General features: G+C 35.6%; 48 protein-coding genes (1 of these 48 only partly in view). 35 read left to right on the top strand and 13 right to left on the bottom strand.

Annotated elements, in window-relative coordinates; all coding sequences use genetic code 11:
• The first annotated feature begins 38 nt into the window (after positions 1-38).
• The 19 genes from essC to BUB45_RS04030 all read left to right on the top strand — a co-directional run bounded on the left by essC (position 39) and on the right by BUB45_RS04030 (position 18,023).
• Positions 39-4,493: a type VII secretion protein EssC gene (essC, locus tag BUB45_RS04115; RefSeq protein WP_073005555.1), complete on the top strand. Its 4,455-nt coding sequence runs from the start codon at positions 39-41 to the stop codon at positions 4,491-4,493.
• Positions 4,494-4,506: 13 nt separating this feature from the next.
• Positions 4,507-4,917 (top strand): YwqH-like family protein, encoded by a 411-nt coding sequence (locus BUB45_RS04110; protein WP_073005553.1) that lies wholly within the window; start codon positions 4,507-4,509, stop codon positions 4,915-4,917.
• Positions 4,918-4,923: 6 nt separating this feature from the next.
• Positions 4,924-5,238, top strand: coding sequence for a TIGR04197 family type VII secretion effector (locus tag BUB45_RS04105; protein ID WP_073005551.1), 315 nt, complete (start codon positions 4,924-4,926; stop codon positions 5,236-5,238).
• Between the two features lie 13 nt (positions 5,239-5,251).
• Positions 5,252-6,589 carry a T7SS effector LXG polymorphic toxin gene (locus BUB45_RS04100; protein WP_073005549.1) on the top strand — a complete coding sequence of 446 codons (1,338 nt, stop codon included), beginning with the start codon at positions 5,252-5,254 and terminating at the stop codon, positions 6,587-6,589.
• A 30-nt stretch (positions 6,590-6,619) separates the two neighbouring features.
• Positions 6,620-7,165 (top strand): hypothetical protein, encoded by a 546-nt coding sequence (locus tag BUB45_RS04095; protein ID WP_073005547.1) that lies wholly within the window; start codon positions 6,620-6,622, stop codon positions 7,163-7,165.
• 28 nt (positions 7,166-7,193) lie between these two features.
• Positions 7,194-7,487 carry a DUF4176 domain-containing protein gene (locus tag BUB45_RS04090; protein WP_244527650.1) on the top strand — a complete coding sequence of 98 codons (294 nt, stop codon included), beginning with the start codon at positions 7,194-7,196 and terminating at the stop codon, positions 7,485-7,487.
• A gap of 771 nt (positions 7,488-8,258) precedes the next feature.
• Entirely contained in the window at positions 8,259-9,035 is a 777-nt protein-coding gene (locus tag BUB45_RS04085) for a hypothetical protein (protein ID WP_073005545.1), read from the top strand.
• Between the two features lie 99 nt (positions 9,036-9,134).
• Positions 9,135-9,500, top strand: a complete 366-nt coding sequence (locus tag BUB45_RS04080) for a hypothetical protein (RefSeq protein WP_244527649.1) — start codon at positions 9,135-9,137, stop codon at positions 9,498-9,500.
• Complete coding sequence (locus BUB45_RS04075) at positions 9,497-9,943, top strand: DUF5085 family protein (RefSeq protein WP_073005543.1); 447 nt, start codon at positions 9,497-9,499, stop codon at positions 9,941-9,943. The genes BUB45_RS04080 and BUB45_RS04075 overlap by 4 nt, the downstream gene beginning before the upstream one ends.
• 32 nt (positions 9,944-9,975) lie before the next feature.
• Complete coding sequence (locus BUB45_RS04070) at positions 9,976-10,590, top strand: hypothetical protein (RefSeq protein WP_073005541.1); 615 nt, start codon at positions 9,976-9,978, stop codon at positions 10,588-10,590.
• Positions 10,591-10,826: 236 nt separating this feature from the next.
• Positions 10,827-11,651, top strand: coding sequence for a hypothetical protein (locus tag BUB45_RS04065; RefSeq protein ID WP_073005539.1), 825 nt, complete (start codon positions 10,827-10,829; stop codon positions 11,649-11,651).
• 6 nt (positions 11,652-11,657) lie between these two features.
• The gene (locus BUB45_RS19740; protein ID WP_170861701.1) at positions 11,658-11,804 is read left to right on the top strand and encodes a hypothetical protein; all 147 of its coding nucleotides are present in this window, start codon (positions 11,658-11,660) and stop codon (positions 11,802-11,804) included.
• Between the two features lie 305 nt (positions 11,805-12,109).
• A complete protein-coding gene (locus tag BUB45_RS04060; protein WP_073005537.1) occupies positions 12,110-12,652 on the top strand; it encodes a hypothetical protein in 543 nt (180 codons plus the stop codon).
• Positions 12,649-12,897 carry a hypothetical protein gene (locus tag BUB45_RS20095; protein ID WP_073005534.1) on the top strand — a complete coding sequence of 83 codons (249 nt, stop codon included), beginning with the start codon at positions 12,649-12,651 and terminating at the stop codon, positions 12,895-12,897. Before BUB45_RS04060 ends, BUB45_RS20095 begins: the two co-directional genes overlap by 4 nt.
• Before the next feature lie 80 nt (positions 12,898-12,977).
• On the top strand, positions 12,978-13,808 hold the full coding sequence (locus BUB45_RS04050) for a hypothetical protein (protein WP_073005532.1): 831 nt from the start codon (positions 12,978-12,980) through the stop codon (positions 13,806-13,808).
• A 321-nt stretch (positions 13,809-14,129) separates the two neighbouring features.
• A complete protein-coding gene (locus tag BUB45_RS04045; RefSeq protein WP_073005530.1) occupies positions 14,130-14,954 on the top strand; it encodes a hypothetical protein in 825 nt (274 codons plus the stop codon).
• Positions 14,955-15,084: 130 nt separating this feature from the next.
• The gene (locus tag BUB45_RS04040) at positions 15,085-15,912 is read left to right on the top strand and encodes a hypothetical protein (RefSeq protein ID WP_073005528.1); all 828 of its coding nucleotides are present in this window, start codon (positions 15,085-15,087) and stop codon (positions 15,910-15,912) included.
• Between the two features lie 324 nt (positions 15,913-16,236).
• Positions 16,237-17,061, top strand: a complete 825-nt coding sequence (locus BUB45_RS04035) for a hypothetical protein (RefSeq protein ID WP_073005526.1) — start codon at positions 16,237-16,239, stop codon at positions 17,059-17,061.
• Positions 17,062-17,192: 131 nt separating this feature from the next.
• A complete protein-coding gene (locus BUB45_RS04030) occupies positions 17,193-18,023 on the top strand; it encodes a hypothetical protein (protein ID WP_073005524.1) in 831 nt (276 codons plus the stop codon).
• 55 nt (positions 18,024-18,078) lie between these two features.
• On the opposite strand, the gene BUB45_RS04025 is transcribed toward BUB45_RS04030, so the two are convergent.
• Both BUB45_RS04025 and fmdA read right to left on the bottom strand, forming a co-directional pair.
• A complete protein-coding gene (locus BUB45_RS04025; protein ID WP_073005522.1) occupies positions 18,079-18,345 on the bottom strand; it encodes an FmdB family zinc ribbon protein in 267 nt (88 codons plus the stop codon).
• A gap of 13 nt (positions 18,346-18,358) precedes the next feature.
• On the bottom strand, positions 18,359-19,531 hold the full coding sequence (gene fmdA / locus BUB45_RS04020; protein ID WP_073005519.1) for a formamidase: 1,173 nt from the start codon (positions 19,529-19,531) through the stop codon (positions 18,359-18,361).
• Between the two features lie 379 nt (positions 19,532-19,910).
• On the opposite strand from fmdA, the gene BUB45_RS04015 reads away from it, so the two are divergent.
• Entirely contained in the window at positions 19,911-20,960 is a 1,050-nt protein-coding gene (locus BUB45_RS04015) for a 2,3-butanediol dehydrogenase (RefSeq protein WP_073005517.1), read from the top strand.
• Between the two features lie 142 nt (positions 20,961-21,102).
• Here the strand turns inward: BUB45_RS04015 and BUB45_RS04010 are convergent, their stop codons facing one another.
• From BUB45_RS04010 to BUB45_RS03995, 4 genes are all read right to left on the bottom strand, one after another.
• Positions 21,103-22,425 carry an APC family permease gene (locus tag BUB45_RS04010; protein ID WP_073005515.1) on the bottom strand — a complete coding sequence of 441 codons (1,323 nt, stop codon included), beginning with the start codon at positions 22,423-22,425 and terminating at the stop codon, positions 21,103-21,105.
• Positions 22,426-22,437: 12 nt separating this feature from the next.
• On the bottom strand, positions 22,438-24,132 hold the full coding sequence (locus BUB45_RS04005) for an FAD-dependent oxidoreductase (protein WP_073005513.1): 1,695 nt from the start codon (positions 24,130-24,132) through the stop codon (positions 22,438-22,440).
• 294 nt (positions 24,133-24,426) lie between these two features.
• On the bottom strand, positions 24,427-25,731 hold the full coding sequence (locus tag BUB45_RS04000) for a YeeE/YedE family protein (protein ID WP_212590742.1): 1,305 nt from the start codon (positions 25,729-25,731) through the stop codon (positions 24,427-24,429).
• Between the two features lie 225 nt (positions 25,732-25,956).
• Positions 25,957-27,180 (bottom strand): dicarboxylate/amino acid:cation symporter, encoded by a 1,224-nt coding sequence (locus tag BUB45_RS03995; RefSeq protein ID WP_073005511.1) that lies wholly within the window; start codon positions 27,178-27,180, stop codon positions 25,957-25,959.
• 557 nt (positions 27,181-27,737) lie between these two features.
• Here BUB45_RS03995 and BUB45_RS03990 point away from each other — a divergent pair.
• Positions 27,738-28,889 carry an MFS transporter gene (locus BUB45_RS03990; protein ID WP_073005509.1) on the top strand — a complete coding sequence of 384 codons (1,152 nt, stop codon included), beginning with the start codon at positions 27,738-27,740 and terminating at the stop codon, positions 28,887-28,889.
• Positions 28,890-29,135: 246 nt separating this feature from the next.
• Here BUB45_RS03990 and BUB45_RS03985 read toward each other — a convergent pair whose 3' ends face one another.
• Complete coding sequence (locus BUB45_RS03985; protein ID WP_073005507.1) at positions 29,136-29,921, bottom strand: DUF2268 domain-containing putative Zn-dependent protease; 786 nt, start codon at positions 29,919-29,921, stop codon at positions 29,136-29,138.
• Positions 29,922-30,038: 117 nt separating this feature from the next.
• Here BUB45_RS03985 and BUB45_RS03980 point away from each other — a divergent pair, with 117 nt between their 5' ends.
• The 3 genes from BUB45_RS03980 (at position 30,039) to BUB45_RS03970 (ending at position 35,662) form a co-directional block, all read left to right on the top strand.
• Positions 30,039-30,743: a class I SAM-dependent methyltransferase gene (locus BUB45_RS03980; RefSeq protein WP_170861700.1), complete on the top strand. Its 705-nt coding sequence runs from the start codon at positions 30,039-30,041 to the stop codon at positions 30,741-30,743.
• Positions 30,744-31,341: 598 nt separating this feature from the next.
• Complete coding sequence (locus BUB45_RS03975) at positions 31,342-32,523, top strand: exonuclease SbcCD subunit D (protein ID WP_073005504.1); 1,182 nt, start codon at positions 31,342-31,344, stop codon at positions 32,521-32,523.
• 46 nt (positions 32,524-32,569) lie between these two features.
• Complete coding sequence (locus BUB45_RS03970; protein ID WP_073005503.1) at positions 32,570-35,662, top strand: AAA family ATPase; 3,093 nt, start codon at positions 32,570-32,572, stop codon at positions 35,660-35,662.
• Positions 35,663-36,018: 356 nt separating this feature from the next.
• Here the strand turns inward: BUB45_RS03970 and dpsA are convergent, their stop codons facing one another.
• The gene (dpsA, locus tag BUB45_RS03965; RefSeq protein WP_073005501.1) at positions 36,019-36,897 is read right to left on the bottom strand and encodes a dipicolinate synthase subunit DpsA; all 879 of its coding nucleotides are present in this window, start codon (positions 36,895-36,897) and stop codon (positions 36,019-36,021) included.
• Between the two features lie 377 nt (positions 36,898-37,274).
• Here dpsA and BUB45_RS03960 point away from each other — a divergent pair, with 377 nt between their 5' ends.
• Entirely contained in the window at positions 37,275-38,207 is a 933-nt protein-coding gene (locus tag BUB45_RS03960) for an aldo/keto reductase (protein ID WP_073005499.1), read from the top strand.
• Between the two features lie 215 nt (positions 38,208-38,422).
• Here the strand turns inward: BUB45_RS03960 and BUB45_RS03955 are convergent, their stop codons facing one another.
• On the bottom strand, positions 38,423-39,673 hold the full coding sequence (locus tag BUB45_RS03955; protein ID WP_073005498.1) for a DNA polymerase IV: 1,251 nt from the start codon (positions 39,671-39,673) through the stop codon (positions 38,423-38,425).
• A gap of 323 nt (positions 39,674-39,996) precedes the next feature.
• On the opposite strand from BUB45_RS03955, the gene dacB reads away from it, so the two are divergent.
• Positions 39,997-41,349 (top strand): D-alanyl-D-alanine carboxypeptidase/D-alanyl-D-alanine endopeptidase, encoded by a 1,353-nt coding sequence (dacB, locus tag BUB45_RS03950; RefSeq protein ID WP_084723523.1) that lies wholly within the window; start codon positions 39,997-39,999, stop codon positions 41,347-41,349.
• A gap of 211 nt (positions 41,350-41,560) precedes the next feature.
• Positions 41,561-42,970, top strand: coding sequence for a sodium/glutamate symporter (locus tag BUB45_RS03945; protein ID WP_073005496.1), 1,410 nt, complete (start codon positions 41,561-41,563; stop codon positions 42,968-42,970).
• A gap of 192 nt (positions 42,971-43,162) precedes the next feature.
• On the opposite strand, the gene uraA is transcribed toward BUB45_RS03945, so the two are convergent.
• Positions 43,163-44,449, bottom strand: a complete 1,287-nt coding sequence (gene uraA, locus BUB45_RS03940; protein WP_073005493.1) for a uracil permease — start codon at positions 44,447-44,449, stop codon at positions 43,163-43,165.
• A gap of 281 nt (positions 44,450-44,730) precedes the next feature.
• The gene (locus tag BUB45_RS03935; protein ID WP_073005492.1) at positions 44,731-45,234 is read right to left on the bottom strand and encodes an AMP-binding enzyme; all 504 of its coding nucleotides are present in this window, start codon (positions 45,232-45,234) and stop codon (positions 44,731-44,733) included.
• A 353-nt stretch (positions 45,235-45,587) separates the two neighbouring features.
• Between BUB45_RS03935 and BUB45_RS03930 the strand changes: the two genes are divergently transcribed.
• Together BUB45_RS03930 and BUB45_RS03925 are read left to right on the top strand one after the other, a co-directional pair.
• Positions 45,588-46,802: an NAD(P)/FAD-dependent oxidoreductase gene (locus tag BUB45_RS03930; RefSeq protein ID WP_073005490.1), complete on the top strand. Its 1,215-nt coding sequence runs from the start codon at positions 45,588-45,590 to the stop codon at positions 46,800-46,802.
• A gap of 458 nt (positions 46,803-47,260) precedes the next feature.
• The gene (locus tag BUB45_RS03925; protein ID WP_073005488.1) at positions 47,261-48,133 is read left to right on the top strand and encodes a VanW family protein; all 873 of its coding nucleotides are present in this window, start codon (positions 47,261-47,263) and stop codon (positions 48,131-48,133) included.
• Between the two features lie 275 nt (positions 48,134-48,408).
• Here BUB45_RS03925 and BUB45_RS03920 read toward each other — a convergent pair whose 3' ends face one another.
• A complete protein-coding gene (locus tag BUB45_RS03920; protein WP_073005486.1) occupies positions 48,409-48,945 on the bottom strand; it encodes a YceI family protein in 537 nt (178 codons plus the stop codon).
• A 346-nt stretch (positions 48,946-49,291) separates the two neighbouring features.
• Here BUB45_RS03920 and BUB45_RS03915 point away from each other — a divergent pair, with 346 nt between their 5' ends.
• From BUB45_RS03915 to BUB45_RS03890, 6 genes are all read left to right on the top strand, one after another.
• Positions 49,292-51,079 carry a M3 family oligoendopeptidase gene (locus BUB45_RS03915; protein ID WP_073005484.1) on the top strand — a complete coding sequence of 596 codons (1,788 nt, stop codon included), beginning with the start codon at positions 49,292-49,294 and terminating at the stop codon, positions 51,077-51,079.
• A 352-nt stretch (positions 51,080-51,431) separates the two neighbouring features.
• Positions 51,432-52,853 carry a hypothetical protein gene (locus tag BUB45_RS03910; RefSeq protein ID WP_073005482.1) on the top strand — a complete coding sequence of 474 codons (1,422 nt, stop codon included), beginning with the start codon at positions 51,432-51,434 and terminating at the stop codon, positions 52,851-52,853.
• A gap of 448 nt (positions 52,854-53,301) precedes the next feature.
• Positions 53,302-55,032 (top strand): carbon starvation CstA family protein, encoded by a 1,731-nt coding sequence (locus tag BUB45_RS03905; protein ID WP_073005480.1) that lies wholly within the window; start codon positions 53,302-53,304, stop codon positions 55,030-55,032.
• A 183-nt stretch (positions 55,033-55,215) separates the two neighbouring features.
• Positions 55,216-55,473 (top strand): cory-CC-star protein, encoded by a 258-nt coding sequence (locus BUB45_RS03900; RefSeq protein WP_050352565.1) that lies wholly within the window; start codon positions 55,216-55,218, stop codon positions 55,471-55,473.
• Between the two features lie 16 nt (positions 55,474-55,489).
• Positions 55,490-56,413, top strand: a complete 924-nt coding sequence (locus BUB45_RS03895) for an ArsA family ATPase (RefSeq protein WP_073005478.1) — start codon at positions 55,490-55,492, stop codon at positions 56,411-56,413.
• A 131-nt stretch (positions 56,414-56,544) separates the two neighbouring features.
• A complete protein-coding gene (locus BUB45_RS03890; protein ID WP_073005476.1) occupies positions 56,545-57,525 on the top strand; it encodes a zinc-binding dehydrogenase in 981 nt (326 codons plus the stop codon).
• A 37-nt stretch (positions 57,526-57,562) separates the two neighbouring features.
• Here the strand turns inward: BUB45_RS03890 and BUB45_RS03885 are convergent, their stop codons facing one another.
• On the bottom strand, positions 57,563-57,671 hold the 3' end of the coding sequence (locus BUB45_RS03885) for a dicarboxylate/amino acid:cation symporter (protein WP_073005474.1). Its footprint extends 1,124 nt past the window's final position; only the last 109 of its 1,233 coding nucleotides appear in the window; its start codon lies beyond the right edge, outside the window; it ends in the stop codon at positions 57,563-57,565.

Here is a 57,671-nt window from a genome sequence, read left to right as displayed (position 1 = left end):
TATTTTATATTGTAACGTTTTAGAGAGGGAGAAACGTAATGGCAAACAAAATACTCATGGTCACTTATGATAATCAATTGCATAAATGCCATTTACCAGATCAAGAAAAAAAGGAAATGATAATTGGTAATAGCTGGTCAGATAATATAACTTTTTCCAACTTAGAGCAAACACATAAACTAATGTGGAATGGCAACGAGGCTTTTATTGGGGAAGCAAAATTAGAAAAACAACTGTCTCTCCCTGAAGCGGATCATCTGTTGGAATTATATTTGTTACATAGGGAAGAAACCAGATTCTATGACGCTGCAGGTGTAGAAACAATAACGGTTGGCACGCATTCATATGATGATATTATGCTACCTAATTCGTCTGTTGATTTTGTCTTGCACAGACAGGAAAATGGGTTTACTTTTCAGCTAGAAAATAATGGTGCAACCATTTTTCATAACTTTAAGGCTGTTGAAAAGCAAGCAGTCGTATGTCCTGGAGACCAATTATTTGTTGCTGGAACGATGTTTTGCGTAGGTGAAAAGGAATTACAAGTGATGACATCACATCTTGATTTTACAAGTAAGCTTGTGGAATTGGTAGAAGTGACTACTCCTTACAGCGGGGAGTATCCAGATTATCATCGTTCACCTAGAATTATTTATCGGGAACCTGAAGAAGATCGAACGATTGCTAAACCAGCACATAAGCCTTCAAAGCCTAGTGAACAATTGGCAAGAACGATCGTACCTCCAATAGTAATGGTTGTAGCACTGATCGTTATTTCACTAATTCAACCTAGAGGGGTTTACATCATCGTGATGCTATCGATCACCATTGTCACGATAATATTTTCGATTACTTCCTATGTGAAAAGTGTTAAAAAATATAAAGCGGATATGAAACATCGTGAAGAGACATATAAAGCGTATTTGCAACGGAAAACGAAAGAACTGTACTTAGTAAGTGAGGAGCAACGCCACGCTTTATTTTATCATTATCCTGATATCGTAACGATTAGAGATATGGTTAGAAATATGGAGGCAAGAATTTATGAAAAAACCATGTATCAGCATGATTTCCTGCATTTTCGTGCGGGTTTAGGAACGGTTTCATCTAGCTTTAAAATTGACTTTAATGATGAAGAATTTACCCAAGAAAAGGATGAACTTATAGATCAAGCAAGAGAGCTCTTATCTCAATATAAAGAAATTGAAAATGTACCCGTTGTTACATCATTAACCAAAGGACCTGTTGGCTACATCGGTCATCGTCCGCTTGTGTTAGAGCAGTTGCAGTTATTAGTTACACAACTTGCATTATTTCATAGTTATCACGACGTGCAATTTATTACAATTTTTCCAGAAGAAGAAAAACAAGAATGGGATTGGATGCGCTGGCTACCACATGCTAGTTTAAGAGATGTTAACGTGCGCGGGTTTATATATCACGAACGTTCTCGTGATCAAGTGTTGTATTCCTTGTACCAATTATTAAAAGAACGTAGACAAACCATAGAAGAGAAAACGAACAAAAATGAAAAGCTTTATTTTTCTCCCCATTATATCGTACTTATTACAGATGAGAAGATGATATTAGATCATATTATTATGGAATTTTTCAATGAAGATCTAAGTGAAATTGGTGTGTCCTTAGTATTTGTGCAAGATGTCATGCAGGCACTTCCAGAACATGTGAAAACGGTTATCGACATTCGTGATGCAAAGCATGGAAACATTTTATTAGAAGAAGGAGAATTAGTGAATAAAAAATTCCATCTGGATCATTATCCGGAAGGGTTTGATAAGGAAGAAATAACCCGTGCCTTGGCACCGATCAATCATCTACAAAATCTAAAAAACTCTATACCTGAAAAAGTGACTTTTCTAGAAATGTATGATGTGGAAAATGTAACGGATTTAAATATTGAACATCGTTGGAAGGTAAATGAAACGTATAAAAGTTTAGCCGTTCCATTAGGTCTTCGGGGTAAAGAAGATATCGTTCAATTAAACTTACATGAGAAGGCTCATGGTCCACATGGTCTTGTTGCTGGTACAACTGGTTCAGGGAAATCTGAAATTATTCAGTCCTATATTTTGTCTTTAGGGATCAATTTTCATCCTTATGAAGTTGCCTTTTTACTCATAGATTATAAGGGCGGTGGAATGGCAAATTTATTTCATGACATGCCACATTTGTTAGGAACGATAACGAATTTGGATAAAGCGCAATCAATGCGGGCGCTCGCTTCGATAAAAGCAGAGCTGCAAAAACGTCAACGGCTATTTGGGGAGCATAATGTCAATCATATTAATCAATATCAGAAGCTTTACAAGCAAGGTAAAGCAAGCGAAGCGATGCCACACTTGTTTTTGATTTCGGACGAATTTGCAGAACTGAAATCCGAACAGCCAGATTTTATGAAAGAGCTTGTATCCACTGCGAGAATTGGGCGTTCTCTGGGCATCCATCTTATACTTGCAACACAAAAACCAAGTGGAGTTGTCGATGACCAAATTTGGTCGAACTCAAAATTTAAATTGGCACTCAAAGTACAAAATGCGAGTGATTCGAATGAAATATTGAAAACACCTGATGCAGCGGAGATTACGTTACCAGGACGGGCGTACTTGCAAGTTGGGAACAATGAAATCTATGAACTGTTTCAAAGTGCGTGGAGTGGTGCAGATTACGTGCCAGATAAAGAAGATCATGAATTTATAGATACAACGGTTTATGCGATTAATGACTTAGGTCAATATGATATTCTTACTGAGGATTTAAGTGGATTGGCCAATAAACAAGATGTGGAGAAAAAACCAACTGAATTGGAAGCGGTGATTGATTATATTGCTACTTACACAGAAAAATGCCAAATTGATCCTCTTCCAAGACCATGGCTTCCACCGTTACCAGAACGAATATTGCCAAAGGAAATACATGATGTTCATTTTAAAGAAATTTGGCAAGAGGAAAGCAAGAAATCGCTAGTCGTTACATTAGGTTTACTAGACCAGCCAGAATTACAATCGCAATCACCACTTACGCTTGATTTAACGAAACATGGACATATTGCTGTTTTTTCCAGCCCGGGCTACGGAAAATCAACGTTCTTGCAAACAGTTACTATGAATCTTGTGCATCAGCACCATCCTGAACATTTACATGTGTATTTACTAGATTTTGGTACCAATGGTTTACTACCGTTAAAATCGTTACCACATGTTGCGGATACGATGCTACTGGATGAGGAAGAGAAAGTAGCTAAATTCATCCGTCTTATGAGCAGTAAAATCAAGGAACGGAAACAGAAGTTAAGCAATTATGGCGTTGCAAGTATGGATATGTATGAAAAAGCGAGCGGAGATATAGTGGAAAATCAATTAATTGTTATTGATAACTATGATTCTGTCCGTGATGCAGCATTCTCTGATGAGTTCGAAAAGCTAATTACACAAATTGCTAGAGAGGGTGCAAGTATTGGCATTCATCTAGCCATCAGTGCCGGACGACAAAGTGCTATGCGCATGCCGTTATTGTCGAATATTAAAACTCAAATTCCACTTTATTTAATTGAAGAAACCGAAGCTCGTGGAATTGTCGGTAGGACAGAGATTGAAATTGAAGAAATACCAGGAAGAGGGATGATTAAGCTGGACGAACCAGCATTATTCCAAACCATGCTTCCTGCAGAAGGAGAAGAGACATTAGCAATTATTGATGCGATTCAAGCAACTGCAAAAGAAATGGCAGCATTCTGGGATGGTGAATTACCAGAGGAAATTCCGATGATGCCTGAAGGAGTGGTTGACTTTGAGAAGTTTAAAAACAACAGAAAGACAAAACAACTTGTAAAAGAAATGCAAGTCCCCCTAGGATTGGAATTTGAGGAAGTACAACCACTTGCTTTTGATCCAATCCAACATGGTCATTTAACTGTTGTAAGTGATCGGCAAGATGGTTTAGATAGATTACGTCAATCATTAGCAAAAAATATGTCTCTTCTTTCTGGTTTTTATCAAACGATGTTAATTGATACGGCAGAACAACAACTGTCCGACATTGGAAAAAGCCTACATGCATATATATCTGAAAAAGAAGGAGTTATTTCTGTGAAAAATGATCTTATGACAGAAATTAACATCCGTACTAAACAGACAACGGGGGAGAATGTTAGATGGCTTGTTCTTATTGCCGATGTAAAAGATTTTTGTGATCGCACTCAATTAGAAGTGGATGAAATAACCCTTCTAATAGAACAGGGCAAAAAGACCGGCATCCATTTCATATTTATAGGGGATTACAGTTATATTGGACTGAGCTTTGAACAAGTTGCTAAGTATATACGTTCGCAAGCCATAGTAGGATTGATGAGTATGCGACTTGGCGATCAGGATATATTCAAGCAACCATTTATTAGACAGGAAAAATATCCAAATCCATTTGAATGTTATTTAGCAATGGATCATCAGCATACAAAATTGAAAATACCTGAATAAGGGGGAGTGAGGGATGAGCACATCATTAAGTCTTTTGCGGGAGCAGAGGGGTTCGACATTAGCTGGTATTGCAAACGCAAGGAATCAAATTGATATCTTAAATTCTAAGGTAATTAGATTAAAAGATGCGGCTAGAGAATTAGAAGCAAGCATTACAGAAATGGAAACAACTAAGCGTTCTATAGATAACCTACCAGTTGATGAAAATAGATGGAAGGGGGCAAAAGTAACTGAATTTAATAAGTACTATAATGTGTATAAAAGTAGCATAAGAAGCTTTATTCTAAAGACAGAAGATGTTAAGCAAAGAATAGAAGAAGATATCATGCTTTATGAGAGAAAGATAAATTCATATGAAACTGGCATCATGAGTTTACAAAATACACTCACTTCTATTGATAGAGAAATTTCTAGAAAGGAGTAATTCTACATGTCAGAGGAAGTTAGTATTCACATAGAGCAATTTAGATCAAAGATAGGTAAGTTAAGATCTTCTGTGTCCGATTTGGAGTCTAGTATTAAAACTAGTCGATCTTTTGATAGAACAAATGTAAAACCATTTGTTAATGATCTAGAAAATATAATAAAAGCAATTGAGTTGCTTCAAAAATACAAAACATTATTGCAAAAAGATATCACCTCATTAGAAGATATAGGTGAGAAAATGTATGAGAATGATAAAAAGCTAGCTGGCTATGCAGATAATGATTTTCATATATCTGGACCACAACCTTTACGTTATTAGAGGAGGGATAAAAATGGGAGATAAAGTTGATATGTCTGAAGTTTTTAGATTATCAGATGATTTAAAGGTTGCATCTTCAGAAATTGATTCTATCTTGGAACGAGTTAAAAAAGATATTGAACAAATTATTGCAATAGAGTCTTTTTCAGGAAAAGCTGCAAAACAAGCAAAACAATATTTTGGTGACTTTCATTTGACGATTATAGATGTTTACCAAAGGCTGTTTTTAGATGTGAAAAACTATTTAGGAAATCATATAGATTTATTTGTATCTGAGGTAGATTCAAATAAATCTACAAAAATAGAAAAAAATCACTTGCAAGATATAAATATGGACGTAAATGAACAGTATGAGAAAATTAACTTTGAACATCAATCTATTAACAGAACGATAAGTAATGTAGGAGATATAAGTAGCACTACTACCCCAGATTTCTCATTTGTTGAAAATGACCAAAGGAGATTAAAGAAAGAAATTAAAAATTTAGAAGAGAAATTTGCTTTATTTACAACAGAAGGAAAACAACATGACTTACAAATGAAAGAACTATTACATCATATCGATGTTACAATAAATAACTTTGACAAGAAAAAAGATCAAGGTCACTTTGAAGGTCATACATTCTCAATAGCTTATGTAGGATTACCTGTTTTAAAAGACTATGTAAATAATTCTAGCGAAGAAAAGAAAAAATTGGAAAATCTTGATCGGGGTTCCAAGGTGATTATAAATAAAGCTAAGGAAGATTATGAGCAAGGGATAATAAGTATGGAAACATATGATTCTATCTTACAGGGAGTAATTAGTACGGGAACAGCTTTTTTAAGAAATGCTGCTACTTCTAAGTTAACTGAAGAAATATCAAAGCCTATTGCGGAATCAATTAATAAATGGGTGAAAGATAATACATCAATTTTTATAGATAGAGGTCTAGTAACTGTGGGGCCCTACGGTACTCAAGCATTACAATATGAGCCTCCTTCAATAGCAAAGCAAATGCTTAGATCAGCAGCTAGTATTCGTGTTCCAATTATAGGTTCAGTAGTTGATTTTGGTATTCAACTGTATAAAGGTGAAGAAATTACTGATGCAGCTTTGAAATCTACAGGACACTTAGGGGCTGGATTAATTGGAGCCCAAATAGGTACATTAATTGGTGGAGGAATTGGTGCGCCAGTAGGGTTTATGGTAGGAGTGTCAGGGTCAATGTTGTTTGACTTATACTATGACAATAAAGAAAAAATTGCATCAACTTTTCAGGATGTAGGCGATAGTGTTGTAGTTGCTAGTGAAAAAATAGGCGATGCAGTAGCTGGTTTTTTTGGTAATCTAGGATCTATATTTAATTAATTATTTGTATAGTATATAAGGAGTGGGGTAGTGAAAAATAAATTAATTCCAATATATAGAGAAAAAGAAATTTACACATTATTTTTTGATGATAAAAATAATAAACTTTATAAGTTCCCTCATCGAGAAAAGTCATCTCTAATATATATTTTACTGTTTTTTGTAGTTCTCTATGGTTCACAATTTATAAATCAAATTTATCAACCATATAAAGGAGTGCTATTAAATATTACTTTGTTTGCTATAGCTAACGGTGTTTGCTTTTTTATAGCTAAATTTGTATATAGTCATTATTATATTCAGAAAACAGATGAAAATATTTTTTTAAATCAAGAGAGTATGAAAAAATACGCTACAGAAGGTGAAAATCAATATCGCCTTGAAGTCAATCTAGGAGGGGGAATTAGCCTAGTCATGTTTGTGATAGGATCTGTTCTGTTTTTTATTTTCCAACAAATGGAACTTTTAATAATTGGTTCTTTAGGAAGCGTTCCGTTGTTTATAATATTAATAAATAGACCGCTTTCTAGATTGAAAATTTTAAGAGGATTTCAAAATAAAAATATTCACTTATAAAAATTCTTTTGCGGAGGATGTGTTTATATTGGAAATATTACCAATAGGGAGCGTAGTTCAATTGAAAAATGGGGATATAAAGTTAATGATTATAAATAGAGCCCCCTTGTATAATAAAGAGGGGGTTATAGGGTATTTTGATTATTCAGCATCTATATATCCTACTGGAAAGATTGAAGAACAGGTGTACTTCTTCAATCATGAAAATATTGATAAGGTGTTTTTTGAAGGGTATATAGATGAACAGGAAGAATTATTTCAAAAAGAATATAATAAAAAAATTACTGAAGTTAAATACCCTAAATTTACCATTGATTGTTAGATTTGATATTATTGTAGCTTGTACTTTTAGAATAAAAAAGATAAGCAAGGGGATGGCTAGTAAGTGTTCCCTTGCTTTCCACTACAGCTTCCTTCTTGGACAAGATATAAATGTCTGTTTCAAACTACAAAGTTTTTTAAAAGCATGCTTCTTTATACGTGTACATGAATAATTAGTTACCTTTACTCGCATGGTTCGACAGTCAAAAGCTAGCTGTTATAAGAGTTGGATGACCGAACAAGGCTATCTATGCTCGCCTTTCCGAATAAAGTTAATACACTAGGGATAAAAAATCACACGGTTAAACTAGCATCAGTACTTAAATTAGCATTTAAAGAGATAACATGTTTAAACCACTTTTTTCTTAAAAATCTATTTTTCTTCCTTTTGTGATTCTGAAAATTTTAATTCCATTACTGGTTGCTACTCCATTGATTCTATTCTTCCAGAGAAGAAAAAAGGATGGAAAACAAGGAGAAGAGTAACTCCGTATTAAATTTATATTTTAGGTTTATTTTCTCCTCTTTTTGTACTCATAAGATTAGGTCATGAACGCTTGAGGGATGCATTGATATATTAAAATTCCAGGAAATCTGTAATTCCATATCTTATCTTTAGGGTAAAACTTCGAATTTCTAAGAAAGGGAGGTTGGTATGGAGAAGCAGAAAAATTGCTATTAACATTAAAGCAAGCTTTGTTACATTACTATGTTTATGAAATTTCACAAGAATCTTTTGTTTATTTGTTTTTAAGGTAGGGAGATGCAAGAAATGCTTAATCAATTACACGAAAAAGATTTTTACGTTTTGCGTGGATCATTAAAATCAGGCAGGCAAAGTCCAAAGAATTTAGCTTTTGCTGTATTCTTATCGATTTTTATTCAACCATTAATATTTTTCTTAACATATGTAGTAGCTGCTGATACAACCATTTATCCATACAAAGACATTTTAATGAATGTGCATTTATGGATAACAATAGCACTTGTAGTCTTTTCTATATTTCTTTCAATTCCAAAAGTGTATTCAAGTAATCAAAAAGCCCAGTATTTGTTAATTATATTTGTATCTCAAAATATAGGCTTAAGTATGTATCTAAATTCATTATTTATACTGGGTTCAAATAATTTTAGTTTTGAGGCTACAGTGGGCTCACTCATGAATTTTACTTTTATTACACTTTCAATAGGGCTCCTTGTTTTCGTAATCACTTATGCAAGGTTTTATATATTGTTAAAAAAGGGTCATTATAAAGAAGGAACTAAAAAAGATGCACATAGAAGTAAGTTAGAAAAAGGATCATATCTTCCTGTAGCTATAATGGTTGGTACAGCGTTGGTGTATATCATTCAATATATGCATCAAATCAGCTACACGTTAGACATAAATGCCATGGTTTTAATTACAATAGGCCCTTTACTATATTTCAGCATGCTTTTTGTACTACCAGAACAATTAGTTATTCTCTACTGTAAATATCGTTTTGAAAGTTTTAATTTTGATAAAAATGGAAATTTTAAAGACAATGGGATCGGAAAGGGAGGATGATTGATTTGCAATTTGAAACTCGCTCACTTATTTTTGATAATTTATTAATCTATGAAACAAGGCAGTTAAGAAAAAAATTGGCAACAAGGTTTTTTCATTATGGAAGATTTTATACTTGCTGAAGGTATTTACCAAAATGGTCCCATATTTTTTTCGGTTTCTCCTGAAAAGAACGAAGATAAATTTGGTAAGTTCACATATTATTTGCCAATTAGCGAGCCTGTTAAGTTATCAGATGAAACCGACTTTCATTTCCAAGAGAAACTATATATTAAAGACGCTTTAGTTTTACGCCAGGCGGATCAAGCAACTGATTTCCATGCTGCTTATCAGCGAATTCAAGAATATGCTCATCTTCATGATGTACCAATAGATGCTACATTTTATTGTGTACTGTTGGAAGTATATGATGATTTTATCATTGATCTATATGTACCTTTCAATCATAGAGGTGAGGGGTCATGATTGTAGAACAACATCATATTGCGCATACAAATGTAGTTTCAAAATATTATCAGTTTGTACCTGAAGAAATTGATATAGCCATTAAAGATTTTCAATCTATTTTGGAAAAGGAAGGATATCATCCAGATGGTAGAATGTTATTTACTATTTTGAGCGACCCAACAAGTGAGGTTATGCAGGCAGAAATTTTTTTGCCAATTCTTGAAAGTAATTTTACAATTTCGGATGAAGAGCAGCAAGTATATTTTCATAGTTACTTTTCTGTCAAGCCAATGATTATGACACGATTAATGGATGATTTTGAAACAGCATCTCAAGTGAAGTTTTGGGAGCTAATGCACTATATAAGACAAAATGGATTGCAACAGAAAACCCCTGTGTTTGTAGAGTATAAGACTAGCCACATGGGAAGAAGATATGTGGAGATGAGTGTAGGAGTTTAAACGCAATAGCCATTGGGGAGGGAGAATGAATAATGAAAAGGTTTTTAATGCTAATCATGATTGCGCTTTTGTTTTTATTGGTTGCATGTAGTAATGATGCAAAAGAAATAGATGACAGTGAGAAGCAATCTGAAGATACAGAAGTGCAGGCGAAAACAGATAATGGAAATGAACAAAACACAAGTGAACATGCTGGAGGTCAAATGCACGACTTACAATTGAAATTACAGAAACAGGACAAAGATGCGGGGATGACAATTCAAAATAATGAAATCTATACGGTTTTAGATGAAGCAATTAAAGCTGATCCCAAAATGGGAGTTCCAAATGATTTTAGCCTCTATCCGTTTGATATTTCAATTAACCCTGATGGAAGTCGATCCATTTTATTTCTGGCTATTAATCGACTAAAAGATTCTATGAAGAATATCAAATTTGATATGACATTTGGAAATCAAGAAGGAGAATACATATTTGAAAATAAGGAGTTAGTGCTTACTGAAGAAGAGTTTGGCATTCTTCATGCTGATACCGCAATACCATTTATGCTGGATGTAACTCCACAACAGGAGCAAATGTTTAATCGTTTAACAAAAGATAATGTGTATATAGACATGGCTAATTTTGAAATGGATATAGAAAAGTAAGCATTTAAGCTATTATTAATAGACAGGAATTACTCTTAGGTAATAGTTTGGATACGTTAGCCAGCACTAAATAGCAGGCTTTTGACGGCTGGATCTGGGGCTCTCCATATGAAGTATTAATTATTCATGCGGCATGTATAGTGCACCACACATTATACATGCTGATACAGATAATTAAAAATTTAAAATGAATTTAAATGTAAAATGTGAGTTTTGTGTAAGTAGGTGGAGATAGGATGAAGAGCATATTTACTGGGTCTTTTTCTCAAGTGGAAGAGGCAATTAGCGAGAACTTTATGAAAGAGGCAATAAACTCTATAAAAAATTTTAAAATGCATAAATTGATTATATTTTTATTATTTTTTTCAGGTAGTTCTTATGTTGTTTACGGGGTAAGTTTTTTCTTTACTAACAATATAGATGATTTAGCAGTATCATTTGATAAAAATAATGAATTTATCCCTTTATTTTCAAGTATATGGTATATACATCTCCAGGCTTTTATATTTTTTATTGCCGGATTGATAGCTTTTATATATAAAGAAAAAAATCATGCGAAAGGTTACTTTCTATTTATCTTTTTTTTATCTCTTGGTGGGTTACTATTTTTGCTTTTCGCCTTCAAATTTACCCAATTAATAGTAAATAGCTATACATTACGTATGTTATATACGGTATTATTTTTATGTAGTTTTATTTTCGTTTTTTATCAAAGTTATCAAAATGCAAAGAAAATGGTGTATGGTACAAAAAAGAAAAGGACAGCGTTGGTTGAGTGGCTAAGCAAAAATAGAAAAAATGTGTTAAGTATACTATTTGGATTCGGAGCTTTATATTATTTAACAAAAGTTATTTCTCCAGAAGTAGATGATTTAGAAACTAGAATATTTGGTTCATTAATTGATTTTGCACCTTTAGCTGTATCTTTCGCATCTTTTTCATTCTTATATTTTAACAGTGTAGCAATAAGAAGTTACTATTTATACAAGTACTCTGAGAAATTCAGGCAGAAATTTGGGGTTGCTAAAAAACATTGGTATGGGGAGAAATACAAGGATTAAAATGGTATGAGATCGTTACGGAAAGGAAAACGTACTGCGCATGAATCTAGAGTAGGAAAAAACGGTACTGGTTCAAGGGGTGGTGAAGTGATCCCGGAGTGGAGATTAATAATAGCGTTCATTCAGAAGAAGGAGCAAAGCTTTAGAGAGTAGAGTGAAAATGGAGTCTTTAATAAACGTGGAGAATTAAACCGGGAAGAAATAGTGCTTGAGTTGAAATTGGAAATTAGACCGTTAACATTTGACAATGTGTTAACATATTCAATAAATGACTTACAACCAAGCTGGGAAGAAGTTTATAAAAATAGCTATTAATACTATTAATCGTCTAAAAGATTCTATGAAGAATATAAAAATTGACATGACATTTGGAAATAAAGAAGGAGAATACATATATGAAAATATGGAGTTAGTACTTACTCAATAGAGTTTGGCATCCTCCATGCAAAGGAGAGCGAATGAAGAAACTATTTACAGGAACATTTACACAGGTTGAAGAAGCAATTAGTGTTAATTTTGCTAAGAACACCATTAAAAATATAGAAAGATTAAACTTTTTAATGATAATTATATTCTTGGTTTTTTTTGTAGGGTTAGCGTCTTACGCTTTATTTGGAGTAAGTACTTATATTGGAACGCATATGAATGAATTGGTAGTAAGATTAGACGATAATAATGAATTTATAACCATTTTTTCAAACATTTGGTATATGCACATACAAGCTATGTTCATTCTAACCATTGTAATTGGCGTTTTATTATTTAGGAAAAAAAACAAAATAAAGGCAGCGTTTATCTATAATGTTTTTTTAAACATTTTTATATTATTTTTTCTACTTTATTTCTTTAAATTTACTCAATTGTTTGTATCTAGCTCGCCATTACGCACGATATATACCATATTGCTTATAGTTTTTTTATTATATACATTTGTCACTAGTTATAAAAATGCAATAGAAATGGTTCACGGAACAGCCAAAAAAAGGTCACGAGTGTTTTGATTACTATAGGAGGGGTATACTACTTATCAAAAGTAATCTTCCCAGAAGCAGAGGACTTAGAAACTAGATTAATTGGATCATTAGCAGAATTTCTCCCGCTATTTTCAATCTTTGGATCTCTTATTTTTTTGTATTTAAATAATGTAGCAATCAGGAATTATTACTTATTAATATATTCGGAGGAGTACAGGAAGAAATTTGGAATTGCTGAGGCAGATTGGTATGGGGAAAAGTATAAGGGTTAAATGTCATGAACACTTAAATACATATATTACCTATAATAAACCTGTCTACATCTTATTTTTTTCAAGAAAAGGGTGGGATTATGAAGCAAAACATATTTAAGGGATTGTTTTCTCAAGTGGAAGTTGCAGTAAGTGAAAGCTTTGCAAAGAATTCGATTAATACGATTAAGGAATTTAATTTATTAAAAGCATTCGCATTCATGGTTTTTTGTGTTGGATTAGGTTCATATGCTTTGTATGGGGTAAGTATCTATTTAGGAAACAACATGGATAAAACTACAATCCCGCTTGATGTAAATAATGAATTTATACCTGTTTTTTCAAGTATATGGTATATGCACATCCAGGCTCTATTAATTTCAATAGTTGTAATTATAGCTTTAGTGTATAAAGAAAAAAATAATGTAAAAGCATTTTTTTTCTATAACTTATTTTTTACGCTGTCTTTACTTTTATTTATGATTTTCGTTTTTAAAGTATCTCAATTATTTGTGAATGAATTTTGGTTACGGATGTTATATACGGTTTTATTTATATCTAGTATTGTATATATTTTTTTACGAAGCTATTATAATGCGAAGAAAATGGTATATGGCACAAAAAAGAAGAGGTCTGCTATAGTTGAATGGTTTAGCAGGAATAGAAAGAGTGTAATGAGTACGTTATTTGGCGTTTGGGGAATTTATTATTTAGCAAAAGTGATATTTCCAGAAACAGGGGATATTCAAACTAGGTTGTATGGGTCGTTAGCAGAGTTTGCTCCGCTAATATTGTGTTTGGTTTTATTTACCTTTCTATACCTTAATAGTGTTGTCATTAGAAGTTACTATTTATATAAGTATTCCGAACAGTTTAGGCAGAAGTTTGGAGTCGATAAGAAAGAGTGGTATGGGGAGAAATATCAGGGGTAAACGGATACGAGTTGTTATGAACATGTGATAAAAGGTTACATAGGTAATTGTATAAATGCAAATTTAAGCACGAAAAAAAAGCTAATGCCCCCAGTTTTATTACATCTACGAGCGCAATAGCATAAAATATGATTCGGTCAGAAAGCACGTAAATAACTGCAGGCTTTTGACGGCTGAATCATGGGGCTCTCCATATCAAGTATTAATTATTCATGCGCATGTATAGTGCACCACACATTATACATGCTGATACAGATAATTATAAATTTAAAATGAATTTAAATGTAAAATGTGAGTTTTGTGTAAGTAGGTGGAGATAGGATGAAGAGCATATTTACTGGGTCTTTTTCTCAAGTAGAAGAGACAATTAGTGAGAACTTTATGAAAGAGGCAATTAACACTATAAAAAAATTTAAAATGTATAAATTGATATTAGTATTTTTATTTTTTTCGGGTAGTTCTTATGCAGTCTATGGAGTAAGTTTTTTCTTTACTAACAATATAGATGATTTAGCAGTACCATTTGACAAAAATAATGAATTTATTTCTTTGTTTTCAAATATTTGGTATATACATATACAGGTTTTTATATTTTTTATCGCTGGATTGGTAGCTTTTTTATATAAAGAAAGAAATCATGCGAAAGGTTACTTTCTATTCAACTTTTTTTTATCTCTTGGTTGGTTACTATTTTTGCTTTTTGCTTTCAAATTCACACAATTAATGGTGAATAGCTATACATTACGTATGTTATATACGGCATTATTTCTATGTAGTATTATCTTCGTTTTTTATCAAAGCTATCAGAACGCAAAAAAAATGGTGTATGGTACGAAAAAGAAAAGATTAGCATTTGTTGAATGGCTAAGCAAAAACAGAAAAAATGTGTTAAGTATGCTATTTGGAGTTGGAGCTTTATATTATTTAACAAAAGTAATCTCTCCAGAAGTAGATGATTTAGAAACTAGAATTATGGGCTCATTAATTGAATTTGCGCCTTTAGCCGTCTGTTTATTATTTTTCACGTTTATATATTTAAATAGTAAACTAATAAGATCGTATTATTTATATAAGTGTTCCGAGGAGTTCAGGAAGAAATTTGGAATTGCTGAGACAGATTGGTATGGGGGGAAATATAAGGGTTAAATGTCATGAACACTAAAAGTGAGAATGGCAATAAACTTTTGCAATACATGTATTTTTCTAATAAACCTGTTTGCACCTTATTTTTCTTTAATCGGAAGTTTTCCTAGGTGGTTATGAAAAGGGTGAAAGGATGAAAAGCGTATTTAATGGATCATTTTCTCAAGTAGAAGAAACTGTTAGTGAGAGTTTTGCAAAGAATTCAATTAATACGATTAAGGGATTTAATTTATTAAAGGCATTCATATTCATGATTTTTTGTATTGGTTTAGCTTCATATGCTTTGTATGGGGCAAGTATCTATATAAGTAATATTATGAATCAAGCTACAATACCATTAGATCAAAATAATGAATTTATCACTATATTTGATAATATCTGGTATATGCACATTCAGTCTATTTTAATACTAACAGTAGTGATTGGTACATTAGTATATAGAAAGAAAGATAATATTAAAAGTTTTTTTGTATACAATACATTTTTGACTATATTTCTACTTTTATTTATGATTTTCTTTTTTAAAGTAATGCAATTGCTAGTATATAGTTCATCATTACGTTTGATCTATACAGGGTTATTTATGATTAGTTATCTATATATCTTTGTGAAAAGTTACCAAAAAGCAAAAAAAATGGTGTATGGTACAAAGAAGAAAAGATCATCATTAATTGAGTGGTTTAGCAGAAATAGAAAAAATATTACTAGTTTTTTAATCGGTGTTGGGGGCTTGTATTACCTATCAAAAGTTATTTTTATGGAGGCAAATGACTTAGAAACAAGAATTATTGGATCATTGATTGATTTTCTGCCTTTAATTGTATGTTTCGCATCTTTTTCATTCTTATATTTTAACAGTGTTGCAATAAGAAGTTATTATTTATATAAGTATTCTGAACAGTTTAGGCAGAAGTTTGGAGTCGATAAGAAAGATTGGTATGGGGAGAAATATCAGGGGTAAACGGATACGAGTTGTTATGAACATGTGATAAAAGGTTACATAGGTAACTGTATAAATGCAAATTTAAGCACGAAAAAAAGCTAATGCCCCCAGTTTTATTACATCTACGAGCGTAATAGCATAAAATATGATTCGGTCAGAAAGCACGTAAATAACTGCAGGCTTTTGACGGCTGAATCATGGGGCTCTCCATATCAAGTATTAATTATTCATGCGCATGTGTATAGTGCCCCACACATTATACATGCTGATACAGATAATTATAAATTTAAAATGAATTTAAATGTAAAATGTGAGTTTTGTGTAAGTAGGTGGAGAGGTAGGATGAAGAGCATATTTACTGGGTCTTTTTCTCAAGTGGAAGAGACAATTAGCGATAATTTTATGAAAGCTTCAATTAAAACTGTAAACGATTTTAAATTTTATAAATTATTCATATTAATTCTATTTTTTTCGGGTGCTTCTTATGTTTTTTATGGAGTAAGCTTTTACTTAACTAACAATATAGATGATTTTGCAATACCGCTGGATAGTAATAATGAATTTATTCCTGTCTTTTCTAGTATATGGTATATACATATACAGTCTTTTCTATTTTTTATAGCTGGGTTGGCAGCTTTTATATATAAAAAAAGAAATCATGTGAAAGGTTTTTTTCTATTAAACATTTTTTTATCGCTTGGTTGGTTACTATTTTTACTTTTCACTTTTAAACTTACACAATTAATGGTAAATAGTTATATATTACGTATATTATATACGGTATTACTTATATGTAGTTTTATTTTTGTTTTTTATCAAAGCTATCAAAATGCGAAGAAAATGGTGTATGGTACGAAAAAGAAAAGGTTAGCATTTGTTGAATGGCTAAGCACAAATAGGAAAAATGTTACAAGTGTATTATTTGGAGTTGGAGCTTTATTTTTATTAACGAAAGTTATCTCTCCAGAAGTAGCTGATTTAGAAACTAGAATAATGGGCTCATTAATTGATTTTGCCCCTTTATTCGTATGTTTAATAATTTCTACGTTTTTATATTTAAATAGTGTAGTTATAAGAGCATATTATTTATACAAGTACTCGGAGAAATTCAGGAAGAAATTTGGAATTATTGAGGCAGATTGGTATGGGGAAAAATATAAGGGTTAAATGTCATGAACACTAAAAATGAATATGGTAATAAACTTTTGCAATACATGTATTTTTCTAATAAACCTATTTACATATTATTTTTCCTTAATTGCAAGTTTTCATAAGGTAATTATGAAAAGGGTGGGATTATGAAGCAAAACATATTTAAGGGATCATTTTCTCAAGTGGAAGGTGCAGTAAGTGAGAGCTTTGCAAAGAATTCGATTAATATGGTTAAACGATTTAAAACTATAAAGGCAATTGCCTTTATTGTGTTTTTTATTGGTTTAGGCTCCTATGCTTACTATGGTCTAAGTGTTTTTATGATTAATAATATGGATAGAGGTACAATTCCATTGGATGTAAATAATGAATTCATTCCTGTTTTTTCAAGTATATGGTACATGCACATACAGGCTATGTTAGTTTTAGTAGCTGCTTTAGCAGCATACATTTATAGAGAAAAAAATAATATTAAAGGTGTTTTTATATATAATGTATTTTTAACTATAGCTATGTTGTTATTTTTTACTTTTTCATTTAAGTTAGCGCAATTAATTGTGAATAATTTTTACTTAAGAATGACTTATACCATCTTATTTGTAATTAGCTATCTATATGTTTTTTTTCGAAGCTATCAAAACGCAAAAGAGATGGTATATGGTACCAAAAAGAAAAGATCAGAATTTGTGGAATGGTTTAGCCAAAATAGAAAAAATGTTACAAGTATACTATTTGGAGTTGGAGGTTTATATTATTTAACGAAAGTTATTTTCTCTGAGGCAAATGATTTAGAAACAAAAATTATGGGCTCATTAATTGATTTTGCACCTTTAGCTGTATGTTTAGCATCCCTATTATTTTTATATTTTAACAGTGTCGCAATAAGAAGTTACTATTTATACAAGTACATGGATAAATTTAGGCAGAAATTTGGAGTTGCTGAGGCAGAATGGTATGGGCAGAAATACAAGCCGTAAATTGGTAGTAAGAAAAAGGGCTGCATATTCCAGCCCCCGCGTATTCAAAATGGATTCAAACCTGCCAAGGTCGCTTTGTTTTCGTTTTTGATCCAATAGGTGTTGAGGGCAAATGTTGTTTTTTGATTAATTGTGGTTTCATTCCGCGTTCAATTTGTTTCTTTACGGTTTGGTCCATTTGAAAGATAATGGGTGGTTTAAATACCCGCTTGGAAGCAGCATGACAAGTTGGGCAGGTCGTTATTTGTTTATTACCTTTTATACTTTGATGCCACTCTGAAAATTCACCACATAATTGGCAGTTAAAAGTATAAGTGACCATGAGTCCACCTCCGTTACAATGGTAAGATATTCTTCGTAAATATTTCTTTTGGTATGCCAACTGTTGCGCAAGTATTAGGTATGTCAACAACTCCTGCTAAATGCCCTTGTACTGGTGCAGCAGATAAAAGCATATAGGCTTGTTCTCCAGTGTATCCTTGCGCCTTTAGAAAATCAATGGCATTTAAACATGCGTTGCGGTAGGCGACATTGGCATCTAAATAAGTTTGTTTTCCGTTTGGCTCAACGGATACGCCTTGGAAGACAATATATTCGTTATAATGTGGGTTTACTGGACCTGGTTGATAGACAGGGTTTGTTTTTATTTGATATTTCGCCATACCACCTTTGATAACATCCACACGTAATTCAATCCACCCAGACATTTCTATTCCACCACAAAAGGTGATTTCCCCATCACCTTGTGAGAAATGGAGGTCTCCTACAGATAATTTCGCCCCTTCAACAAATACTGGAAAATATACACGAGAACCTTTAGACAGGTCTTTTATATCGCAATTGCCACCATTCTCGCGAGGAGGAACAGTTCTAGCCCCTTCCTTGGCTATTCGGTCGAAGTTAGAACCAGTTACATTACCCAAAACAACGCTTTCTTCTGTTGGTGGATTAGCAAGTGGAGGGACTCGTTCTGGATTAGAAGCAATTAATTCTTTTTCCCGTCTATTCCATTCGTTTAAAAGTTCTTGAGAGGGAGCTACACCCATGAGCCCAGGATGAATTAATCCTGCAAATTTGACATTAGGTATATGTCTTGAAGTAGTGTAAATACCGTGAAAGTCCCAAATAGATTTTGCGGCTTCTGGATAATAATCGGTTAAGAAGCTCCCGCCATTGTCTTTTGCAAAAATGCCGTTAAAGCCCCATGGCTGCTCTCCGAAAGTGCCAATATCAAGAATGTCAACGACCAGCAAGTCACCGGGCTCCACACCATTTACATATACTGGTCCACTTAGTACATGTACACGCTCTAAATTAACTTTACGAATATCAGAGGGGTCATCATTATTTTTAATTTGACCATCTGTCCATTCTAAACACTCCATACGAAAGGATTCCCCTGGATCTACTGCAAATGCAGCAGGTATATCAGGGTGCCAACGATTATGTCCAGGTATGTCTTGTTTATCCATTGACTTATTCAAATCAACCTTGAATAACGTTTCCATAAACCCAACTCCTCATCTAATTGTTATGGTGAAACAAGCAGTTTCTGAAAAAATGATGAAAAATTCAAAAATATTAACCAAAGTATAACGGAACATAGTATGAAGTTCAAGAAGTAATTTTGAAAGGAGTTTTTGGAGGTTAAAAGGTGCGTTATCAAGTTCACAGCTAAACAAGCTGCTGACATCAAAAGCTTAAAGATGTAGAACAATTTCGATATGTGATGGTATTTTAGTGATCCTAAAGTCCTTGACAAATTGATCGAATAAACAAAATGTCATAGAAAATTGCTAAATATATACAAAAATGGCTTGACTCTAATGCTATGCTTATATAGAGTGAATAATGCTTTTATAAAACTATTCCACGGGAGTGAAGGCAATGAAAGCAGCAATTTGGTATGCAAAGAAGGATATTCGTGTTGAAGAAGTTGATGAACCAACAGTTCATGCGGGGGATGTGAAAATTAGGGTAGCTTGGGCTGGTATTTGTGGAAGTGATCTCCATGAATATGTTGCTGGGCCCATTACGATTCCAGCAGATACTCCTCATCCATTAACGAAAAGAACGGCACCAGTTATTATGGGACATGAATTTGCTGGAGAGGTAGTAGAAGTTGGAAAAGATGTTACGCAAGTATCGGTAGGTGATCGAGTCACGGTGGAGCCAATGATTACTTGTGGGAAATGTAAAGCTTGCCGCCAAGGTCGTTATAACCTTTGTGAAGTTATTGCAGCTTTTGGTATGTCTGGTGTTGGTGGAGGTTTTTCTGAATATACCGTTGTTTCGGAGAACATGATCCATAAAATTCCTGAACATATGAGCTATGAGTTAGCTGCTTTGGTTGAACCTACAGCAGTTGCCATGCATGCAGTAAAACTTAGTCACTTAAAAGTAGGTGATACAGTGGCTGTTTTTGGAGCAGGTCCAATAGGGTTATTAACGATACAAGCAAGCTTTCTAGCTGGAGCAAAAAAGGTATTTGCGATTGAATTATCAGAAGAGCGAAGAAAAGTTGCTACTAAGCTAGGGGCAGTGGCTATTCATCCAGCAGAGACAAATGTTGCCGAAGACATTATGAAGCAAACCAATGGAGAAGGCGCAGATGTTAGCTTTGAGGCTACAGGCGTTCCGATAGTATTAGAACAAGCTGTCAACAGCACGAAAATGGGCGGAGAAATTGTTATTGAAAGTTTATGGGAATCCAAACCGAAATTGGATGCTAATAGCTTTGTTTTTAAAGAACTCCATTTAGTCGGATCGATCGGTTATCGCAATATTTTCCCGACAGTGATTGAGTTAATAGCTGATGGTAAGCTTGATGTAAGCGATTTAATAACGAAAAAAATTACATTAGATAACATCGTGGAGGAAGGGTTTGAATCACTTCTTCAAGAAAAAGCGCAAGTGAAAATATTGATCGAACCTTAGGAAAACTTTAAAATCATATTTTAGCGCAGTTTTAAACAACTGCTTAAACATAGCAACTTCGCCTTATGAGTATACAGAAAGAAATCCCCAAAACGGGATAGCTAATAAATATAAACAACACCAGCTATTTATCTGGTGTTGTTTATGCATGTTTTTTTGTATAGCTACGATAATAAAAGAATCCAATGATCCCCCATAATCCCATAAAAAGGAGAGAAGGTGTACTTAGTTTCCCAGGTGATTGTGGGAGAATTAAAAGTAGAATAAAACTAATACTTATCATAATTCCTATGAACGTTAGCCATTGATCCCATTTTGTTGTCGCATACTTATAACTAATCAAGCATACGTAGAAATACGCAATAGCAGCTAAAAATGATGACATATCGACAATGTAAATAATCACTTCTCTGCCAAACCAAGGAGCAAGCAGACTGATTGCAGTGATAAATAGAACACTATTTACTGGTACGGCGTTACGGGTCAGTTTCTTATATTTAGGGTGACATAGCTTATAAACAGATAACGAAGCTAGTAATCGACTGCTACTAATCATGAATCCATTAATTCCTCCAGATACAGCAGTCATTAGGGCAATAATCAATAACAGAAATCCGATGCTTCCAACATGGGTTAAAACTGCTTCGCCTAGGGCCCAATCTAATTGTTTTGCTTGATCAGGAGAAAAAGCAAGGGCAGTTACAATTGTTAATATACTGTACGCAACTACTCCAGAAAAAACGGAAATAATGGCTATCCATGTCGCTTTTTCAGGTTTGAATTTTAACTGAGTTGCTACTTGAGGAATAATATCAAATCCCACAAATAGAAACGGAATGATGGCAACGACTTTGGCTATTTCTGACAGGTTCAACGTATAGTTTTTTATATAATTCGTGGAAATAGTAGCTGAACCAGTATCAAATAGCATGGCAATAAAAACAATGGCAATATTAATGATTAAAAATAATACCATTACGTTTTGAACATTGGAGCTTTTTCGTAAACCTCTGATATTTAGGATGGCAAATAATATAAGCACCATGCTTGCTATGAGTACTTCCGATAAATATACAGGGTACCCAGCAATATCGTAAAGATAGAACCATTCTACGTTCGTTCCAAATAATATTTTAACAATTAAAACAAAAGCTGTGGCATTCAAAGGGACGATGCTTAAATAACAAAGGATTAAAGACCAGCCAACAATAAAGCCATGCATTTTCCCTAGGTTTTTAAACGTATAAGAAAAGCCGCCTCCATCTTCAGCGTGTTGCTGCATCATAATATGATAACCCTTTTGAATGAAAATAATGGCAAATCCGCCTAACAGTAAACCAATCGTTGTATTAATAACGCCAGACTCTGGAAGAAATTTAATGCCGGGAAGCGTAAATGCTCCCCAGCCGATAATGGAACCTAATACTAAGCTTAATATATCAAAGCGATTTAATGTCGTTTTCATAACGTTTTATCGTTACTTAAAGTTATACGCAGTGACGATTTTTTCTCTTCCAGTTACTTGATCATTATAATACTCATATAAACAAATTCCTAGAAAAGATCCTGATATATTATACACATTGGTATAGCCCAAGTGCTGTAATGCCATCACTGCATTATAGCTACGCTGTGCAGAACGACAGTGCACGTATACAGGCTCGTTTTGTGGGATTTCATCTAGTCGATCTCTAAATTCGCTTAAAGGTATGTTCACTGCATTTTTCAAATGACCGCGTTCGTATTCATGTTTTTCTCTAGCGTCCATAATAAAAGCGTTACTTTCTACTAATTCACGTACGTTTGTTACCGGAACTTGCTTGAATTCGCCGTTTAAACGATTGAGCGCAACTAATGCTGCAAAGTTAACGACATCTTTCGCTGTTCCGAACATTGGAGAATAACAAAGCTCCAGCTCTTTTAAATCTTCTAATGTTCCACCCATCGTAATCATCGTCGCAATGACGTCGACGCGTTTATCAACGTTGCCTTTGCCAATGGCTTGAGCACCAAGTATTTTTCCTGTTGGATATTCATAAATTAATTTAAAATGAATCGGATGACTTTCCGGCATTAAGCCAACTTTATCATTTGGAATAATATAAACAAAATCATAAGAAATACCCGCATTTTTAGCTTCTTTTTCATTTAATCCAGTAGCCGCAGCATTTAAATCGAACACATGGATACAAGAAGAACCAATAACTCCCGTGTTGCGATGTGGAATTCGGTTCATATGGTCAGCAGCAGCTCGAGCTTGACGTTGCGCAGGTCCTGCTAGAGCTAGTCTAGTAGGCTTGTGGGTCTGTTTATGATACACCTCAATGGCATCTCCAACTGCATATATATCAGAATCGTTTGTGACGTAATTATGATCCACTTTAATGCCGCCAGTTTGTCCGATTTCAAGACCAGCTTGCTCTGCTAAAGTAGTTTCTGGCTTTACACCAATAGCAAGCACGACAGCGTCTGCTGCTAGTTTTTTACCAGATTGCAGTTCAATTTCATTTGTTTCTATTTTTGCTAAGCCATCACCTACAACTAAGTTCACACCTTGATCGATCATTTCTTTATGCAAGATTTGCGCCATATCGTAATCGAAAGGAGCCATAACTTGATTACTAAATTCAATTAACGATACGTCCAATCCAGCTAAGCGAAGATTTTCTGCAACTTCAATACCAATAAATCCACCACCAATGACAGCTACTTGCTTTACGGTATCTTGTTTGACATATGCATCTAATTTAGCAATATCAACTACGTTTCGTACGGTAAACACATGGTCCATTTCTGTTCCAGGTATAGACGGAACAATAGGGTTTGCTCCAGGAGAGAGGACGAGTTTATCATAACTTTCATCGTAACTTTCCCCAGTTAGCACATTTTTCACTGTAATCGTTTTATTCCTACGATTAATAGAAATCACGTCACTATTTACACGTGCCTCGATATTGTATTGTTTTTTGAATTGGGCTGGGTTCATTAGGACTAGATCATCGCTATTTTCAACAATGCCACTTAAGTGAAATGGCAATGCACAGTTTGAAAAGGACACATGAGGGCCTCGCTCAAACATAATCACTTCAGCGTGTTCGTCTAATCTTCTAGCTCTTGCTGCAGCTGAAGCGCCACCGGCAACACCGCCGATAACAACAATTTTTTTATTCATCTTCATTCTCCTTTTTACACATAGTACAATGCATCACATCATTCAAATACTACTTTCATTTGTGAATCAGATAACATTTAAGTTTAAAGCAATCATACCAAAAAAATCACTTTTTGTACATATACCCGTATCGGTAATTTCTCTGTCGTTAAAAAAATTTAAATTTTGCTCACAAATACTAATTTTTTAGTACTACATGAAGTATAGATCTTTGTATTTATTGTTTTAAGCTTTTAATATAAAAGCTTGGGCGATAGCCAAGCAAAAACATAGGCTCCTTCAAAAAATGGATGATTAAAATAAACGTTTAGCTAGCATATTACCGATAATACCGCCTAATGCTAAAAAGATAAAGAATATCCAACCTGATAGGGAGAAGTTTGCAATTGGAGTAAATAACGCTCCGACATTACATCCATTGGCAAGTCTTGTGCCAAGTCCCATAGTAATCCCACCTAAAGCAAATAGAGCTGCTTCTCTCTTTTGAATATGAGCACCTTGTAAAAACATTGTTTTCATTTTCCCAGCTGTTAATAAATAGATCACCGTTCCTACTAAGATACCAAAGTTTTGGACAGATATTGGATGCTCGAAGAAAGGCAATACAAACGGTTCAGCTGACATTTTAGTAAAGGAAGCAACGGATTCTGGCGAAACTCCTAAGAACATTACTATTTTTCCAAACCAAATACCAAACGGAGTAGAAGCTCCCCAGCCAGCTTTTGTAACGCCCATTAGTAATACGAATAATACACTAATTACAATTGCTCCTTGTTTCAGAGACCATGGTTTAATAAAAACACGGTTGTAAGTTGCTTGGCTGAATAGTTTATAATCTTTACTATCAAATGTATCCGGTTGCTCTTGTAATTTTTCTGTTTCATGTTCCATATATCGATTTTGTTGCTTTCTTTTTCTTTCATAACGATAGGCAAAATAGACGGTTATTCCACAGAAGAGTGCAGTAAGTAAAATTGCTCCAACATATCCGTTTAGACCATCCCATTTAAAAAGATCCGGTAAGAATACGCCGCCTTGTAGTTGGCTCCCTATAGAGGTAGAAAACCATGAATCAGAAACCCAACTAGCCGTATGCTGAATTGGAAATCCAATAAAAATGCCAATACCAAAAAATAAAAGGGTGATTAGTGCTCTAGGAAAACCTGTCGCTAAATCGGTTAACACACCTGATGCACAGCATGAAGAGAAGGCCATGCCAAATCCGAACAACAATCCACCTGCAATTAAACCAACATTAATTGGGTTAATCCATAAATCGTAGTTTGTAGGGTTAGAATACAATAAAAATGTAGTCGTTGCTAACGTAGTAACAAAAAACATTAATGCCATCGCTCGAAGCAATTTTGTTGAACCAGTGGCATAAGCGCGATTAATGCTTCCAGCAAAACCGGTATAAGCACGTGTTAACGTATACCCAAGCCCCACCCCAATGAGTAGTCTAAAAAATAACATATCTGTCTTTAGAAGTACGCTGCCTAAAATAAAAACGGATATAATAGCAACAATTCCTAATACGTACTCTAATTTTAGCAACTGATTACTTTGGATCGATTGCTGTTTTTTTATTTCTGCTTCCATAAGTAAAACCCCTTCCTTTTAAATGTGAATTATTTCACATTATTATTATATAGATAGGGGGGTAATTTTTCAAGACAATAACCCTTACATTCAATAATTGTTCATATGTTACCAAGCAATTCCTATAGGATTGTGCGTGAAAGAAAAACAGCATGCTATATAAGCATACTGTTCTCGATTGTTCATACATAAAGACAGAAAATGCTCAAATATACGTAACATCCTTTATGCAGCTCGTTTTCGTTCTGATTTATCAACAACTGTCGCCCCAACGATATCTCCAATGACATTTGAAGCAGTACCAGCCATTCCAATTAACGCATCTACTCCGGCAATTAAAGCGACGATTTCAAGTGGTAAGCCGAACATGCTTAGTACAGCTGATAAGGTTACTAAGCCTGCCGCAGGTACGCCTGCTGTCCCTATGGAGAGTAGAGTGCCGATCATAACAATGACTAGAAAATCTGTTGGTGAGAGGCTTAAATTAGTAATATTTGCTGCAAATACCAATGAAACACCCATTCTTAACGCCCCACCATCGGAATTGAAAACAGCACCAAGTGGAAGTGCAAAGTTCGCTGTTGTTTCCGAAATGCCTGCTTTTTTAGCTGAATTTATGGCAATAGGGAGGGAGGCAATACTACTAGATGTAAAGAATGCAGTGGTATAGGCTTCTTTCGTTTGCTTAAAGAAAGAAATGACAGGAACTTTGGCCAATTTTAAAAAGCCTGTATATACGAATACCCATAATAGTAAAATGCCTAAATAAAAAACCGCCGTAAATTTTAATAACGATTGGAAAGTGTCCCAACCTTGGCTTCCAAATGCAGTTGCACTAATAGCAAAAATTCCAATTGGGGCGTATAACAAGACTCCTTGCAAAATCTTGTAAAACATTTCATTGAGCGCGGTGAAAAAAGTATTTAATAAGTCACCGTATTCTTTCATTTTTTTGTCATTCCCATAGCGCATGGTAGAAATAGCAATGCCCATAATGACAGCAATAAATAAGATAGCCATGAGATCTCCAGATGTAAATGCAGTGAAAATATTTTTAGGCACAATTTGTAACAGTATATCTGAAAAGCTTGGTGTTTCAGGTTCTTCCACTTGCGTGTCTGGAAGCGTTAAGCTTGTACCTGGGTTGATCCATAAAGCTAATGCGAGGCCTATTAACACAGCGGCTGCAGTCGTAGCCATGTAGTATAACATTAATTTGCCACCCATACGACCGAGTTGATGAATTTTCATTTTATTTACTGCGAGCACCACTGTCAGGAAGATAACAGGAATAGCGACTAAACTTAGTAAGTGAATGAGCAACGTACCTAATGGTTCGAGAATATCTGTCTGATCTTGAAATATTAATCCGATAATGATTCCAGCAATGAAAGCTATAGTCATTTTAATGACAAATGAAGTCTGTTTATATTTTTTCCAGATATGCATAGTTAATAATCGCCTTCTTTATTTTAGATTTTTCCTAATAAACATGTGCAAGGCTCACCGCATGATCATAGATCATATCCTTGTGGAATGAAAGAAACCCGCCACTAAAAAGTTTGTACTTTCTATCGTACCAAAAAACAGCAGAGGTGACACCTTACAGAACTTCAAAACTTAAGTTAAACCCTGAAAATATTTTAAAAAATGCCCAATGGACGTATCTAGCTGTGCTGTTTATCTTAGTAAATATAAGAAAAGTTACAATGCACCATTGATTTTTATGTGCTCGCTTAGCACTTCTTGCTTGTAAGAAGCAATAAAAAAACTTGGCTTATCCATCAAGCTTTATGGTAAAAAACGCGCTTGGTTTGCTTGTACAATATTTTAAAGTTATACTCCCCTATAGCGTAAAAAAGGAATAAGTCAATATATATAATACCAATAAACATATCATTTGAAACATATTTTGAAAAAACTGTGACGAATAAACATTTTTCTACGTTTGCCATCGCTTTTCCTATGAATTTAGGTATAATAGGTTGGAAAGTGAGGAGAGATATGTGAAAAAGCTTTTATATTTTATTATTGTTGTTTCATTTATTGATACGTTTATTCAATTGCCCATCATAACTCCATATGCCAAGAGTCTAGGGGCTTCAAATATATTAACAGGTGCAATTGTAGCTGTCTATTCATTAACAAATATGTTCGGAAACATAGTAGGTGGACACTGGATTGACAAGTATGGCCGAAAGCGCATGCTGTTTATTGGTATGATCTCCGTGACGGTTATTTTATTGTTATACCCTCTTGCTGCTACAGGGATGCAGTTATTTATTATTCGATTATTACATGGACTTGCTGGTGGTTTTTTAATTCCTTCTGCTTTTGCGTATGTAGGTGACCAGACGAGGGTTGGTTCTAGAGGAAAAGCCATGGCTTTTACAGGTGCAGCGATTGGAATTGCAGCCATTGTAGGACCAGCTGTTGGTGGTGCTTTAGCTGCTCGCGGGCAGATAGAGTATGTGTTTCTATTCGTAGCAGGGTTGTTTTTCATGACGTCTTTTCTAGTCCTTCGCTATTTAGAAGAATCATTTATTTCCAGAGATAGATCCAAAGTCCATGTCAAGCATTTCATTCCATTATTAAAAAACCCTTTATTATTGCAAGCCTCCCTAGCAGCGTTTGCGTTAATGATTAGTAATGGAACATTAGCGTTTGCATTACCTTTAAAGGTGGAAGCGATTGGATTGGATACGAGTGCAACTGGAGCATTGTTGAGCACGTTCGGAATTATGGCAATAATAGTATTCTTAACTCCTATTAATCGAATTTATGATCGAGCGCAACCATTGACTTTAGTGGGGGCGGGTATATTATTAATAGGAAGTTCGATGCTGTTTTTAAGCTATATTACAGAATTTTGGTTAGGAATTTTAACTATGATTGTGTATGGGATCGGGTTTGCACTTGTTTTTCCTTCCATGAACCGTATGGTAGCAGAAAGTTCTACTCAAACAGACCGCGGAAAAGCATATGGCATATTTTATGCGTTTTTTTCATTAGGAGTTGTCGCTGGCTCTTCTATTTCCGGAGCAATTGCCGAGTGGTGGGGGATACCGTTTGTTTTTACTGCAATGGTGATGCTTGTCGTTTGCGCCATTCTTTTTATTATTGATCGTATTAAAAAAAGTAAAAGACATGAATGTTAGTAGACTAATAGGATAAAATATCCGCGGAAATAATAGTTATTTTCCGCGGATATTTTTCATGCGATAGATGAGTATAGAATCTTTAACGGTCTATCATATAAGAAAATGAGCCTAGCCATACACTTGTAATAAACATTCGATAGTGATAAAAGAAAGGTCATCCTTAGAGGCGACCAAGAATTTCTCTTTTATGCTACTGTACGGCTAGAGTGATTCGTAGTTTGCTAAAACATACGTAAGTTTCTGCTAGTCAAGTATATCTGTTTCAGCAATTTGCTCACTTTCAATCGTAAACAACTCTTTTAAAGACAATTCATGTTTGTTCGCATAGGTACGAACAAGGCATTCTCCAACACAATATCCTAGCATTTTTGGGTATAAATGTGATCCATACAGTAAGTGGTAGTATGTTTTTGATTCTGGCTCTAGTTCTTTTTTGGGTGCAATGTATTTGTTCCAAAATCGATGTAATACATCATCGCTATATTTTCCAATATAACTAGCTGTATGCTCTGCACCAAGCCGTTTGTAAACAGCGTATTCTGCCATTCCTTCTAAAATAATCGTATCTAATAACGTATACTTACTTTCTGGTTTATTATATTTTGTCAACCGGCAAACATGGTTGTACTCATGTGTTAAGAGCGCTCGAATCTCCATTTTAGTATTCCACTCGGATAGAAATAAGAAAATTTTATCGTTAAAGCTCAGCCCGGCTTTTCCATTAAATTCTTTTCGTAACTTATGATTGGCAGTATCAGATGGAAGAATAAAAATAGGAATGTTAGCTCCTTCCCAATCATATTGCAACTGTTGATAATCTTTTGCAACTATTTTCCATGTATTTGCCCCCTGCATCTTCTGTATTTGTTTTTTGGTTACTGCTGAACGACTCATGCCGAACATTGTCAGATGATGGAGAACGTCTTCTGCTTCCGCATTAGGAAAATATTTTTTTAATCGTTTGGCAATTTGGAGTGGTTGGTTATCGTCATGCAGCAGCCATTTATCCGTACGAATAACCCCCGCCATTTTTTCTGCACCTCCTTTGGAAAAAGTCACTTTGATAGCATATGCATGTCGGAAGAAATAGGGACTTGTATCGAATGTAATGAGGGGCGCATATATTAAATGCGTGGAGGTGAAGGTGTGAATTATTTGGAAAGTTTGGCTAAGCTTGGAGTAGGCGGCGCCCATCCAGGAGGGCTAAAGTTAACAAAAGAAATAGTAGCACAGCAATCTATTGATCATACAACTAAATTACTCGATATTGGGTGTGGCACAGGGCAGACGGCGGCTTTTATCGCGAATCAATATGCATGTTCTGTTACAGCAATGGATATCCATCCGATCATGGTGGAAAAAGCTAAGCAGAGATTTCTAGATGGCGAAGTTCCCATTTCCGTCGTTCAAGGTAATATAGAGCAGATGTGTTGGAGTGAGCAGTTTGATATTGTTCTTTCGGAATCTGTTTTAGCATTTACAAATATATCAAAATCGTTAACTTCTATTAGGAATGTTTTAAAATGTAATGGATGTTTCTTAGCTGTTGAAATAATGGTTGATGAAAGTGTGGGAGAGAGTGATAAGCATGCAATCGCATCATTTTATGGGTTCCGTCATTTATTAACAGAAACAGAATGGCGTGAAAAACTCTCTCAGTCTAGTTTTAAGCAAATTAATATTGAACAACCAAGCCTAAATCCATTACCTATAACGATAGATGAAGCACAAGATTTTCATTTTTCAAATTCAGAGATAGATGAGGCATTAGATATACTGCATCAACACCAAGCGTTGACGAAGAGGTATAAGGAGAAGCTTCCATATGCCGTATTTCGTTGCACGAAATAAAGCATCAGTAAATTTGTCGATCAAAGCCATGTTGCACACAAGATGTTGCTTGTTACGCTGTAATGATATCGTTTAAATGGCACTATTAGAAAAGGAGCATGGTGTGGTACTTAAAAGTTTAAAATTTCAATAGGATCTAGCCTTACTGGAATATAACTCTTCAATCAGTAGGCTTTTTTCTTTATTAAAGGGTGTTATTTGCATCCATCCATAAAAGCAAGATCGTGCTTCAATTTGTAAGTAATAGGATTATTAGAATAAGAATGACATTCTACATCCAGATAGGAACATCGTGTAAAATGAAAACTGGTTTGATGTTAGAATTTGCTTTATACTAAAATGGAAGGCAAATCATTGATACATAAATGGTTTTAAGGTATGTATTTTATTATAGAAAACTAGGTGAGAGCGAGTTACTAAACGCCACGCTAGGATAAGATTTTTTGCACTATAGGAAAATATAAAACCTCTATTATAGTATAAGCAAAGCGACATTATCGTCAAAAAGACGTAGCGATTTTCTGAATCGGATTGCTTAAGTATTTCTAGATGGTATTTCAGTTAAAAATACGCTTGTATACGGGGAGGAGTTTTAACGATGAAATTTTTTCATACAGCAGATTGGCATCTTGGTAAGCTTGTGCAAGGCGTACATATGACCAATGATCAAAGTTATATTTTAGAAAAATTTATTCAAGCTGTTGAAGAGGAACAGCCTGATGCTGTTATTATTGCAGGAGATTTATATGATCGAGCAGTACCGCCTACAGAAGCTGTGCATTTATTAGATGAAACGTTAGGTAAAATCGTCTTAGAGCTAAATATACCGGTTCTTGCAATTGCAGGTAACCATGATAGTCCGAGTAGGCTTGATTTTGGAAGTAAAATATTACGTGAAAATGGTTTGCATATTGCAGGGAACCTTTCAAAACCAATTAGGCCAGTAGTCTTACATGATGCGTATGGAGAAGTCCATGTCTACCTCATTCCCTACTGTGATCCAAGCATTGTACGTCATGTTTTTGGTAATGATACCGTTCGGACGCACAATGATGCCATGAAAATAATTATTCAACATATAGAAGCATCCATGGATCCAAATGCCAGACATGTATTTGTAGGACATGCTTTTGTGACCCCTTATGGGGAAAGCGAGGCGAATACTAGTGAATCAGAAAGACCATTGTCTATAGGGGGATCTGAATACGTAGAAGCTGATTTGTTTCATAGCTTTCACTATACTGCCTTAGGTCACCTTCATCAAGCGCATTATGTCAAAAGAAAAGAGATTCGTTATGCAGGTTCTCCTTTAAAATATTCGATCTCTGAAGAAAATCATCGCAAAGGTTTTTTTATTGTGAATGTAGATGGGAAAGGTGAAGTAGAAATTGAAAAACAGCTACTCCTACCGAAAAGAGAAATGCGAACAGTGGAAGGCGCATTAGATGATCTTTTACAGCAACCAATGAATGAAGACTATGTATTTATTAAACTGACAGATGAAACTCCTGTCTTATCACCGATGGAAAAACTCCGCTCTGTGTATCCAAATGCAATGCACGTTGAGAGGAAAACGTTTTTCACAACGCCTGATGCTTCTGAGAAGGAAAAAATGGTAGAACGAACAAAAATGTCAGATATGGAACTGTTTGAAGCTTTTTATAAAGAAGTGAAAGGAGAGGCTCCAGACGAGGAGACCGTAAAATTGTTTCAAGAAACCTTACATGATCTTTTAACAGAACAAGATGAGACAAAAGATGCCACTCATACACTTCAATAAGATAGAAGAAATAAAAAGCTGAACGGTTTGGGAAGGGTGAATACAATTGAGACCGATAAAATTAACCATGACTGCATTTGGTCCATACAAGGATAAGGAAGTTATTCATTTTGATGAACTCGGGAATCATCGTTTGTTTGTAATTGGTGGTAATACAGGAGCGGGAAAGACTACCATTTTTGACGCGATTTGTTTTGCGTTATATGGCGCTGCCAGTGGCCAAGATAGAGAAAATAATACGATGCTTCGAAGTGATTTTGCTGAAGATGATGTTCATACAGCTGTTGAACTTTTGTTTGAATTAAAAGGAGATCAGTATCGTGTTTTACGTCAATTGGGACATGTGAAAAAAGGGAATAAAACGAAAACGGGAGAACGATATGAGTTTTTTGAAGTCACGAATGACGGTGAAATACCTTGTGTAGATCGACAGATTGTTTCTGAAATTGATAAAAAAATAGAACAGCTAATTGGCCTCACGCAAGATCAGTTTAAACAAATTGTTATGCTTCCACAAGGTGAATTTCGTAAATTGTTAACGTCGCAAACGGAAAATAAGGAAGAAATTTTGCGACGATTGTTTAAAACGGAGACCTACCAAGCCATTGCAGAGCGATTCAGGCGAAAAAAATCAGCAGCAGAAGAAGCATTTATGCAAGCAGAGCAGGAACAAAAACAATATATAATGCAAATTCATACTTCCTTACCAATACGAGAGGACGCCGTACTTTTCCAAACGTTAGAGCAAGAAAGCTATAACATGCATCAAGTTTTGCGCGGTCTTGAAGAGGAATGTCGTTATTATCAATGGAAAATAGCAACAGATAAACAGAAATATGAGCAAGCATATCTTGCCCATGATAAAAAACAACAGGAATTTTATGAGGCAAAGGCTATAAATGAACGGTTTACAGAACTACAGCAAAAGCAAGCTCGTTTAAAAGACCTTGAACAACGAGAAGCGGAATATCAACAAAAAAAGCAAAAACTTACGCAAGCGGAATTTGCACAAGGAATTGTTCTCTTGGAGCAACAGAGAAATGATTGGCTAAAAGAGGAAGAAAGAAAAAAACGACAACTAGAAAATGGAAAGCATCACAAGCAGCGTGTCGATGAACAATTAAGTAATGTAAACAAACAATTAGAGGCTGAAGAAAAACGGGAGCCTGAGCGAGAAGAGGTTCGGAAAAAGCTAGATAGATTAAATAATTATTTACCTATTGTGGAACAAATTGATGAAATGAAACGGCAGTTAATGACGATAAAAAATCAAACAAAGCAGGCAGCTGATACCCTTTATGCTACAGAACAACTTTTGGGGAAGAAAAAGGACCAAATAGATCAAATGGAAAAGCATATGCATGAGCTTGACCAGTTTGTAGAGAAGCTTCCTGATAAACAGGAAAAATTAAATACGATGCGTGAGCAATTTAGGTTAGTACATGAATATCGTAAACTAATGGAACAGCAAATTTTGTTGAAAACCGAAGCGAAGCAAAAAGAAAAAATAGCTATCCAAATGAAAGGGCATTATAACAAACTTGAACAAACATGGATGGGTAACCAAGCCGTTTATTTAGCTGCCCATTTGCATGAAGGGAAGGCATGTCCGGTTTGTGGAAGTCTAGACCACCCGAGTAAAGCTACACAACAATGGGAGAAAGTGACGAAAGAGCAATTAGAAAAAGCGAGAAGAGAATTTGAGAGAGTCGACACAGCATATCGAGATGTACGTGGTAAGTTAAAAGCGAATCAAGAAAATGTTCGCGTAAAAGCAACTGAATTAGAAAAGCAGCATATAGCTAGCACAAATGTAAAACAAAAAGAGGAGCAACTTGCAACAGTTGGTAAAAAGCTAAATGCTGAGGTAGAAAGGCTAAGACAAGCACGTCATCAACGTGGAGAAAAGAAGCTTGCGCTTGAAAAACTTCAATCCGAATATAAAGCATTGGAAGCAAAGCAAAAAGAGCAACAGCAATTGGAGCAACAATTAAAGTTAACATTAGCACAAAAGCAGGCAGCTTATCAGGAAAGGATACAGTCTGTACCAGAGAGCATGCGTGTACTTGCAGACTTGAAAGAGCAAATTGCTAAAACAGCCACTCATTTAGAGCAACTAAAAAGTGCATGGGAAGCTATACAAAAAGAGCAACAGAAATGGAAACAGGAACAAACGAAAGTTCAATCAGAGCTCACGCAAGCCATGAAGCAGCTGGATGAAACGGTTAAAAAGCGAGAGAGTTCTGTCGACCAATTTTTACAAGCTTTAGAAAAGGAAGGTTTTTCCTCTGAAGCCACTTATCAAAAAGCAAAATTGCCTGAATCTGAACGGGTAGCATTGAAACAAGATTTAGAACAATACTATCAGTCTATATCTTCATTACGTGAACAGGTTCAAGAATTAGATGCTATGTTAGTAGGTAAGGAGAAGTTAGATGTAACTGTTATGCAACAGGATTTACATCGTTTAAAAGAGACGTACGAATTAGCTTTCAGTAGATGGAATGAATCCAAACAGTATGAACAAGAGGCAAAAGGGTTAAAGCAATCGGTACAAAAAGTATTGGAAAAAGTAACAAATTATGAACGTCAGTTGCAAAGAGTAGCTGATTTATATGATATGATTCGAGGTCAAAATCATCGAAAAGTCTCGTTTGAACGTTATTTGCAGATTGAATACTTAGAACAAATTATTGCTGCAGGAAATGAGCGGTTAAAAGAACTGTCAAATGGGCAATATGCCTTTATTCGTAGTGATCGTCAAGAATCATACGGGAGACAAAGTGGTCTCGCTCTTGATGTATATGATGCTTACACAGGCCAAACGAGAGATGTAAAAACTTTATCAGGAGGAGAGAAGTTTAACGCTTCCCTTAGCTTAGCGCTCGGAATGTCTGATGTGATTCAAAGCTTTCAAGGTGCTATTTCGATTGATACGATGTTTATTGATGAAGGTTTTGGTACGCTTGATGAAGAGGCATTGAATAAAGCAATTGATACGTTAGTCGATTTGCAGCAGTCAGGAAGAATGATTGGCATTATTTCTCATGTGCAAGAATTAAAAGCAATTTTTCCAGCTGTGCTTGAAGTAACGAAGTCCAAAGACGGCTCTAGCAGAACAAAATTTTTAATTAAATAGAGCTTTTTCCTTTAAGTTCGCTCGCTTTAAGAAGTTGCAGTATATACTGGATAAGTCAAAGTTATAGCATGGATGATGGCTCATTTTGAGCGAGCCATCATCGCTTTTGAAAATCACGCAAAGAGAGACTCTCTAGATGTTTAGGAAATGAAAGCGAGAATACACTTTACGAGAAACAGTAATGCAGCATTGGGGCTTCGCTTTTTGAATGATTCCGAAGTTGTTCATTATGTTGCAGGAAAGTACGTTTCTATAACTTAGCAATTTGTGATTTTTATTTACATTTAGGAAAGTATATAGTTCATAAGCAAAATGACAGCTTTTTGCTATAAGAATGGATGAAAATCCAAGTTTTTTTACTGGTGTTTCTGTTCGCTTTTTAAACTTTCCAATAATATATTAGCTATTATTCTACCAGCTGACTTAGGTGCTGTTTTGCCTGGTAAACCGAGCGCGTGCACGGTTTTTATCCCCCGTTTTTGTGCAGCTACGAAGTCTACGCCACCAGGTTTTGAAGCCAGGTCAATAATTACGGTAGAAATCGACATCTTGCTTAAATGTTCATCATCGATAGTTAAGGAAGGGATTGTATTGATACAGATAGCCATATCAGCTAGTAGCTTATGTAGTCGATTAGGTTTTATAGGAGTTAACCCCATTTCTGTAACCCTAGCTAAATCTGCATGGTTTCTAGCTACTACATATACGTTAGCACCGACTGCATGAAAAAGTCGTGCTACTGTTTTCCCCACTCTGCCAAATCCAAGCACACATACATTTGCGTTATGAATCGTTTCCTCTGTTTCTTCTATCGCAATTTTTAATGCCCCCTCTGCTGTTGGGATAGAATTATAAATCGCAATGTCGTCTCGATCAAATAATCGTATTAAACTTCGTTGTGCTGCTTTACACATTTCCTGTAAGTAATCATTTGCAGTTCCTGTATAAATGGTGCAATGATCAGGAGTAGAGGAAAGTATTTGTTCTGTAAGATAAAAGTGTCCATTTGCATACATGATTTCAACTTGGCCCCTTTCATCTGTCCCTGCAATAGGTAAAATAATCGCATCGATAATAGAAAGATCCATATGCTCTAATTTGGCATGCTTCACATTAGATTTATCAAATGAAACTGTATCAAATCCAATTAAATATAAGTTGTTTTCTAATTTAGCTAATGTTTCGATAACATGTATATATCTTTTATCCCCACCGATTACGAGAATATGCAGCATCGTATCATCTCCTTTTCGTATTTGGCCGATCGCCGGTTTTTGTGGCGAATGCTATTACTTGAAACTCTAAATTCTATACATAGTATAAGTGAAACAGGTTCACTTATTTATTGTATAATAGGACAACGTTTTATATGAAAGGTTTTTTACGATAAGAGTAATATTGTTGTATTTGGAGATAAGGGTTTACATACTCTTTTTTTTCAGAAATTTGGCAGGAGAATAAGCCTTCTAATTGAAGTTTTTTAAAGCAACAGAGCATGATGTAGGAAAAAACCTAGCGTTTGAGTGATTTTGCGTTGGGATGTTTAGAGCATTTGTTTATGGTAAATTAAAGATAGTAAAGCAAATCATATGAAAAGGAGATGTTTTTACTTATGACTACAGTTACATTAGGAAAATCAGATATCGTTGTTTATCCAATTGGGTTAGGTACCAATGCTGTCGGCGGGCATAATTTGTATCCAAATATGCTTGATGAGGAACAAGGAAAGAATGTTGTGCGTACAGCCTTAAATCAAGGGATTAATATGTTGGATACGGCATATATTTATGGACCCGAACGCTCTGAAGAGTTAACTGGTGAAGTGATGAAAGAATATAACCGGGAAGATATCGTGCTGGCAACAAAAGGAGCGCATAAATTTGTTGGTAATGAAGTGGTCATGGATAATTCACCAACTTTTTTGAAGCAGTCCGTCGAAGATAGTCTTCGCCGCTTGCAAACAGATTATATTGATTTATATTATATTCATTTTCCAGATCAAGATACACCAAAAGATGAGGCAGTTGGAGCGTTGAAAGAATTAAAAGATGAAGGGAAAATTCGTTCCATAGGTGTGTCTAATTTCACATTGGAACAATTGAAAGAAGCGAATAAAGATGGCTATGTAGACGTAGTACAAGGCGAATACAATTTACTAAAACGTGAGGCAGAAGATAGCTTTTTTCCTTATACTGAAAAAGAAAATATTACATTTATCCCTTATTTTCCACTGGAATCAGGCTTGCTTGCTGGAAAATATGCTAAAGATCAAACATTTACAGATTTACGAGCTGAAAATCCGAATTTCCAAGGTGATACATTTCATGAAAACCTTAAGAAAGTGGCGAAATTAAAACCAATTGCCGAGAAATATAACGAAGAAATTGCTCATATTGTTTTAGCATGGTATCTCACCCGTCCTTCTGTAGATGTCCTTATTCCAGGTGCCAAGCGGCCAGAACAAGTTGTTAGTAACAAACGTGCTGCTACGATTGCACTTGCCGCAGAGGATGTGCAGTTGATTAGCGATATTTTCACACCATAGGGAGGTTTGGTGGGGTATCGTACAAGTAAAATAACGGTGCTTTTTCTTACTTAACTCTTCAGGTGTTTGAAATTTCACGAAACCATTAATAAAGGCTAGTTGCTGAGAAGACCACCAGTGTTGGGTGTGAACTGGTGGTTTTGCATTATTGACATTCATACGCAAATTTCTGGTCAGGTCACCTCCTCATGTTGTCACTCATTTTTATTTCTCCATTAAGCATAGTGCCCACCAATTTTTTTGCTCCTTTCGATTGTAATGCCTGCATCTGTATAGCTAATGGCACGGAGAATGGAGGTAGGCCCATATTTTGCTCGGATCGCATCCATTGTATAGCCAATATCCTCTTTTTTCGTACGATTTTCAAATAGGCTCAGTTGTGTATCTTGTTTCGTATATAAATTGGTTAAAGTCACATATACTCGACGAATACTACTTCTACCATCGTAAAAACGAAAAAACAACCCCATACAAACATGATACATATCCATTGTGGCGTTAGTTGGTATAGAAATAGAAGTCGAACGGGAAAAGCCGCCCCCTGTTTCTTTTGAATAACTAATTCCAAGTTGAATGGTTTTTCCTGCCATCTGAACGGTTCTTGCTCTTCGGCATACTTCTTCGCAAAGGTCCAGTATACAGACATGAACTTCTTCTTTTGCGTAATCGCGTAGTAATGCAATACCATGGCCAAACCCCTTTTGCTTTGTTTTCACAAAATTGCCGATAACGGGACTCAAATCAATCCCCCATGCATGCCAGTATAATTGCTCTCCCATAACCCCGAAACGTTTTCGTAGTCGTTGTAAGTCAAAACGCGCGAGTTGTCCTAATGTTATAATGCCCATTCGTTCGAGATTTTTCTTCATTCTACTTCCAATTCCCCAAATCGCCTCCACTGGAGCGGGCCACAGTTTTTGTTGTACATCCTCATATGTACATTCGGCAATGCCTTGTTTCTTTGCATGAATATCCATCACGACTTTAGCAAGAAACTTATTATCTCCAATACCAATGGAGCATGTAATGCCAAAACATTCTAGAATATCATGTTTAATCCGTTGCGCTATAGTTAGACGATTTCCAAATCGCCTTTGCAATCCGTTAACAGTAACCCATACTTCATCAACAGAATAGGGATGGATCGCCTCTTTTGGAACATATTGATAAAGTAATTTAGTTATTTCTGTGGACACTTCTAAATAGTCTGCCATATGTGCTGGAACAATATGTAGATCTGGATCCTTTGGTAGTTCAAAATAACGGCTGACATTACTCATTCCATATTTCTTTTTGAGTGCAGGAGAAGCAGCAAGTACAATACTACCTGAACGGTTGGGATCGCCTACAACAGCTAATAAAGTTTCCATTGGATCAAGCCCTAATTTAACCGCTTCTACACTGGCGTAGAAAGAACGCATATCGATGCATAAAACATCGTTACGGGGATAAACGGAATAATCCATCAAACATCATCCTCATTAGAAAAACTTGGGGTTATTGCTACAGCTTTATGGTGAAAGCCTATCAATGTAATGAAAAAGATTCTACACCTGAAAAGAACATTTGTTCTTATTATAAGCAGTTTTGCCCCATGTTACTAGTGGTATTTAATTCCAAACATCAACGTTTTGTTAAAAATGCAGTGCAATCTATATTTTAAAAATTATTTCAGTAAGCAGTGATAAATTTAACATGAAAAAAAGGATTGCCCTTCACCATATGGAAATAGTTATATACAAATTTACAAGCATGCGATAATAAATGAAGATAAGAGGGGAAATGTCTGGTGAAAGAAAGTATAGAAGCATATATAAAGAATGAGTCAAGATTACAAGGGGCACTGATAGGTATAAGTATAAGGGATGCAAATACCGGGAAAATGATTTATGAGCATATGGGAGATACGCGATTTCTTCCAGCCTCCAATATGAAACTACTAACAGCTGCGGCTAGCTTGAACGTGTTAGGGGAGAAGTACTGTTTTAGTACGGAGTTACGTACAGACGGAGTGATAGAAGGAGGAAAACTAAAGGGGAATTTATATGTAGTTGGTAAAGGGGATCCAACGTTACTGCCAGAAACGTATCAACGATTGGCTCAACAATTGCATGCATTAGAAATACATTTTATTGCAGGAAGTATAATTGGTGATGATACGTGGTATGATGCTGTTCGCTTGTCGCAGGATGTAATTTGGAATGATGAGACTTTTCATTATGCATCTTCCATCTCTGCATTAACTGTTTCACCAGATCATCGGTACGATGCAGGAAGTGTTTATGTGAAAATATTGCCTGAAAAATATGGAGATGATGCTAAGATATCTGTATCACCAAAAACAGCCTATATAGATGTGTTCAATACGATAAGGACAGGGAAAAAAGGGGGAGAAGAAGATGTTACCATGATAAGAGAGAGGAACGGAAATACGATTTATTTATCAGGAGAAATTCCAGAAGGTGGGGAGGGGGTGGAAGAATGGCTAGCCGTTTGGGAGCCAACTGATTACGCGCTACATATTTTTCAAGCAGCGTTAAAAAAGCAAGGAGTGTTCATAGAGGGGGGGATGTGTCGTGGGCAAGCCCCGGATAGTTCAACATTATTATATAAGCACCATTCTCCCGCTTTAAAGAAACTAATGCTTCCATTTATGAAAAATAGCAATAATACCATTGCGGAAATACTTGTAAAGGAAATGGGTAGACAAGTTTACGGAGAGGGCAGCTGGGAAAAAGGGTTGCAAGTTTTAGAACGGGAAATGGACGGCATAGGAATGAATTTGGAAACAATGGTTATTCGAGACGGTTCAGGTATATCACATATAAACATGATACCTGCGAACGAAGTAACCAAGCTACTATACAAAATTCAAAAAATAGACTGGTTTAATACATATTTACATGCGTTACCACATACTGTTGCACAAGAACCATGTATGCTCGGTACACTACAAGGGCGTATGGAAAAGCTTGATGTCAAGGCTAAAACAGGGACCATTTATGGTGTAAGTACGCTTTCCGGATATATGCACACTAAAAAGGATAATATCATCTTCTCTCTGTTATTAAATCATTTAGTAGATGAAGACGAAGGTAAAGAGATAGAGGATCGTATTTTACACATTATAGCAAGCGTATGATATAGTACTAGTTTGCACTTTAGTTTTATAAACGGAGGCTTTCGTCAAATCCTTATGAAGAAACCCTTCGTCTTTCTATGGAGGAAAAGCTATGGCAACAACTAATTTGAGAAATGTCTAGGGTTTTAGTCAGATTCATAAGGTAAAAGTTTTGAAAACCATCATCTGGGGAAAAGCAATAGCACCAATAATAAAGAAGGGGGTTTTCAAAATGACAGCAAGCCAAGTTGGATTTGCTTTTTTATATGTGGCCGCTTTTTTGCTCTTAGGAAAATGGGTGCGAGTAAGGGTTGCTTGGTTGCAGAATTTATTTTTACCAGCATCCATAATTGGAGGTTTTATAGCTTTAATGCTTGGACCGCAAGTGCTTGGGAAAATACTACATCTTTTTGTAGCAGAAGACTCTTTTTGGGTGAATGGGATTTTTCCGGAGCAAGTGACCGCAGTCTGGAGCGATTTACCGGGGTTATTCATTAACGTCGTTTTTGCTTCACTGTTTCTTGGAACTTCTATTCCAGGATTACGAAAGGTATGGGACTATGGTGGACCACAATTAGCTTTTGGCTGGACAATTGGCTGGGGTCAGTATGTGATAGGAATTCTGTTAGCTATACTTGTATTGAGTCCCGTATTCGGTCTGCCGCCGCTAACTGGTGCCCTTATTGAGGTAGCATTTGAAGGAGGACATGGGACAGCTGCTGGTTTAGCTGGAACATTTGAAGAAATTGGCTTTGCACAAGGATATGATTTGGCAGTAGGTCTTGCTACCATTGGGATATTATCAGGTGTAATTGTCGGCATTATTTTAATTAACTGGGCGGTACGAAAAGAAAAGACACATGTAATAAAAAATGTACAAGGTTTTTCAGATTTACGAAAGCAAGGAATTATGGAATTTGAAAATCGTGATCCGGCTGCTAAAATGACTGTACGACCAGAGTCTATTGAACCATTGTCGTTACATTTTGCGTTGGTTGGCTTAGCCGTATTAGTCGGGTACCTCCTTTTACAAGTTCTCATATGGCTAGAGTCGGTTATTATTACACCGTTTACAGACTCTACGTTTATGACTTATATCCCATTATTTCCACTTGCCATGATTGGCGGGATATTTGTCCAGAAATTTTTTAATAAAATAGATAACGCACAAATTGTAGATAGAAATATGATTAATCGCATTCAAGGATTTGCGTTAGATTTACTAATTTTAACGGCTATAGGTACAGTATCCATTGATGTAATAGGGGATTATATTGTTCCGTTTCTGTTACTAGCAATTACAGGGATAGTATGGAATGTGTTGGGATTTTTAATTTTAGCACCAAGAATGATTCCCTCTTATTGGTTCGAACGTGGAATTGGTGATTTTGGGCAATCGATGGGAATTACGGCAACAGGTCTATTATTGATGCGGATTGTAGACCCTAGAAGTGAAACACCTGCTTTTGAAGGTTTCGGTTATAAGCAACTTGTATATGAACCATTTCTTGGCGGGGGTCTCGTAACAGCTCTTTCTGTACCGCTGATTTACCAATTTGGAGCAATACCATTCCTTGTTTTTGCAATTATTATGTGTGTAATTGGTGCTCTGGTAGGCTTGTTATACTTTGGAAAAAGATGAGCATGTAAAAGATGAACATGTAAGGGAAAAAATTGACATCACTGATCTTTGGCTATTTTGTCCTTCTCATTGATTTTCTAATTTCCATTTTTTAACGATGTAAGTCATTAAATAAACAATCCGAACTTGTTTTGTCCACCATATGGTCCATTTCGTTCGGATTGTTTATGTTACAATTTAATAGGGGAAGTCTTAACCTTCATTTGACAATTTTAGTATATCCAATATTTTAAAGAAGATGCTAAGGAGGATAGCGACAATTGTTGCTAAACCCATACCTGATAAGGCAACGGAGCCAATCTGCACAGTCGTACCACTTACCCCAATTACTAATACAACGCTTGATAGGATTAAATTTTGCGAACGGTTATAATCTACGTTTGCTTCTACTAGCATGCGTAGTCCACTTGCTGCAATAATACCGAACAGTAATAAAGATATCCCTCCCATAACAGCGGTAGGAATAGAAGAAATCAGTGCTGCAAGTTTTCCTACAAATGACAATATAATAGCAAGAACTGCTGCCATACCAATGATCCATGTAGAGTACACTTTCGTGATTGCTAATACGCCGATATTTTCACCGTATGTTGTGTTAGGTGTAGAGCCGAAAAAGCTAGAAATAATGGTCGATATGCCATTACCTGCTAGTGAACGATCAAGACCAGGGTTTTTGGCAAGATCTTTTTTAACAATATTCCCTGTTACAAATAGATGACCGATATGTTCAGGTACAAGCACAATGGCTGCTGGTAAGATGGTTAAAACAGCTCCCCAATCAAATTTCATTTGATAAAATTCTGGCATGGAAAACCAGCTTGCTTCACGAACTGCTGAAAGATCTACTAATCCAAAAAAATAGGCGATGATATACCCTGAAATAATTCCGATTAAAATAGGGATGATTTTCAAAAAACCCCTTAACGTTACCCAACAAATAATTGTGATTAATAAAGTGAGTAAAGCGACGATAGCTGTGTCTGAGTTAATGGTCCATGATGCATCTGCTCCAACTGGTGCGATCCACCCAGCCATTTCAGCAGCAGTAGGTACAAGTTCTAATCCAATAACCGAAACAATAGCTCCCATAGCAGCAGGTGGGAAAATGATGTCAATCCAGCTTGTGCCAGCAAGTTTAACGATAAAGGCGACGATGCATAGAACAACACCGACAGCTAAAAAACCACCTAATACATAGCTGTAACCATCTCCACCAGCATAATCTGTAAGAACTGCTGTAACAGGTGAAATAAATGCAAAACTAGAGCCTAAATAGGCAGGAATTTTCCCTTTTGTAATTAATAAGTAAATTAATGTACCAACACCATTCATCATTAATATCGTTGCTGGATTGACCCCAAATAAAATGGGAACAAGTACCGTTGAGCCAAACATGGCGAATAAATGCTGGATACTAAGTGGTAAACTCGTTAACAAAGGTAAGCGCTCATCTACTTGTATTTCTTTATGTTGTGTCACGTTGTATTCCTCCTATTAATTTAACGGCTACCGTGCTGCATAAGAAAAGCACCCTGCCGTGTTTGTGCATGCAGGGTGCTTTATAAAAGAAAAACAAGCTTATTTCTTTTATCAACAGATTTCTATCTGTTTCACCTTGGCAGCCTCACGGGACTGAATTAAAGGTAACCGTATCAATTTATCCTTTGTATTATCCCAATTTATCTAGCATTTGTCAATATAGTTTTTAGATTTTATGTCATTTGCTTATTTTATTTCAATGAAATACTGCTATTAATAATCTAAAGTCTGTTTCTTAACTCTGTTTTTAAAATTTTTCCACTAGCTGTTTTTGGCAATTCTTCAACAATGGATATGTGGATAATATAGGAATCTTCAGAATGTTGCTTGCAAAAAGAAAGGAGGCTATCTTCAGATATGGTGTTTTCATTTTCGTTTAAAACGACAAAAGCGTGTGCAATTTCCCCTTTTTCTTTATGCGGTATAGGAACAACCGCTACTTCCTGTATAGATGGATGTTGCTGTAAAGTTTGCTCTAAGTAGGCTGTAGATATAGCACCTGTGGAATGAGGAATATCTTTTCTTGCTTCTTGTACATGAATACGCCCATTTTCATCTACTGTCCCTCTATCACCTGTGAGAATCCAACCATCTTCAAGTGTTTGCTGGTGTGCAGCATGCTGTAAGGCACCATTTCCTTTGACGATAATATCTCCAATTTCTTTCCCGTTAGGTGCTACATCTTCCCCTTTATGATTAATTACACGGACTTCCGTTTGTTCCATAAAAATCCCCACCTTGTTCCGTTTTTTCATAATATACGTTATTATGAAATTATAACACAAAATGTTGAAAGCGTTTAAAAAATAAGTTTAAATGGAGATGGAGTAGGAAATGGATGAAGAGAGTGAATAAATAACAGCAACTAATCAAGCTTGTCAGTATTTTTTAAAAGGTCAATATGTAAAAAGGAGGGAGAAAAGAATCTTCTTGTGAATGGCTTAAATATGAAATATTTGTTATGATAATTATATTGTAAATGAAGGATAAGCGTGTTGATGTCATTTTATTATATTTTATAAGAGGAGCGCTTTTTCCTACAATATAGAAGTAAGTTTATAGGAAGGTGGAAGTTTTTATGAGTCTAAATAAACCCAAAATAGTGGTGTTGGGGGCGGGTTATGCAGGGCTAACAACAACAAAACGCCTTATGCAAAAATTGTCTCCTGAACAAGCAGAAATAGTATTAGTTAACAAACATAATTATCATTATGAATCTACTTGGTTACATGAGGTTGCTGCAGGAACGATTAATCCAAATCAAGCTCGCGTTATAATTAGTGATGTTATTAATCCAAATAAAGTAAAGCTTGTCGTTGATGCTGTAACAAAAATCGATAAGGATAACCAACGTGTCATTTTAGAAAACAGTGAATTGGATTATGATTATCTTGTTGTTGCTCTTGGATTTGAATCAAATGATTTTGGAATTAAAGGCATGGCGGAGCACGCGTTTGCTATTGAAGATATTGATTCCAGTCGTGTAATTAGTGAACACATAGAATATCAATTTGCAAAATATAATTCAGGTGAAAGTGTTGATGAACATAGCTTGAATATTTTAGTTGGTGGTGCTGGCTTTACAGGAATAGAATTAGTTGGGGAACTTGCAGAACGTGTTCCACAATTATGTAAAAAATACGATATTGATCGTAATAAAGTAAGAATTATTAATGTAGAAGCAGCTCCATCTATTTTACCAATGTTTGATAAAGAGTTGGTTGAATATGCGAAGAAATCATTAGAAAATCGTGGCGTAGAAATTAAAATTGGCGCGCCAATTTCAGAATGTACAGAAGAAGGGTTCATTGTAGGAGAAGACAATGAACTGATTAAGGCTGGTACAATTATTTGGACAGGCGGCGTAAAAGGAAGTTCTGTGCTAGGAAAATCTGGCTTTGAACTTACGAAAGGAAAAGTAAATGTAGATAGTGACTTACGTATGTCTGGTGAGGAGAATATTTTTGTTATAGGTGACTGTTCTTGGGTTTGGGATCATAACGCAGATCGTCCGTATCCGCCAACTGCACAATTAGCTATGCAAGAAGCGGATGTGGTAGCTGCAAACTTGGTTGCTTTATTAAACAATGAGCCATTAACTGATTTTGTCTTTAAGAGTAAAGGAACAGTTGCATCACTTGGTCATTCCGATGGAATCGCAAATGTGTTTAATGACAATAAACTTAAAGGAAAAGCAGCAGCTGCGATGAAGAAAGTAGTAGATAATCGTTCTCTATACCTTATAGGTGGACCTAAGCTAGTACTTAAAAAAGGAAAATTTCGTCCATTTTAAGATGTTCACAGCCTAATATGATTTAAAACTTATGGGGAGGCTTACGAATATGAAAAATAAAACGTTATGTGGGATTTTCTTAGTTATTGCTTCGTTAATTGGGTATCGACTGTTAAGTGATTATATGGAAGAAACGAGAGATTTTAGGTAAAAAAACTACCTCACCTATTTTTAGGTGAGGTAGTTTTTTATACTATAGGAAAGCATAAAAATTTTTAGGGCGTTCAATATTGGTTGTCAAATAGAAGAAGTACATAGTTAAACGGAATGCATATTACTCTTTTTTAATAGCAGACATATGGTTTGATAAGAGTGATACCATGGGCTTAGGTTCATGTTGGGCAGGCAAATAATTCTATAATACCTACTTTATAAAATAAGTTTTTCTAATGATGACCCTTTTTTTGAATGACTTGCCCTTATTTTACTTATACTATAAATGGGAGGTCGTTCTTATAATGAGGTTCCTTGCTTGTGCGTTCATATTCGTATTGTTTTTATTACCAGTTGAGAAAGTTATAGCTAATGAAGTGCAAACAGAAGAAATTAAGATGAAACGTGTAGAAATGGATCAATATGCGCTAGAAAATGTAGAAAAACTTTTTATAAATGAATTAAAATTGGAAAGTCTAATGAAGTACTTAAATGAAAAGGTTTACCAGCCTCCAATAAATGCAAAATTAGACCGTAATGGGGAGGTTGTATCTGGAAAACCGGGGGTTTCTATAGATAGAAATCAGTTTCACATTGGATTTAGAGAAGCTTTTTATAATAAAGATATCCACGAATTTCAAGTTCCTGTAAAACCGATATACCCTCGTGTAGATAAAGCGCTATTAATCGAAATTAGTCAAAAACAATTAGGTAGTTATGTTACTCATTTTAGACAATCCAATAAGGAGAGAACCACGAATATTGAACTAGCTGCCAAAGCGATAGATAGCCATGTGGTGTTTCCTGGTGAGTTATTTTCATTTAATACAGTAGTAGGGGAGAGAACAGAGGAAAAAGGATATAAGCGTGCACCAGTTATTGTTAAAGGTGAATTAGCTGAAGATATTGGCGGTGGCATTTGTCAAGTATCGTCTACTTTATTTAATGCTGTTGATTTAAAGGGAATTGAAATTGTAGAAAGGTATGCTCATAGTAAAAATGTTCCCTATGTCCCGCCAGGAAAGGATGCAACCGTAAGTTGGTGGGGACCTGACTTTAGTTTTAAAAATAAGTATAATCAACCGCTTTTACTGCGAGCGAATGCGTTGGATGGGAAATTAGTAGTTCGTGTTTATTCCTCAGATATTGTTGAACATTTCCAGAAAAATTTTAAATAGCAAACAAGCCGAGCAAATAGCATTATTAGTTGTTCGGCTATGTCCTAGTCTAGGCAATTTTATACAATTTTGCAGCTATGGATAAACATACTATGTTATTTAGCCACGTCCGGTTTCAGCGCCCAGCAATTAGGCGACTTCACGAAATCGCCCTACGCTAAGTCATCATTGGTTCGTCAACACCGTCTCACCATAATTCCTAAAACTTTAGTCGCCTTCGTTCTAGTCGCTACATTGCTAACCGGGCGCCCCGAGCCTTTGTTCTTTACATACCATTAATCTTGTTTATGCGCCTCAATCTCGAAACTAATTTTTACATCGTCACTAAGTAAAACGCCACCAGTCTCTAAAGTTGTATTCCATGTTAGGTCAAAGTCTTTTCGGCTTATGGTAGTTTCTCCACTAAAGCCGGCAACCGTATTTCCACTCATCGGATCTTTACTTTGACCTTCAACAATAACCTCGAGGGTCACTGTTTTCGTCGTTCCTTTAAGTGTTAAATCTCCAATAACCTCATAATGGTTGTCAGATGTTTTTTTAATTTCTTTGGAAATAAATGTAGCTTTTGGATAATTTTCTACATCGAAAAAGTCAGCAGAGCGTAAATGGTCGTCCCGATCCTTATTTCTTGTATCCACACTACTTACGTCAATAGTAAGTTTAATTTCTGCATCTGTAAATTGATCTAAGTCAGCTTTGATCTCCCCATCAAATGAAATAAAATTTCCTTTTGCTTTTGAAATCATCATATGCTTAATTGAAAAGCCAATTTCGCTATGAACGGAGTCTACATTCCAAACCGATTTCGTCATAAAAACTATCCCTCCACAAATTAGTTGAATTACTATTATTATTACTTTATGTAACCTAGTGTAAAATAGAAACTTTATATTGTCAAGTAATTGATTGGATTTCTTGCACAAAAACGTTTGAAAAGGAGTGTCTTATTTTATCTGTACCCTTAGAAGTACGATAAAAAACGAACTAGTCTAGAGAAAATAGTTCTTTTAAGCAAGCTTTCGTTGTTTCTCATCTTCATTAAAATTGCATATTGATCTAGATTTATTCGTTCTTCAGTTATAAAATGTATGATATACCATGAAAAGTCTGGTATAATTTAATTCATAGTGAATTTTCTGAAAAATAAGGAGGGTTTTTTTGAAACCATTAAAGAATCTGACGTGGGACTTAGAAATTATTTTCCCTGGAGGAAGTAAATCTACGAAGTTTCGAGAACATTTAACAATCGTAGATCAAGAACTTGATAAGCTGGATGCTTACATAGATCAGCTTCAACCTAAGGCTACAAAGGAAAATATCGAGGCACTAGTAGATTTATGTGAGCAAATGGAAAGCACGACAAAATTGATGAGAGAGGCTTTTGCATTTATAAGTTGTTTACACGCACAGGATACAAATGATCAGCATGTACAACCTTTGCTTGGTGAGCGATCTCAATTGAATGCAAAATTTGGTGGAATACAAACAAAGCTAAAACAAAAACTTGGTGCAATAACAGAGGAAGATTGGAGCTTATTTTCACAGCACGAATCGTTACAAGAGATTATATTTGTGCTAGAAGAGTACCGAGAGCAGGCGCAAAACCTTTTACCTTTAGAACAAGAGGCCTTAATTAATGATTTAGCAAAGGATGGCTATCATGCATGGGGGCAAATGTACGATGTCATCGTTGGGAATATGGAAATTACGTTAGAAGAAAAAGGAAGTTTGCAACATTATTCGATTGGACAAGCAACCAATAAATTAACAGATCCGAATCGTCGTTTCCGTCAACACGTATTTACCAAACTATCAGCGGCTTGGGAGGAGCAAGCAGACTTATTTGGTCAAACAATAAATCATTTGGCTGGTTTTCGCTTAGAGACGTATAAGCATAGAGACTGGGAAAATGTGCTAAAAGAACCGCTAATGATTAATCGGATGAAACAAGAAACATTAGATGCTATGTGGACAGCAATTACAAAATATAAAGGACACTTTGTCCATTATCTAAATAAGAAGGCAGAGCTTCTCGATATTGATACATTAAGTATTTATGACGTAACTGCTCCAATCAGTGAAACAGTTCAAACCTATACATACGAAGAAGGAGCCAATTTTATTGTAGATCAGTTCCGAAAATTTAGCCCTAAAATGGCCGATTTTGCAGAAATGGCGTTTGAAAAGCGTTGGATTGAAGCAGAGGATCGACCAGGTAAACGCCCTGGCGGTTTTTGTACAAGCTTTCCGCACAGTGAGCAAACGCGAATTTTTATGACGTATTCTGGAACAGCTAGTAATATTGCTACCTTAGCACATGAATTAGGGCATGCCTATCATCAGCATGTGATGAATGATGTGAATGCTTTAAATCAAAGATATGCAATGAATGTGGCAGAAACTGCTTCTACCTTTGCGGAAATGATAGTTGCTGATGCCTCTTTACAAGCAGCAACTTCAAAAGAAGAGAAAAAAGCTTTACTAGAGGATAAGATTCAACGAAGTGTTGCATTTTTTATGAATATACATGCCCGCTTTTTATTTGAAACGCGTTTTTATGAGGAAAGAAAACAAGGAATAGTTTCTGTAGAGAGATTAAATCAGTTAATGGTGGAAGCTCAGAAAGAAGCATATTGTGAGACGCTTTCAGAATATGATCCTAATTTTTGGGCGTCTAAACTTCACTTTCATATTACTGGTGTACCATTTTATAATTTTCCATATACGTTCGGTTATTTATTTAGTAATGGCGTGTATGCAAAAGCTAAAAATGGAGAGGGAAGCTTTGAAGAAGCCTACATTTCGTTATTACGTGATACTGGTAGAATGACAGTGGAAGAGTTAGCTAAGAAGCATTTGAATGTAGATTTAACCAAAACCGCGTTTTGGGAAGAAGCTGTACATGAGTGCATGAAGGATGTAGATGAATTTATGAAATTAGTCTAGATTGCCCTTCTATGGCTCAATATTAACTTATAAAAAATGGAATGCATTAGGAGTTTGCACAGAGTGACGTTTTCTACCCCTTTTCATTTGTTATTTCTATTGAAAAACTCTGTTTGCAAATAAAGAAAAGTAATGTCAATAGGCGGCTCGTCTTCGTGGAGTTTCGTACTATTGACATTACTTTTTAAATTGTATTTATTTTATCACGGTCATCTAGTTTTGTTTACCAAATGCGAAAGCGTATTTCATAGATATAGGATAGACCTCTCTTCTGTAGTTAATGAACAGAACAGAACCAAATAAGTAACGCTTGCATAGGCTGTAACACACTATTCGTAGAGGAAGGTTAATGGTGGAGCTTTCTATATCTCACTATGTGTATGGTCTGTTTACGTTACTCATTATCATTACAATGATGATGCGAAAAGGAGTCGTTCTACCATCTTTATTGGGAACGTTTTTAATCGCATGGTTATACAAAGGAAGCATTGTTGAAGGGTTTACAGCAATTTTTCAAGCAAATTTAGTTGCTGCTAGAGAACTATTTAGCATTTTTTTAATTATTACGTTTATGCTTGCATTATTAAATTCATTACGAGATTTGGGAGCAGATAAACGCATGATAAAGCCAATGCAGAAAATCATGATAAATGGACATATTTCTTTCTTTGTTTTAGTCATTGCAACATACATTATCTCTCTATTCTTTTGGCCAACACCAGCAGTTCCGCTTATTTGTGCTTTACTAGTACCAGCAGCTATTCGCGCTGGCTTACCAGCAATTACTGCAGCGGTGGCTATTGCTATAGCTGGGCAAGGAATGGCTTTGTCCTCAGATTATATTGTGCAAGTTGCTCCAAGCTTATCTGCTGCTTCAGCTGGCGTACATACTGCAACAGTAGCAGAACAAGCTTTCATGCTTTCCTTAATTACTGGAGCTGTTGCAGTCAGCTTAGCATATCTATTTGCTCGTAATAAGATACGTAACGCTAATGATCCAATAAACTTAGAAGATTTAGCGAATATGCAGACTTCTCAAGATGGTCCTATTGAATCAAATAAGGAAATACAAACGAAATGGAGCAAGGTGTTTGCTGTTTTCGTACCCTTAGCATTAGTTGCAGTGGTTATTTACATGATATATGAAAAGTTTCATTTAGGAAGAAGGAGCGGTTTTGAAGGCGGTGATGGAGCAGCTTTTATCGGTGGTGTAGCTGTTATTCTGCTTTTGTTATCAACGTTAGCGCTTCGAAAAGAGAAAGCGCTGGACTATATTACTACGCATATTACAGATGGATTTGTATTTGCCTTCAAAGCTATGGGCCCTGTGATACCAATAGCTGGATTCTTTTTTTTAGGAAGTTCAAATTTTGCAGATGCCATATTAGGCATAGGAGAAGATGCACCAGCATTTTTGTTTGATTTAGTACAGTCCACACAGTCCTATTTACCTGAAAACCAATGGTTAGTGGCATTTAGTATTTTAATAATTGGTATGATTACTGGCTTAGATGGATCGGGTTTTTCTGGACTTCCACTAACAGGTGCTTTAGCGACTTCGTTGCCATCAAATGGCGTCGATGTGGCAACACTGGCTGCAATTGGACAGATGGGGTCTATATGGACAGGTGGAGGAGCGCTTATTGCCTGGTCATCACTCGTAGCGATTGCTGGATTTTGTGGTATTTCCGTCATGGAGCTTGTTAGAAAAAACTTTATCCCTGTTATCGTTGGCCTTGTGATAGCAACAACGATGGCAGTTTGGGTATTATGAACGTTTTAGCAAATGGTAATGATAGGGAGCAATGAATAATTTTTGGTTAATGTTCTATAAAAGTAGTGACTTGTAAAGAGTTTGGGGCACAAGCAAATACGATATAGCAAAGCCGAACAACTAAGATTATAATGGTTCGGCTTATTTGCATAATAGAAATTGATAAAACTTTAAGGTTTTACCAATAAGAAAAACGAATAGATGAAATATTTGTCGATAAGCCAAGCTTACTTTTAGGGTAACAACGAAGGTATAGGGGAATGACTTTGTTTATTTTTCAATGCATGGAGTGATGCTCCAACTCTTTCTCCCAGTAAATAAGTAATAATTTAATTCTGTTTTTTCTAAATATTTTACATTTAAAATATTTTTAGATAAAATGTACTAAATTAAAGCGTTTGCGCATAAAGGTTAACAAGATCGTTTTCATAAAAAAAGGGGGGAATATATGTCTGGTATATTGGTAGCTGTTATTGGTATCGTTGTTTTTGCATTAGGATATCGGTATTATTCGAAATTTGTAGCTGAGAAAATTTTCCGATTAGACCCAAACTATGTTACACCCGCGCATCAATATAAAGATGGAGTAGACTTTGTTCCGACAAATAAGTTCGTATTATGGGGGCATCACTTTACTTCAGTTGCTGGAGCAGCGCCTATTTTGGGACCTGCTATAGCTGTATATTGGGGATGGTTACCAGCATTTTTATGGGTTATTCTAGGAACGGTATTTGCTGCAGGGGTTCATGATTTTGGGACACTCGTATTATCTATACGAAATAAAGGTCAATCTGTTGGTACATTAGCTCATCGGCTTATCGGTCAACGAGCTAAAATATTGTTTTTATTTATTATTTTAATTCTTGTACTTATGGTGAATGCGGTGTTTGCTTGGGTTATTTCTAACTTATTTATCTCTTATCCAGCAAGTGTTGTACCTGTATTTATCCAAATTCCTTTAGCTATTTGGATTGGTTATGCTGTATACAAACGAAATATCAAAATGCTTTTACCATCTGTTATTGCATTAGCGGTCATGTATCTTGTAGCGGTATTATCAAGTAATATAGGATGGATGCAAATTGATCTTGTGCAATGGATGGGTGGAGAAGGCAGCACGGGAATATTTGGATTAGGCGCAGTCTCCTCAGCGTTCTTTATTTGGATTATCATATTGATGGTGTATGTATATATAGCTTCCACACTTCCTGTTTGGAAATTGTTGCAACCGAGAGACTTTATTAACTCCCATCAGCTTGTTGTCGGGTTAGGAATTTTATATGTAGGACTAATTTTTACAAATCCAGAAATGACCGCGCCTGTCACAAATGCTAACGCAGACACATCGTGGCTTCCGCTTTTATTTATTACAATTGCTTGTGGAGCTATATCAGGATTTCATGGTCTTGTTTCCTCAGGGACATCTTCTAAACAATTAGATAAAGAAACAGATGCCCGTTTTGTTGGTTATGCTGGAGCTGTTGGCGAAGGGATTTTAGCACTAGTGTCCATCATTGCTGTAGCGACATTTTTTACAAGTACTGCGGATTTTTCGGCTGTTTATCATAGTTTTGCATCTGCAAATGCAAGTGGCTTAGGTGTTTTCGTAGAAGGAGCAGCTGTATTAGCAGGAGGTTTAGGTATACCGACTGATGTTGCGGTCACGATTGTTTCTATCATTGTTGTTAGTTTTGCAGCAACAACATTAGATACATCTGTTCGGCTTATGCGATATATTATTGCGGAGTTAGGTACGGAATATAAACTCCCAGCATTAACAAAAACGCATGTTGCTACGTCAATTGCAGTTTTATCGAGTGCTGCTTTAGTTTTACTCCCAGAAGGCCCTAAAGGTTTTGGTTCAGGGGGCTATCAATTATGGCCATTGTTTGGAACAGCAAATCAATTGCTAGCGGCGATTAGTTTAATGCTTATTGCCGTATGGCTAAAGCGGTTAGGGAGAAATTATGCCGTGGTAATTATTCCCATGATCTTTGTTATGGTGATGACACTATATGCTATGTTTCAACAAGTACTATTTGAGTGGTCCTGGAATGGAACAGAACCGAACACTTTATTATTTGTATTAGGATCTATCATTTTTGTGTTTGCGATTTGGATTATTATAACTGCTTTTTCTGTATTACGAGGAAGTGCAGATCAAAATCTAGATAACTAGTTCGTAAACCTTGGAAAAGGGATCTAGGGTAGGTCCCTTTTCATTATCTGTGCGTATTAGGAAAGTATAAAGATTTCTAGGTTTTATAATATCAGCAAAACGACGTCGTTCTTCAGCCATAAGACTTAATGGCAAGCTAAGTCTTTCTAAAAAATAAATCGTGCTATTGGAAGGGGAGATATCATGCTCGAGCAAATAAAAAAGCTCATTCAATATTATGAAGAAGTAATCAGTCTACCTCATCGTCAGGAAATTGCTCGTGAGTTGAGGCATGAGGACGATATTTTCTTGCTCTTACTTTACTCAGAGATGATTGGAATTCCAAATCCGGTATATTATTATACACTAGAGTTATACCCTTACATGCTAGAAAAATTTCACGATTGGCATTTACGCATGGGAATGGAAAAATCGCCGTTATCTGGCATTCGTTGTTGTTAATAAAGGAGTGATTATATTGGAGAACCTGCATAAAAGGATTGTTTTCATAGGTGGTAAAGGAGGGGTTGGAAAATCAACTTCTGCTGCGGCTATAGCATGGAAACACGCAAAAGAAGGTCGAAAAACTTTGCTTGTTTCTACTGATCCCGCCCATAATTTGGGAGATATTTTTGAAGAGACTATTGGAGGGCGGATTAAAAAAGTTAGTTCACATTTAGATGTACTTGAAATTGATCCTGAACAAGAGACGACGGCTTATATTAATAGTGTAAAGGAAAATATGAAAGGGATTGTTCAACCATCTATGATAAATGAAGTAAATCGCCAATTGGATACGGCTAAAGCATCACCTGGGGCTGATGAAGCTGCATTATTCAATAAGCTTATCTCTATCATTATCGAGGAACATCAACATTATGATCAATGTATTATTGATACAGCTCCAACGGGACACACGATTCGATTGTTAACTTTGCCGGAATTGATGGGTATTTGGATAGACGGATTATTACAACGTAGAAAGAAAACGAATGAAAACTATACGCAATTACTAAATGATGGGGAGCCAATAGAAGATCCTATTTATCATGTACTTGAGGAAAGGAAAGGAAGGTTTGCAAAAGCAAGAGAATTGCTACTAGATGATGAACGAACAGGCTTTATTTTTGTGGTTAATCCAGAAAGTTTATCTATAACTGAAACGGATAAAGCTATTCGATTGCTGCATCAACATGAAATTTATGTAAAAACCATCATTGTTAATAAACTATTACCAGAACAAGTAGACGGAAATTTTTTTGCAAAACGAAAACAAATGGAGCAGACTTACGTACAAAAAATAGAAGCCACATTTAAGGAACAAAAAAAATGGTATGTTCCATTGTTTCATCATGATATTATGGATAAGAGGCAGTTAGAAACGTTTAGTGCTTTTTTCTAAAGGGAAAATTTTTAGCATAAAGGGGCTGAACGGGTTCGTTTGATATCTAATGTTGTACTATACAAAAAGATGCATGATTAATAAAACCGTAGTGTTTTTGGTTTAAACTTAACAGGAAAGGTGGAATTATTATGAAAGCCTTTGTTCATGAAAATGATACATTACAGGTAACGCATATGAATGATCCGAAGCCAAGAGAAAATGATGTCATTGTTCGCTTGAAAATGGCTGGTCTCAATCGACGTGACTTATATATTCCAAATCGTAGAAAAGGGCAGATAGAGCCATTAATTTTAGGATCAGACGGAGCAGGCGTAATTGAAGAGGTAGGACAAGCTGTTAAAAACGTGGCTGTCGGTGATGAGGTAATTATTAATCCTGCTTTAGGCTGGTTTAAGAATGCGGATGCTCCTCCTCAAGGTTTTGAAATTTTAGGTATGCCAGATCACGGTACATTTGCAGAAAAAATAGCTATTCCTTCTTATCAAGTGGAGAAAAAGCCAGCTCATTTAACATGGGAAGAAGCGAGTGTTCTTGGATTATCTGGGTTAACAGCATATCGTGCATTGTTTACAAAAGGGCAAGTAAATACAGGCGATACCATTTTTATACCTGGTGCGGGAAGTGGAGTGGCAACCTATTTAATTCAATTTGCAAAAAATATTGGTGCAAGGGTTATTGTGAGTTCGCGGAGTGAGGAAAAGCTGAGAAAAGCTCAATCAATCGGAGCGGATAAGGGCGTGCTCCATGATGAAGATTGGCAACATAAATTAGCTGATGAACAGATAGATTTGGTGATTGATAGTGTTGGTAGAGCAACATTTCAACGCTCGTTGGACGTTTTGAAAAAGGGTGGGAAGATGGTCGTGTTCGGTGCAACAACAGAGGATACAGTGGAGTTAGATTTACGCACCTTTTTCTATGGACAGTACCAGTTACTAGGTTCGACAATGGGATGTAAGCAAGAGTTAGAAGCAATGCTAGCGCATGTCGAACAGTATCAAATGCAACCTGTAGTGGATTCCACTTACAAATTAGATGATATGCAACAGGCTTTTCATTATTTAAAAGATAATGGACAATTTGGAAAGATCGCTATTGATGTATGTTAGAAAAACTTGGCGATAAGCCAAGTTTCTCTAATCATAATTATGCAACGTCCGTTTTTTCGATCCAATCTTTTCCTTCTAGGTGTCTGGTTACAAGCATGCTGGATACGGTATCTCCTGTAACGTTTACCATTGTAGCAGGGGGATCA

Source organism: Virgibacillus chiguensis (assembly GCF_900129865.1).
In the GTDB taxonomy this organism is placed as follows: Bacteria; Bacillota; Bacilli; order Bacillales; family Amphibacillaceae; genus Virgibacillus; species Virgibacillus chiguensis.
This window is presented reverse-complemented; position numbering and strand designations above follow the sequence as displayed.

Excerpts from the sequence above, each read along its gene's own strand:
- essC (WP_073005555.1), top strand. The coding sequence starts at position 39 with ATGGCAAACAAAATACTCATGGTCACTTATGATAATCAATTGCATAAA.
- BUB45_RS04110 (WP_073005553.1), top strand. The coding sequence starts at position 4,507 with ATGAGCACATCATTAAGTCTTTTGCGGGAGCAGAGGGGTTCGACATTA.
- BUB45_RS04105 (WP_073005551.1), top strand. The coding sequence starts at position 4,924 with ATGTCAGAGGAAGTTAGTATTCACATAGAGCAATTTAGATCAAAGATA.
- BUB45_RS04100 (WP_073005549.1), top strand. The coding sequence starts at position 5,252 with ATGGGAGATAAAGTTGATATGTCTGAAGTTTTTAGATTATCAGATGAT.
- BUB45_RS04085 (WP_073005545.1), top strand. The coding sequence starts at position 8,259 with ATGCTTAATCAATTACACGAAAAAGATTTTTACGTTTTGCGTGGATCA.
- BUB45_RS04080 (WP_244527649.1), top strand. The coding sequence starts at position 9,135 with ATGGAAGATTTTATACTTGCTGAAGGTATTTACCAAAATGGTCCCATA.
- BUB45_RS04075 (WP_073005543.1), top strand. The coding sequence starts at position 9,497 with ATGATTGTAGAACAACATCATATTGCGCATACAAATGTAGTTTCAAAA.
- BUB45_RS04070 (WP_073005541.1), top strand. The coding sequence starts at position 9,976 with ATGAAAAGGTTTTTAATGCTAATCATGATTGCGCTTTTGTTTTTATTG.
- BUB45_RS04065 (WP_073005539.1), top strand. The coding sequence starts at position 10,827 with ATGAAGAGCATATTTACTGGGTCTTTTTCTCAAGTGGAAGAGGCAATT.
- BUB45_RS19740 (WP_170861701.1), top strand. The coding sequence starts at position 11,658 with ATGAGATCGTTACGGAAAGGAAAACGTACTGCGCATGAATCTAGAGTA.
- BUB45_RS04060 (WP_073005537.1), top strand. The coding sequence starts at position 12,110 with ATGAAGAAACTATTTACAGGAACATTTACACAGGTTGAAGAAGCAATT.
- BUB45_RS04050 (WP_073005532.1), top strand. The coding sequence starts at position 12,978 with ATGAAGCAAAACATATTTAAGGGATTGTTTTCTCAAGTGGAAGTTGCA.
- BUB45_RS04045 (WP_073005530.1), top strand. The coding sequence starts at position 14,130 with ATGAAGAGCATATTTACTGGGTCTTTTTCTCAAGTAGAAGAGACAATT.
- BUB45_RS04040 (WP_073005528.1), top strand. The coding sequence starts at position 15,085 with ATGAAAAGCGTATTTAATGGATCATTTTCTCAAGTAGAAGAAACTGTT.
- BUB45_RS04035 (WP_073005526.1), top strand. The coding sequence starts at position 16,237 with ATGAAGAGCATATTTACTGGGTCTTTTTCTCAAGTGGAAGAGACAATT.
- BUB45_RS04030 (WP_073005524.1), top strand. The coding sequence starts at position 17,193 with ATGAAGCAAAACATATTTAAGGGATCATTTTCTCAAGTGGAAGGTGCA.
- BUB45_RS04025 (WP_073005522.1), bottom strand. The coding sequence starts at position 18,345 with ATGGTCACTTATACTTTTAACTGCCAATTATGTGGTGAATTTTCAGAG.
- fmdA (WP_073005519.1), bottom strand. The coding sequence starts at position 19,531 with ATGGAAACGTTATTCAAGGTTGATTTGAATAAGTCAATGGATAAACAA.
- BUB45_RS04015 (WP_073005517.1), top strand. The coding sequence starts at position 19,911 with ATGAAAGCAGCAATTTGGTATGCAAAGAAGGATATTCGTGTTGAAGAA.
- BUB45_RS04010 (WP_073005515.1), bottom strand. The coding sequence starts at position 22,425 with ATGAAAACGACATTAAATCGCTTTGATATATTAAGCTTAGTATTAGGT.
- BUB45_RS04005 (WP_073005513.1), bottom strand. The coding sequence starts at position 24,132 with ATGAATAAAAAAATTGTTGTTATCGGCGGTGTTGCCGGTGGCGCTTCA.
- BUB45_RS04000 (WP_212590742.1), bottom strand. The coding sequence starts at position 25,731 with ATGGAAGCAGAAATAAAAAAACAGCAATCGATCCAAAGTAATCAGTTG.
- BUB45_RS03995 (WP_073005511.1), bottom strand. The coding sequence starts at position 27,180 with ATGCATATCTGGAAAAAATATAAACAGACTTCATTTGTCATTAAAATG.
- BUB45_RS03985 (WP_073005507.1), bottom strand. The coding sequence starts at position 29,921 with ATGGCGGGGGTTATTCGTACGGATAAATGGCTGCTGCATGACGATAAC.
- BUB45_RS03975 (WP_073005504.1), top strand. The coding sequence starts at position 31,342 with ATGAAATTTTTTCATACAGCAGATTGGCATCTTGGTAAGCTTGTGCAA.
- dpsA (WP_073005501.1), bottom strand. The coding sequence starts at position 36,897 with ATGCTGCATATTCTCGTAATCGGTGGGGATAAAAGATATATACATGTT.
- BUB45_RS03960 (WP_073005499.1), top strand. The coding sequence starts at position 37,275 with ATGACTACAGTTACATTAGGAAAATCAGATATCGTTGTTTATCCAATT.
- BUB45_RS03955 (WP_073005498.1), bottom strand. The coding sequence starts at position 39,673 with ATGGATTATTCCGTTTATCCCCGTAACGATGTTTTATGCATCGATATG.
- BUB45_RS03945 (WP_073005496.1), top strand. The coding sequence starts at position 41,561 with ATGACAGCAAGCCAAGTTGGATTTGCTTTTTTATATGTGGCCGCTTTT.
- BUB45_RS03935 (WP_073005492.1), bottom strand. The coding sequence starts at position 45,234 with ATGGAACAAACGGAAGTCCGTGTAATTAATCATAAAGGGGAAGATGTA.
- BUB45_RS03930 (WP_073005490.1), top strand. The coding sequence starts at position 45,588 with ATGAGTCTAAATAAACCCAAAATAGTGGTGTTGGGGGCGGGTTATGCA.
- BUB45_RS03925 (WP_073005488.1), top strand. The coding sequence starts at position 47,261 with ATGAGGTTCCTTGCTTGTGCGTTCATATTCGTATTGTTTTTATTACCA.
- BUB45_RS03920 (WP_073005486.1), bottom strand. The coding sequence starts at position 48,945 with ATGACGAAATCGGTTTGGAATGTAGACTCCGTTCATAGCGAAATTGGC.
- BUB45_RS03905 (WP_073005480.1), top strand. The coding sequence starts at position 53,302 with ATGTCTGGTATATTGGTAGCTGTTATTGGTATCGTTGTTTTTGCATTA.
- BUB45_RS03900 (WP_050352565.1), top strand. The coding sequence starts at position 55,216 with ATGCTCGAGCAAATAAAAAAGCTCATTCAATATTATGAAGAAGTAATC.
- BUB45_RS03890 (WP_073005476.1), top strand. The coding sequence starts at position 56,545 with ATGAAAGCCTTTGTTCATGAAAATGATACATTACAGGTAACGCATATG.